General features: G+C 65.0%; 55 protein-coding genes, 1 other RNA gene and 1 pseudogene (2 of these 57 running past the window's edge). 22 read left to right on the top strand and 35 right to left on the bottom strand.

Annotated elements, in window-relative coordinates; translation table 11 throughout:
* Together EO156_RS12760 and EO156_RS12765 are read left to right on the top strand one after the other, a co-directional pair.
* Positions 1-247, top strand: the 3' portion of a protein-coding gene (locus EO156_RS12760; RefSeq protein WP_016849952.1) for a hypothetical protein. Its footprint begins 512 nt before the window's first position; the window shows 247 of its 759 coding nt (coding positions 513-759); its start codon lies beyond the left edge, outside the window; it ends in the stop codon at positions 245-247.
* 106 nt (positions 248-353) lie between these two features.
* Complete coding sequence (locus EO156_RS12765) at positions 354-2,219, top strand: XVIPCD domain-containing protein (RefSeq protein WP_016849951.1); 1,866 nt, start codon at positions 354-356, stop codon at positions 2,217-2,219.
* A 127-nt stretch (positions 2,220-2,346) separates the two neighbouring features.
* Here EO156_RS12765 and EO156_RS12770 read toward each other — a convergent pair whose 3' ends face one another.
* Positions 2,347-3,486, bottom strand: a complete 1,140-nt coding sequence (locus EO156_RS12770; protein ID WP_016849950.1) for a hypothetical protein — start codon at positions 3,484-3,486, stop codon at positions 2,347-2,349.
* Positions 3,487-3,768: 282 nt separating this feature from the next.
* Here EO156_RS12770 and EO156_RS12775 point away from each other — a divergent pair.
* A non-coding RNA gene (locus EO156_RS12775) (sX9 sRNA) lies at positions 3,769-3,845 on the top strand.
* Between the two features lie 19 nt (positions 3,846-3,864).
* On the opposite strand, the gene EO156_RS12780 is transcribed toward EO156_RS12775, so the two are convergent.
* On the bottom strand, positions 3,865-4,338 hold the full coding sequence (locus EO156_RS12780; RefSeq protein ID WP_003484033.1) for a hypothetical protein: 474 nt from the start codon (positions 4,336-4,338) through the stop codon (positions 3,865-3,867).
* 349 nt (positions 4,339-4,687) lie between these two features.
* Positions 4,688-6,517: a glutamine--fructose-6-phosphate transaminase (isomerizing) gene (gene glmS, locus EO156_RS12785; protein WP_029829453.1), complete on the bottom strand. Its 1,830-nt coding sequence runs from the start codon at positions 6,515-6,517 to the stop codon at positions 4,688-4,690.
* Between the two features lie 205 nt (positions 6,518-6,722).
* Here glmS and EO156_RS12790 point away from each other — a divergent pair, with 205 nt between their 5' ends.
* The 7 genes from EO156_RS12790 to EO156_RS12820 all read left to right on the top strand — a co-directional run bounded on the left by EO156_RS12790 (position 6,723) and on the right by EO156_RS12820 (position 14,750).
* On the top strand, positions 6,723-7,994 hold the full coding sequence (locus tag EO156_RS12790) for an efflux RND transporter periplasmic adaptor subunit (RefSeq protein ID WP_029829454.1): 1,272 nt from the start codon (positions 6,723-6,725) through the stop codon (positions 7,992-7,994).
* Positions 7,995-8,042: 48 nt separating this feature from the next.
* The gene (locus EO156_RS12795; protein ID WP_005920866.1) at positions 8,043-8,762 is read left to right on the top strand and encodes an ABC transporter ATP-binding protein; all 720 of its coding nucleotides are present in this window, start codon (positions 8,043-8,045) and stop codon (positions 8,760-8,762) included.
* Between the two features lie 11 nt (positions 8,763-8,773).
* Entirely contained in the window at positions 8,774-10,075 is a 1,302-nt protein-coding gene (locus EO156_RS12800) for an ABC transporter permease (RefSeq protein ID WP_016848801.1), read from the top strand.
* Between the two features lie 55 nt (positions 10,076-10,130).
* Positions 10,131-11,357, top strand: a complete 1,227-nt coding sequence (locus EO156_RS12805) for an FtsX-like permease family protein (RefSeq protein ID WP_016848800.1) — start codon at positions 10,131-10,133, stop codon at positions 11,355-11,357.
* A gap of 216 nt (positions 11,358-11,573) precedes the next feature.
* Complete coding sequence (locus tag EO156_RS12810; RefSeq protein WP_015463627.1) at positions 11,574-11,888, top strand: hypothetical protein; 315 nt, start codon at positions 11,574-11,576, stop codon at positions 11,886-11,888.
* Positions 11,889-12,051: 163 nt separating this feature from the next.
* Positions 12,052-13,395 carry a sigma-54 dependent transcriptional regulator gene (locus EO156_RS12815; RefSeq protein ID WP_016848799.1) on the top strand — a complete coding sequence of 448 codons (1,344 nt, stop codon included), beginning with the start codon at positions 12,052-12,054 and terminating at the stop codon, positions 13,393-13,395.
* An 8-nt stretch (positions 13,396-13,403) separates the two neighbouring features.
* Complete coding sequence (locus tag EO156_RS12820) at positions 13,404-14,750, top strand: ATP-binding protein (protein ID WP_026006782.1); 1,347 nt, start codon at positions 13,404-13,406, stop codon at positions 14,748-14,750.
* 102 nt (positions 14,751-14,852) lie between these two features.
* Here the strand turns inward: EO156_RS12820 and glmU are convergent, their stop codons facing one another.
* The gene (gene glmU, locus EO156_RS12825; RefSeq protein ID WP_016848797.1) at positions 14,853-16,223 is read right to left on the bottom strand and encodes a bifunctional UDP-N-acetylglucosamine diphosphorylase/glucosamine-1-phosphate N-acetyltransferase GlmU; all 1,371 of its coding nucleotides are present in this window, start codon (positions 16,221-16,223) and stop codon (positions 14,853-14,855) included.
* A 145-nt stretch (positions 16,224-16,368) separates the two neighbouring features.
* On the opposite strand from glmU, the gene EO156_RS12830 reads away from it, so the two are divergent.
* Entirely contained in the window at positions 16,369-16,752 is a 384-nt protein-coding gene (locus EO156_RS12830; protein ID WP_003484015.1) for a GtrA family protein, read from the top strand.
* A 519-nt stretch (positions 16,753-17,271) separates the two neighbouring features.
* On the opposite strand, the gene EO156_RS12835 is transcribed toward EO156_RS12830, so the two are convergent.
* From EO156_RS12835 to EO156_RS12880, 10 genes are all read right to left on the bottom strand, one after another.
* Positions 17,272-17,841, bottom strand: coding sequence for a chorismate mutase (locus tag EO156_RS12835; RefSeq protein WP_003484013.1), 570 nt, complete (start codon positions 17,839-17,841; stop codon positions 17,272-17,274).
* Between the two features lie 231 nt (positions 17,842-18,072).
* Positions 18,073-18,495: a F0F1 ATP synthase subunit epsilon gene (locus EO156_RS12840; protein WP_003484011.1), complete on the bottom strand. Its 423-nt coding sequence runs from the start codon at positions 18,493-18,495 to the stop codon at positions 18,073-18,075.
* A 166-nt stretch (positions 18,496-18,661) separates the two neighbouring features.
* Positions 18,662-20,068: a F0F1 ATP synthase subunit beta gene (gene atpD, locus EO156_RS12845; protein ID WP_003484008.1), complete on the bottom strand. Its 1,407-nt coding sequence runs from the start codon at positions 20,066-20,068 to the stop codon at positions 18,662-18,664.
* A 122-nt stretch (positions 20,069-20,190) separates the two neighbouring features.
* Positions 20,191-21,054, bottom strand: a complete 864-nt coding sequence (gene atpG, locus EO156_RS12850) for a F0F1 ATP synthase subunit gamma (protein WP_003484006.1) — start codon at positions 21,052-21,054, stop codon at positions 20,191-20,193.
* A gap of 113 nt (positions 21,055-21,167) precedes the next feature.
* Positions 21,168-22,715 carry a F0F1 ATP synthase subunit alpha gene (gene atpA / locus EO156_RS12855; protein WP_016848795.1) on the bottom strand — a complete coding sequence of 516 codons (1,548 nt, stop codon included), beginning with the start codon at positions 22,713-22,715 and terminating at the stop codon, positions 21,168-21,170.
* Positions 22,716-22,762: 47 nt separating this feature from the next.
* On the bottom strand, positions 22,763-23,290 hold the full coding sequence (locus EO156_RS12860; protein WP_003484001.1) for a F0F1 ATP synthase subunit delta: 528 nt from the start codon (positions 23,288-23,290) through the stop codon (positions 22,763-22,765).
* 3 nt (positions 23,291-23,293) lie between these two features.
* Entirely contained in the window at positions 23,294-23,764 is a 471-nt protein-coding gene (locus tag EO156_RS12865) for a F0F1 ATP synthase subunit B (protein ID WP_003483999.1), read from the bottom strand.
* Between the two features lie 113 nt (positions 23,765-23,877).
* Entirely contained in the window at positions 23,878-24,183 is a 306-nt protein-coding gene (atpE, locus tag EO156_RS12870) for a F0F1 ATP synthase subunit C (protein WP_010372004.1), read from the bottom strand.
* Positions 24,184-24,255: 72 nt separating this feature from the next.
* Entirely contained in the window at positions 24,256-25,056 is an 801-nt protein-coding gene (atpB, locus tag EO156_RS12875; protein WP_016848794.1) for a F0F1 ATP synthase subunit A, read from the bottom strand.
* 25 nt (positions 25,057-25,081) lie between these two features.
* Entirely contained in the window at positions 25,082-25,447 is a 366-nt protein-coding gene (locus tag EO156_RS12880; protein WP_005920882.1) for a hypothetical protein, read from the bottom strand.
* Positions 25,448-25,969: 522 nt separating this feature from the next.
* Between EO156_RS12880 and EO156_RS12885 the strand changes: the two genes are divergently transcribed.
* Entirely contained in the window at positions 25,970-26,782 is an 813-nt protein-coding gene (locus EO156_RS12885; RefSeq protein WP_005914707.1) for a hypothetical protein, read from the top strand.
* A 136-nt stretch (positions 26,783-26,918) separates the two neighbouring features.
* On the opposite strand, the gene EO156_RS12890 is transcribed toward EO156_RS12885, so the two are convergent.
* The 6 genes and pseudogenes from EO156_RS12890 to EO156_RS12915 form a co-directional block, all read right to left on the bottom strand.
* Positions 26,919-27,206, bottom strand: a complete 288-nt coding sequence (locus EO156_RS12890; RefSeq protein ID WP_026006781.1) for a hypothetical protein — start codon at positions 27,204-27,206, stop codon at positions 26,919-26,921.
* A gap of 62 nt (positions 27,207-27,268) precedes the next feature.
* Positions 27,269-29,092, bottom strand: coding sequence for a dihydrolipoyl dehydrogenase (gene lpdA, locus EO156_RS12895; protein ID WP_003483969.1), 1,824 nt, complete (start codon positions 29,090-29,092; stop codon positions 27,269-27,271).
* A 16-nt stretch (positions 29,093-29,108) separates the two neighbouring features.
* Positions 29,109-29,756, bottom strand: a complete 648-nt coding sequence (locus EO156_RS12900) for a hypothetical protein (protein WP_005914702.1) — start codon at positions 29,754-29,756, stop codon at positions 29,109-29,111.
* Positions 29,753-31,531 (bottom strand): dihydrolipoyllysine-residue acetyltransferase, encoded by a 1,779-nt coding sequence (locus EO156_RS12905; RefSeq protein WP_029829460.1) that lies wholly within the window; start codon positions 31,529-31,531, stop codon positions 29,753-29,755. Before EO156_RS12905 ends, EO156_RS12900 begins: the two co-directional genes overlap by 4 nt.
* 129 nt (positions 31,532-31,660) lie before the next feature.
* Positions 31,661-32,415, bottom strand: a pseudogene (locus tag EO156_RS12910) (DUF2884 family protein).
* 224 nt (positions 32,416-32,639) lie between these two features.
* Positions 32,640-33,200 carry a DNA-deoxyinosine glycosylase gene (locus tag EO156_RS12915; protein ID WP_029829461.1) on the bottom strand — a complete coding sequence of 187 codons (561 nt, stop codon included), beginning with the start codon at positions 33,198-33,200 and terminating at the stop codon, positions 32,640-32,642.
* Positions 33,201-33,340: 140 nt separating this feature from the next.
* On the opposite strand from EO156_RS12915, the gene EO156_RS12920 reads away from it, so the two are divergent.
* Complete coding sequence (locus EO156_RS12920; protein ID WP_016849301.1) at positions 33,341-34,027, top strand: OmpW family outer membrane protein; 687 nt, start codon at positions 33,341-33,343, stop codon at positions 34,025-34,027.
* A 275-nt stretch (positions 34,028-34,302) separates the two neighbouring features.
* On the opposite strand, the gene EO156_RS12925 is transcribed toward EO156_RS12920, so the two are convergent.
* Together EO156_RS12925 and EO156_RS12930 are read right to left on the bottom strand one after the other, a co-directional pair.
* Complete coding sequence (locus tag EO156_RS12925) at positions 34,303-34,860, bottom strand: hypothetical protein (protein WP_016849302.1); 558 nt, start codon at positions 34,858-34,860, stop codon at positions 34,303-34,305.
* Between the two features lie 229 nt (positions 34,861-35,089).
* Positions 35,090-35,329 (bottom strand): hypothetical protein, encoded by a 240-nt coding sequence (locus EO156_RS12930; RefSeq protein WP_196246459.1) that lies wholly within the window; start codon positions 35,327-35,329, stop codon positions 35,090-35,092.
* A 124-nt stretch (positions 35,330-35,453) separates the two neighbouring features.
* Here EO156_RS12930 and xopAK point away from each other — a divergent pair, with 124 nt between their 5' ends.
* The gene (gene xopAK / locus EO156_RS24385) at positions 35,454-36,116 is read left to right on the top strand and encodes a XopAK family type III secretion system effector (RefSeq protein WP_235172462.1); all 663 of its coding nucleotides are present in this window, start codon (positions 35,454-35,456) and stop codon (positions 36,114-36,116) included.
* Between the two features lie 31 nt (positions 36,117-36,147).
* On the opposite strand, the gene EO156_RS12940 is transcribed toward xopAK, so the two are convergent.
* The 4 genes from EO156_RS12940 to EO156_RS12955 form a co-directional block, all read right to left on the bottom strand.
* Positions 36,148-36,957: a MetQ/NlpA family ABC transporter substrate-binding protein gene (locus EO156_RS12940; RefSeq protein WP_003489186.1), complete on the bottom strand. Its 810-nt coding sequence runs from the start codon at positions 36,955-36,957 to the stop codon at positions 36,148-36,150.
* A gap of 145 nt (positions 36,958-37,102) precedes the next feature.
* Positions 37,103-37,798, bottom strand: coding sequence for a methionine ABC transporter permease (locus EO156_RS12945; protein ID WP_003489185.1), 696 nt, complete (start codon positions 37,796-37,798; stop codon positions 37,103-37,105).
* Positions 37,795-38,802 carry a methionine ABC transporter ATP-binding protein gene (locus tag EO156_RS12950; protein ID WP_016849304.1) on the bottom strand — a complete coding sequence of 336 codons (1,008 nt, stop codon included), beginning with the start codon at positions 38,800-38,802 and terminating at the stop codon, positions 37,795-37,797. The genes EO156_RS12945 and EO156_RS12950 overlap by 4 nt, the downstream gene beginning before the upstream one ends.
* Positions 38,803-39,035: 233 nt before the next feature.
* Positions 39,036-39,932 carry a DMT family transporter gene (locus EO156_RS12955; protein ID WP_015472753.1) on the bottom strand — a complete coding sequence of 299 codons (897 nt, stop codon included), beginning with the start codon at positions 39,930-39,932 and terminating at the stop codon, positions 39,036-39,038.
* 107 nt (positions 39,933-40,039) lie between these two features.
* Here EO156_RS12955 and EO156_RS12960 point away from each other — a divergent pair, with 107 nt between their 5' ends.
* From EO156_RS12960 to EO156_RS12990, 6 genes are all read left to right on the top strand, one after another.
* The gene (locus EO156_RS12960; protein ID WP_003489178.1) at positions 40,040-40,525 is read left to right on the top strand and encodes a YajQ family cyclic di-GMP-binding protein; all 486 of its coding nucleotides are present in this window, start codon (positions 40,040-40,042) and stop codon (positions 40,523-40,525) included.
* Positions 40,526-40,670: 145 nt separating this feature from the next.
* Positions 40,671-41,132: a hypothetical protein gene (locus tag EO156_RS12965; protein WP_003489176.1), complete on the top strand. Its 462-nt coding sequence runs from the start codon at positions 40,671-40,673 to the stop codon at positions 41,130-41,132.
* Positions 41,125-42,861: an ATP-binding protein gene (locus EO156_RS12970; RefSeq protein ID WP_016849305.1), complete on the top strand. Its 1,737-nt coding sequence runs from the start codon at positions 41,125-41,127 to the stop codon at positions 42,859-42,861. Before EO156_RS12965 ends, EO156_RS12970 begins: the two co-directional genes overlap by 8 nt.
* On the top strand, positions 42,848-43,675 hold the full coding sequence (locus EO156_RS12975; RefSeq protein ID WP_016849306.1) for a YqiA/YcfP family alpha/beta fold hydrolase: 828 nt from the start codon (positions 42,848-42,850) through the stop codon (positions 43,673-43,675). The genes EO156_RS12970 and EO156_RS12975 overlap by 14 nt, the downstream gene beginning before the upstream one ends.
* A 156-nt stretch (positions 43,676-43,831) precedes the next feature.
* Positions 43,832-44,392 carry a DUF1415 domain-containing protein gene (locus tag EO156_RS12980; RefSeq protein WP_003489167.1) on the top strand — a complete coding sequence of 187 codons (561 nt, stop codon included), beginning with the start codon at positions 43,832-43,834 and terminating at the stop codon, positions 44,390-44,392.
* Between the two features lie 407 nt (positions 44,393-44,799).
* Positions 44,800-45,606: an SDR family oxidoreductase gene (locus EO156_RS12990; protein ID WP_003489165.1), complete on the top strand. Its 807-nt coding sequence runs from the start codon at positions 44,800-44,802 to the stop codon at positions 45,604-45,606.
* Positions 45,607-45,839: 233 nt separating this feature from the next.
* On the opposite strand, the gene EO156_RS12995 is transcribed toward EO156_RS12990, so the two are convergent.
* The 3 genes from EO156_RS12995 to EO156_RS13005 are packed head-to-tail and all read right to left on the bottom strand — an operon-like array spanning position 45,840 to position 48,294.
* On the bottom strand, positions 45,840-46,520 hold the full coding sequence (locus EO156_RS12995; protein WP_003489162.1) for an HAD family phosphatase: 681 nt from the start codon (positions 46,518-46,520) through the stop codon (positions 45,840-45,842).
* On the bottom strand, positions 46,517-47,230 hold the full coding sequence (locus tag EO156_RS13000) for a pseudouridine synthase (protein WP_016849307.1): 714 nt from the start codon (positions 47,228-47,230) through the stop codon (positions 46,517-46,519). The genes EO156_RS12995 and EO156_RS13000 overlap by 4 nt, the downstream gene beginning before the upstream one ends.
* Entirely contained in the window at positions 47,227-48,294 is a 1,068-nt protein-coding gene (locus EO156_RS13005) for a class I SAM-dependent methyltransferase (protein ID WP_016849308.1), read from the bottom strand. Before EO156_RS13005 ends, EO156_RS13000 begins: the two co-directional genes overlap by 4 nt.
* Before the next feature lie 147 nt (positions 48,295-48,441).
* On the opposite strand from EO156_RS13005, the gene EO156_RS13010 reads away from it, so the two are divergent.
* Positions 48,442-48,702 carry a hypothetical protein gene (locus EO156_RS13010; protein WP_003489154.1) on the top strand — a complete coding sequence of 87 codons (261 nt, stop codon included), beginning with the start codon at positions 48,442-48,444 and terminating at the stop codon, positions 48,700-48,702.
* A 194-nt stretch (positions 48,703-48,896) separates the two neighbouring features.
* Here EO156_RS13010 and EO156_RS13015 read toward each other — a convergent pair whose 3' ends face one another.
* From EO156_RS13015 to EO156_RS13035, 5 genes are all read right to left on the bottom strand, one after another.
* Entirely contained in the window at positions 48,897-50,234 is a 1,338-nt protein-coding gene (locus tag EO156_RS13015; protein WP_016849309.1) for a sorbosone dehydrogenase family protein, read from the bottom strand.
* Positions 50,235-50,322: 88 nt separating this feature from the next.
* Positions 50,323-50,631, bottom strand: coding sequence for a DUF3247 family protein (locus EO156_RS13020; protein ID WP_003489149.1), 309 nt, complete (start codon positions 50,629-50,631; stop codon positions 50,323-50,325).
* Between the two features lie 335 nt (positions 50,632-50,966).
* Positions 50,967-53,003, bottom strand: coding sequence for an ATP-binding protein (locus EO156_RS13025; RefSeq protein WP_015472760.1), 2,037 nt, complete (start codon positions 53,001-53,003; stop codon positions 50,967-50,969).
* Positions 53,004-53,108: 105 nt separating this feature from the next.
* Positions 53,109-53,399, bottom strand: coding sequence for a hypothetical protein (locus EO156_RS13030; RefSeq protein ID WP_003489146.1), 291 nt, complete (start codon positions 53,397-53,399; stop codon positions 53,109-53,111).
* On the bottom strand, positions 53,386-53,832 hold the full coding sequence (locus EO156_RS13035) for a hypothetical protein (RefSeq protein ID WP_016849310.1): 447 nt from the start codon (positions 53,830-53,832) through the stop codon (positions 53,386-53,388). Before EO156_RS13035 ends, EO156_RS13030 begins: the two co-directional genes overlap by 14 nt.
* A gap of 248 nt (positions 53,833-54,080) precedes the next feature.
* On the opposite strand from EO156_RS13035, the gene EO156_RS13040 reads away from it, so the two are divergent.
* On the top strand, positions 54,081-54,656 hold the full coding sequence (locus EO156_RS13040; protein ID WP_005926788.1) for a DUF3016 domain-containing protein: 576 nt from the start codon (positions 54,081-54,083) through the stop codon (positions 54,654-54,656).
* Between the two features lie 312 nt (positions 54,657-54,968).
* Here EO156_RS13040 and alr read toward each other — a convergent pair whose 3' ends face one another.
* Positions 54,969-55,877, bottom strand: partial view of an alanine racemase gene (gene alr, locus EO156_RS13045; RefSeq protein ID WP_016849311.1) — the 3' portion only. The gene runs 192 nt beyond the window's last position; 909 of the gene's 1,101 nt are visible here — the last part of the coding sequence; its start codon lies off the right edge, out of view; it ends in the stop codon at positions 54,969-54,971.

Consider the following 55,877-nt stretch of genomic DNA (forward strand, 5'->3'; position numbering starts at 1 on the left):
CAACGACAAGCATTGGACCTATATCGGCAACATTCCGGCGGGTGAGGACAACAGCGCCAATTGTGGCGAAGATGCGCCCGGGAAGATTGCCTGCGTCAAGAACAGCAGCACGCTTGCGTTCGTGAAGCAGCCCGGCCTGCCCGCGCTGCGGGTAACCGTCTCTGCCGATCCGCCGACGAGCGGGGGTGACGCGACGGTTGAATATCGCTACGATGCGGCCAGCAAATCGTATTTGCCGACCCCTTGATACAGGACCAAAGGAATTGGTTCGGGCGGCGTACCGCTGCAGCCGCGTGGCTGCGGCACTCAATCAAGGACCTTGAGCGATGCCGACGAACTATTCACGAGCCCAAGTGCTCGACATCATCGAACGCGAAGCGGCCGAGCGGAATATTCCGCGTGACGACTTCCTGCGTTTTGCCCACGTAGAGACTGGCGGCGCCTTCGACGAATTGGCCAGCCGCGGCCCCGGTGGCGCGAAAGGACTGTTCCAGTTCACTCCGCCAACCGCCCAGCAGTACGGCATTGCCGGACGCGAACTGGACGCGGTGGTCAACACCGACGCAGCAGCGCGGCTGTATCTGGATAACCGGACGAGCCTGGTCAATCGGCACGAACGCGATGGGCGGCCCTACCTGTCGGGCAAGCCGGAGCCCGATGGCCTGGATATGTACCTGGCCCATCAGCAAGGCGCCGGTGGCTACCGCTCTCTGCAGACCGTGATCGCCACGGGATCTTTTGGCCTGGAAAGCACACGCGCCAATATTCTCAACAATGTCGGCGCGAAAGAGCTGAAGTCGTTGACCGGCGTGGATTCGGCAACGTTCCGGCGCATGTCCGACAAGGATATGGCACAGACGTTTGTGCAGTACTGGGATACGAAGATGGACCGTATCCGTATTCCCGAAAAAGGCATCGAGCCCATTTCGGCCACGCAGCAGGCACCGTCGCACGCTGCGCCAGCGCATTCCGCGCCTGCCCAGCCGGAGAAACCCGCAGCGCAAGGCATCGCGCTTCACGCGGCCTACGACCTCACCAATAAATACGACCACGTCAAATACGGCCTGGGCGCGAAAGATCCCGACAAAGGCAGGGTCGATTGTTCGGGCTGGGTGGTCGAGATGCAGAACGCGACCATGGACGAGATCAACAAGGGCGCCGGCAAGGCCATCTTCACCAAGGACGAAAAGTTCAGCCCTGGTTTCGACAGCGCGTCCGAACTGCTGCGCAAGGCCGAGCTGCGCTCCGGCGTGCTGATCCAAGGCAAGGACGTGACTGCCCAGAGCCTCAAAGAAGGCATGATCATCGGCGAGGACAATGGCCCGCAGAGTTGGGACAAGGGGCGTTACAAGGGCATCGACCACATCACGATGGTGGTGCGCGACCCCAAGGATGGCCAGCTCAAGATCAGCCAATCCCGTGGCGGCGAGGGTGTTGAGCTCAGCTCGCTGGATTCCTACCTTGAGCGCAAGCACGCCAAGGGCGTCAAGCTGTATGCGAGCGACCCGCTGTCCGAGGCGCGCGACCTGCTGCAGGAGCGCAGCCAGAACAAGCAGCAATCCCACCCAGCGTCCGAGCACAAACCCAGCCAGGCACACGCCGCCGCGGATGCGCCGAGTGTCCTGCGCGAAAATGCGCGTGGTGCAGAAGTGCGCACCTTGCAGCAGACGCTGCAGCAACTGGGTTACAAGGACGCAGGCGGCAACGAACTCAAGGCTGACGGTGCCTATGGCCAACGGACCAGCGACGCGGTCAAGGCATTCCAGCGTGCGCATGGGCTGCAGGACGATGGCGTGGTTGGCCGCGATACGCAGGCTGCGCTGAAGCAGGCGGAAAAGACGCCACTGCTCTCGGAGAAAACCAACTCCGACCACCCGCTGTTCAATCAGGCCCTCAACAAGCTGGAACAGCTCGGCCCCAATGCCTTCGCCAATCGGCAGCAGCTGGTAAATGCGGCCGGCCACATGACCTTCGAAGCCAAGGTCAGCGGCATGCAACGCATCGACATGGTGGCGCAAAGCAAGGATGGCAACGGACTGTTTGCCGTGCAGGGTCAGCCAACCGATCCGGCGCATCAGCGGATCTACACCGAAAAGGCAACCGCTGCGGAACGTCCGCTGGAGCAAAGCAGCAATGCGGTGCGGCAGGATGCGCAAACGCAAACGCAGGTCCAAGATCAGCACGAGCAACAACGTAGCCAGACGCGCAGCGTCGGTTGATTGGTGCAATAAAAACACAGAAGGGGCGCCGATCGATGGATCGGCGCCCCTTCGGGTTACGCCTGCATTGCTTGTTTTTTCGAATCACATCGAGCGCCGGATATCCGGCGTCAACAGGGGTGATCCGTCAGTTGGACGTCGCAACAGCCGCTCTGTCAGGGAACCACTGCGGCAACTGCTCGGCGAATTTCGCTGCACATTCGTCGCTATAGGCCTGTGCTGCTTGCTTGACCAATGCGTAATCGTTGGCTTCCCATTCTTCCAGCGAGGCAGTGCGCGGTGTCGGCGCACAGTCCAGACTGACCGGGCTCGCCTTGCGCTTCAAAAAGCCGCTGCGCTCCCCACCGATCGTCACTGCGTAGCGCAGCTCGTAAGGCGACTTGGTATCGGCCAGGCTCTGATAGACCAGCAGCCAGTCCGACATCAGCACCTGCAACGGGAACGGTTCTACCGGCACGGCCCCCGGATGCCCAGTGAAGTAGGTCTTCAAATGCGCGTTGACCGCATCGCGCTGCAATTGATAGCCAGGATTCCCCAGGCCTTCCATCTTTTCGCCTTTCAGCTGATCCTTTCCGAAGGCAGAGACCGCAACACCGCGCGCAAACAGGCTGGTAGCGATTTGCAAGCCGACGACCATCCCGGTATGTCCGCGGCGGACGACACGTAGCATCTCGTCGCCGTTGGGCAAGCCGTTCGAGCCCACGCGCATGCTGGAATGCAATGGGAGTTGCAAGGCCCAATCTGCCGAGGGCGTCATGACAGCCCCTGCATCGGACTGCGGATTTGGTTGCGCGTCTGTTGCGGCGACCGACACAGTGCCTGCAACTGCAGCAGCCGCATACGCAGTTGCCTTGGAGAAATCCCCGCTTGCAAACGCAGGCACCACCGCAGTGGCTTCGGTCATGCGCGCAGAGGTACAGAACGTGCCAGCCGCCCGCATCTGTGCTTCATGGAAGCCAATGCCGTTGATCTGGTGCACGACGGCATCCTTGCCGTACTGTTCCACCAGCTTGCCGATCAACGCATCGGAGGGCGATTGCTGTGCACAGACCTTGGCGGCTGCGATGCGCGACCAGGCGAACTGCAGCGCAGGATCCCAGCCCATCGCATCTTCGCCCACGAATCCGTGGTCGTAGTGATACGCATAAATGGCAGGGTCGATCTCCTGCAGCGTCATTCCGCCCTGGCCGGCATAGCCCAGCGGCACGTCTTGGGCAACAGCAAGCCCCGGCAGTGCCAACAGCACCGCCGCGATACACGTCTTCATGAATCCCTGTCCCTATGGATAAGTACGCCGCGCTGCATGTCCCCCATGCAGCGCGACCGATGCGTCACCGCTCGCACACGACGGCTTCCAACCTGCAGGACTCTGATCGACGGGTAATGGCACAACGCACCCGGCCGATCGTCCTGCAGGGATAGTGTGCCCGCACACGGCAGCCATCGCAGTCGGGGCGGTCCCCACGCATGTGTGGGGACCGCCCCTTCGAGTAGCCAACAAAACGACTACGCAGCCGTCAGGCGGGCGCGGCGGGTGCTCGGAATCAGCATTTACCACTCCTACACTGCGATTCTGAGCGCGCCGTCCGCGCCCACCTGACGGCTGCTCGCTACGTTTTGTTAGCCGCTCTAAGATGCTCACTGCTTAGGCATGCAAGATTCCGCCTGGGCCTGGTTGCCAATCGCGTGGCGTGCGCAATGCGGCCAATACACGCACCAGCTCGCGATAGCTCTGGGCCAGTTGCGCGAACAGACCCGCATCGCTGCAGCGGGTATCGGCCACTTCGGAATACGCGCCCCTGCCCAGATCGATGAAGTAATCCACACTGAGGCGCCGGCGTTGCGCCACACCGGGAAACAGGCCTGCAATCAGCAGGCAGCCGTCGCCCACATCACGCAGTGCGTCGGCCCGCACGCTACCGATCTGGTCCTGCGCATGCAGCCATGCCAGCGCCTGCGTGCGCGAAAGCAGATGCGCATCGCGCTGGAAGCGCAGCAACACGAACACCAGATAGTGCTCGCGCGATTCGTCCAGCGGACGCGCGATCCGCTGCCCCGCCTCGCGCACCAACGCCTGCCACAATTCGGCCGGCGCCCCCTGTTTGAAAGACTCGTGCATACGTCCTCCTGCGTGGTGTGGACCCTCGCCAGGAGCTTATGCATAACTTGGGCCACTGCGTTGGCAGAGGCTGTGGTGGAGCGCTAAGGACGGCCGCTGGCAGTGCTGCCGCGCCTTTGCCGGACGGATAGGGCCACTGCTGGAAAGGGCATGGACACGTGCAAAGGCAAGATGTCGGCGACCGCTTTGCGAGGAACTGAACCTCGCGCGTTGCGCACTAGCGCGGCCAGCACGACGTCGCAAGCAATCGCCAGCCTGGAACATGACAGCGACAGAGCCGACCATGCACTGCGTGCATGCACCGACTGCACGCAGCAGGCAGTGCGCGCAGCCGCCACCGCGGCAGCGCTTATTCCACCGTCACCGACTTGGCCAGATTGCGCGGCTTGTCCACATCGGTGCCGCGCGCCAGGGCGGTGTGGTAGGCCAGCAATTGCACCGGGATGGTGTGGATCACTGGCGACAGCACGCCGGCATGGCGTGGGGTGCGGATGACATGCACGCCTTCGGAGTCGCTGAAGTGGCTGTCCTGGTCGGCGAACACGAACAGCTCGCCGCCGCGTGCGCGCACTTCCTGCATGTTGGACTTGACCTTCTCCAGCAGGCGGTCGTTCGGTGCGATCACCACCACCGGCATCGCCGCGTCCACCAGCGCCAGCGGGCCGTGCTTCAACTCGCCGGCCGGGTACGCTTCGGCGTGGATATAGGAGATTTCCTTGAGCTTGAGCGCGCCCTCCAATGCAATCGGGTAATGCAGGCCGCGACCGAGGAACAGCGCATTCTCCTTCGGCGAAAATCGTTCGGCCCAGGCCATGATCTGCGGTTCCAGATTCAACGCATGCTGCACGCTGCCGGGCAAAAAGCGCAGCTGCTCCAGATACTCGGCTTCTTCGGCGTCACTGATGCGGCCCTGCAACTTTCCCAGCACCATGGTGAGCTGGAACAACACCGCCAGCTGGGTGGTGAAGGCCTTGGTCGAGGCCACGCCGATCTCGGCGCCGGCACGTGTATAACAGACCAGTTCGCTGGCGCGCGGGATCGCACTTTCCGGCACGTTGCAGATCGACAGCGTGTGCAGATGCCCAAGCGATTTGGCGTATTTCAGCGCTTCCATCGTGTCCAGCGTTTCGCCGGACTGGGAGATGGTCACGATCAGATGCTTCGGGTTGGCATAGGCGGCGCGGTAGCGGTATTCGCTGGCGATCTCCACGCTGCATGGCAGCCCGGCAATGGCTTCGATCCAGTAACGCGCGGTCATGCCGGCGTAGTAGCTGGTACCGCAGGCCAGGATCTGCACGCCTTCGATGTCGCGCAGCACCGCTTCTGCGTTGGCGCCGAACAGCGATGCCGGGAAACCCTTGGCATCGATCGCCGCCTCGATGGTGTCGGCCAAGGCGCGCGGCTGCTCGTGGATTTCCTTCTGCATGAAATGCCGGAACGGGCCCAGTTCCAGCGAGGCCAGCGACACGTCCGACAGGTGCAGCGGACGCTCCACCGGCGCATCGTTGCCGTCGAAGATGCGCACGCCATCGCGGCGCAGTTCGGCGGTATCGCCTTCTTCGAGGAAGATCACCTGGCGTGTGGCCTGCACGATCGCCGAGACATCGGAGGCGACGAAGTTCTCGCCCTCGCCTACCCCGATCAGCAACGGGCAGCCCATGCGCGCGCAGACGAAGCGTTCCGGTTCGGCCTGGCTCACCACCGCCAGCGCATAGGCACCGGTCAGTTCCTTGACGGTGCGCTGCAGCGCGGTGAGCAGGTCCCCGGCGCTGCCCAGATGGTGATGGATCAGATGCGCGATGACCTCGGTGTCGGTCTGCGACTCGAAGGTGTAGCCGAGCGCGCGCAGTTTTTCGCGCTGCGCTTCGTGGTTTTCGATGATGCCGTTATGCACCAGCGCCACGCCGGCGCTGATGTGCGGGTGCGCGTTGGCCTCGGTCACCCCGCCATGGGTGGCCCAGCGCGTATGGCCGATGCCCAGGGTGGCGCCGAGCTGTTCGGCCTGCGCGGCCTGCGCCATCTCGGCCACCCGCCCGGTGCGACGCACCCGGCGCACCTGCGCGCCGTCGAGCACTGCAATGCCGGAGGAATCGTAGCCGCGGTATTCCAGGCGCTTGAGTCCCTCGATCAGGACCGGGACCACATCGCGCCCGGCGATCGCTCCGACAATGCCGCACATAAGACAGCTCTCGCAAAAGAAGTCGGACATTTTAGCGTGTCCGCTCTTGTCCGCTGCATGACCGTGCCCGGACAGCGTGTCCGCCACCAGTGTCCGCGGACACTGCGGACACTGGTCATCACGCCATAAAATTCATCTATTTCAATGCCTTAAGCGTTGGCACAGGTCCTGCTTTATTGCAGCGACGCCACCGAGCCAGCCGATCATGATTCGCGATACCTCCGCCCAGGACCAGGTTCTCCGTACACCCGCCCAGCGCGCGCCGTGGCGCCGTTGGCTGTGGCCCGGCATCGCCACGGCGGCGGTGCTGGCCGGCATCGGCTGGGCCGTGACTGCGTGGAGCGCCGGCAGCCGCTCGTTCGACGCCAGCCGCGTGCGCATCGCCACCGTCACCCAGGGCGACCTGGTGCGCGACATCGCCGCCGACGGCCGCGTGATCGCTGCCAACAGCCCGGTGCTGTACGCCATCTCGGCCGGCACGGTGACGCTGAGCGTGGTGGCCGGCGACGTGGTCAAGCATGGCCAGGAACTGGCGCGCATCGACAGCCCCGAGTTGCGCAGCAAGCTCGCGCAGGAGCAGGCCACCCTGGCGGGCCTGGAAGCCGAATCCAGCCGCGCGGCCCTGGATGCCACCCTGGCGCGTGCCAACGCCAGCAAGCTCACCGACCAGGCCCAGATCGACAAGCAGGCCGCCGCGCGCGACCTGGAGCGCTACCAGCGCGGCTTTGACGGCGGCGCCGTGCCGCAGGTGGAACTGGCCAAGGCGCAGGACACCTTGAAGAAGACCGATATCGACCTGCAGCATGCCCAGCGCGATGCCGCGTTGAAGAGTCAGGGCGCGGACCTGGATTCGCGCAACAAGCGCCTGCTGGCGGACCGCCAACGCGCAGTGGTGGCCGAAGTGCAGCGCCAGGTGGACGCGCTCACGCTGCGCTCGCCCTTCGATGGACAGGTCGGCCAGGTGCAGGCCGTGCAGCACACCCAGGTCGCTGCGAACGCGCCGATTCTGGGCGTGGTGGATCTGTCCAAGTTCGAAGTGGAGATCAAGGTGCCGGAGAGTTTCGCGCGCGATCTGGCGATCGGCATGCCGGCCCAGCTCACCAGCGGCAGCGGCGAACCGTTCGCGGGCGCCGTCTCGGCGGTGTCGCCGGAAGTGGTCAACGGCGAAGTCACCGCGCGCATCCGCTTCACCGACAAGCAGCCGCCGGGCCTGCGCCAGAGCCAGCGCATGAGCGCACGCGTGCTGATGGATACGCGCCGCAACGTGCTCAAGGTCGAACGCGGCCCGTTCCTCGAACAATCCGGCGGCAGCTATGCCTATGTGATGGATGGCAACACGGCGGTGCGCCGCCCCGTGCGCATGGGCGTCAGCAGCCTGGGCGAAGTGCAGGTGCTCTCCGGGCTACAGGTCGGCGACCGCGTGGTGGTCTCCGGCGCAGACAACTTTGGCGACGCGCCGCGCGTCACCGTCCACTGATTCGATCGTTCCCACTCGTCGCACACTCTCTCCGCAAAGGAATCGGCAATGCTCAAGATGCAAGCAGTCTCCAAGGTCTTCCGCACCGAACAGGTGGAAACGCATGCGCTGCGGTCGCTGGACCTGCATGTGCGCGAAGGCGAATTCGTCGCGGTCACCGGCCCCTCCGGCTCGGGCAAGACCACCTTCCTCAACCTGGCCGGGCTGCTGGAAACCTTCACCAGCGGGCAGTATGTGCTCGACGGCGAAGACGTCAGCCATCTGTCCGACGATGCGCGTTCGCGCCTGCGCAACCGGAAGATCGGTTTCATCTTCCAGGGCTTCAACCTGATTCCCGACCTCAACCTGTTCGACAACGTCGATGTGCCGCTGCGGTATCGCGGCATGCCAGCAGCCGAGCGCAAGCAGCGCATCGAAGAGGCACTGACCAAGGTCGGCCTGGGTTCGCGCCTGCGTCACTACCCCACCGAACTTTCCGGTGGCCAGCAGCAGCGTGCTGCGATTGCGCGCGCGCTGGCCGGTAGTCCACGTCTGCTGCTGGCCGACGAACCCACCGGCAACCTCGACTCGCAGATGGCGCGCGGGGTGATGGAACTGCTGGAAGAGATCAACAGCCAGGGCACCACCATCGTCATGGTCACCCACGACCCGGAACTGGCCGCACGCGCGCAGCGCAACGTGCATATCGTCGACGGCCAGGCCACCGACCTGGAACGCAATCCCAGCCTGATGCGCGCGCCTGCCGCCGTTGCAACCCTGGCCGACTAAGGAGCCCACCCATGTTCGGCTACTACTTTCATCTTGCCGTGCGCAGCTTCCGCCGCAACAAGGTGCTCACCGCATTGATGGTGCTGGCCATTGCGCTGGGCATCGGCGCCAGCATGACCACCTTGACGGTGTTCTATGTGTTGTCGGGCGACCCGATCCCGCAGAAGAGCGACCGGTTGTTCTATGTGCAGGTGGATGCGGAACCGAAGTCCGGCTATCAGCCGGGAGACGAGCCCGATTACCAGTCCACCCGCTTCGACGCCGAGGCGCTGCTGCGTGAGAAGCGTGCCATGCGTCAGGCGATGATGTCAGGCGGACGTGTCGCGATCGAGCCACAGCGCAGCGGGTTAAGTCCTTTCAAGCTGAACGCTCGTTTCACTTCGGCCGATTTCTTTGCGATGTTCGACGTGCCCTTGCTCTACGGCCAAGCGTGGTCCGGCACAAGCGACGAGCGGCACGAACGTGTTGCGGTGATCAGCAAGTCGCTGAACGAAAAGCTGTTCGACGGTGGCAACAGCGTCGGGCGCGAAGTGCGCGTGGACAAGAACACCTTCCGTATCGTCGGCGTCCTGGATAGCTGGAAGATCGACCCACGCTTCTACGACATCACAGACACCTACGGCGCGAACGAACAGCTGTATGTGCCGTTCAGTACGGCGATGGATCTGAAATTGAGCCACTACGGCGGGACCAACTGCTCCGGCAAGGTCGAGGCGGGCGACACCACCGCGCTGAATGCACCCTGCAACTGGGTGCAGTACTGGGTGGAATTGGAAAATGCCAAGCAAGCGGGCGATTACAAGGCCTATCTCGAAAATTATTCCGATCAACAACGTGCCGCCGGGCGCTTTACCCGGCCCAACAATGTGCGCCTGCGCAACGTGATGCAGTGGCTGGACTACAACAAGGTGGTTCCCAGCGACGTCCGCCTGCAGCTGTGGTTGGCCATGGGCTTTCTGCTGGTGTGCCTGCTCAACACGGTCGGCCTGTTGCTGGCCAAATTCCTGCGCCGCAGCGGAGAGATTGGTGTGCGGCGCGCGCTTGGCGCGTCGCGCGGCGCAATCTTTGCGCAGTGCCTGGTGGAGGCAGGAACCATCGGCCTGGCCGGCGGCATCGGCGGACTTGGGCTGGCGTGGTTGGGGCTGTGGGCCGTGCGTCAGCAACCGGTGGATTACGCCGCGCTGGCGCACCTGGATATCACGATGCTGCTGCTGACGTTCGCCATTGCGATCGCCGCGAGCCTGCTTGCCGGCATCCTGCCGTCCTGGCGCGCCATCCAGGTCGCACCGGCACTGCAGTTGAAGTCGTCCTGAACCTCCTGCCCGCCGCACCGCGGCGAGCCATGCTTCCTATCTTCAAGGTCAGCCCATGGACATCCGACCCATCATCTCCACCTTGCGCCGTCATAAGACGGCCGCCGCACTGATCGTGCTCGAGATCGCACTGGCTTGCGCCATCATCTGCAATTCGCTGTTTTTGATCGGCAATCGCCTGGACACGCTCCAGACTCCCAGCGGCATCGCCGAGCAGGAGCTGCTCAATGTCCAGCTGGACGGCATCGGCCCGCAGGCCAATGCCGATGCACGTACCCGGGAGGATCTGGCAGCGCTACGCGCGGTGCCCGGCGTGCGCAATGCGGTCATCACCAATCAGATCCCCTTCGTCAATTACTCGTCCAACACGGGGCTGACCCTGACCCCGGAGCAGGAACGCCCCACGCTCAATGCCGCGCAGTATCTGGTCAGCGAAGGCAGCCTGGATGCACTTGGCATGCAATTGGATGCCGGCCGCGACTTCAGCCCGGACGAATACATCAGCCAGGAAAAGGCTGATAACGACGATGAGGTCCGCAAGAAAGGTGCGGCGGTCATCCTGACGCAGGGGGCGGCGGACAAGATGTTCCCCGACCACAGCGCGCTCGGCAAGACCATCTACTCTGGCGGTGTCCCGCTGCGTATCGTCGGAATCGTGCGCACCCTGGCGCGGCCGAACAATGTCAATGGACTGTCGGCAAAGGACTATTCGATGCTGCTGCCTATCCGTCCTCCTTACACGGATGGGCAATACGTCGTACGTGTCACCGACCCTTTGCGTCGGGCGGAAGTGCTGAAGGCGGCAGTGGCGGCCTTGATGAAAGTGGACAACAGCCGGCTGGTGCTGAAACAAGAGACCTACACCGAAATCCGCGACAAGTATTTCCGCAATGATCGCGCCATGATCTGGCTGCTTGGAGCGGTGTGCGTCGCTCTGCTGATTGTGACCGCCTTGGGCATCGTCGGCCTGGCGAGTTTCTGGGTGCAGCAACGCACCAAGCAGATCGGTATCCGCCGTGCGCTGGGTGCAACGCGCAGCCAGATCCTGCGCTACTTCCAGATCGAGAATTTCCTGCTTGCCTCGGTCGGCATCGTGCTCGGCATGCTGATGGCCTACTCGATCAACGTCTGGCTGATGGCGCGCTATGAATTGCCGCGACTGCCGGCAATCTACCTGCCGATTGGCGCGCTGCTGCTATGGATGCTTGGCCAGCTGGCGGTGTTCTGGCCAGCCCGGCGCGCAGCCGCAGTGCCACCGGCTGTGGCCACCCGCAGTGCATGATGGCCGGCGTTGATTCCCCGTCACTTGGCGATGGGGAAGCGACCAGGCTCGCCATCCACCGTGCGTTTTTACCCTCGTTACGAACCGGATTCCCTCATGCCTTGCTCCCTTGCATCATCGGCATTGATCGCCTTGACGGCCTGCTGCCTCCTTCACCCCTGCCTAGCCGATGCGGCAACGCGGGCGCACGCGGCGTCGGCCTCGTCCAGCACTTCGATGCAAGAGGTGCTCGCCATCGACGACACCCGGCTGAACTGGCGCCATAACGATCAAATCCTGGAGCTCGTCGCCAGTAGCGACGGATTGCTGGTGACCCAGGCCAGCGCGTCGCTCAGCCTGCAGTTGCAACGCGGCGACCGCGTGCGCACGGCGGGCCGAACCGAGATCACCACAGTCGCAACACTGCTGGCCGCACTGCGGGCTGCTGCAGGCAACCCCGTCGCCGTGGATGTCATGCGCGATGGTGTGCAGGTGCATCTGATCTGGACAGCGGCCACGTACACACCGCTGTTGCCGCCCGCGGCTCCATAACCAGCATCGTGCCGGCACACGGTCGGTGCACCATGCGCCCGGCCGCTTGAGTCCGCCGACGTTGCCGCTCGACGATCTGCCGCACCCCTGCCGAGCGGCGCGTTGTCGCTGCGTGTTGCCAGTATTCTGTGCCGATCACTCCCGCGCCTCCTTGAGTAATGCGATGCCGCACATCCTGATCATCGACGACAACACGGCCGTGGCCACTGCATTGGAGGTGCTGTTTTCGTTGCACGACATCGAGGCGCGGCACGCGCATTCGCCGCAGGCCGGGCTGGCGCTGCTGGACGAGCAGGCGTTCGATCTGGTGATCCAGGACATGAACTTCACCGCCGATACCACCTCCGGCGAAGAAGGCGAAGCGCTGTTTACCCAACTGCGTCAGCGTCATCCGGACCTGCCCGTGATCCTGCTCACCGCCTGGACGCATCTGGGCAGCGCGGTGGGCCTGGTCAAGGCCGGCGCGGCCGATTACATCGCCAAACCCTGGGACGACACCAAGCTGCTGACCACGGTCAACAACCTGCTGGAACTGTCCGAAGCACGCCGCGAGCTGGAACGTCGGCGCGAACGCGAACGGCGCGGCCGCGAGCAGCTGACCCAGCGCTACGATCTGCGCGGCGCGGTGTTCGCCGATCCTGCCAGCGAGCGCGCCATCGCCCTCGCCTGTCAGGTCGCACGCTCGGACTTGCCGGTGCTGATCACCGGCCCCAACGGCAGCGGCAAGGACAAGATTGCCGAGATCATCCAGGCCAATTCGGCCACCAGACACGGCCCGTTCATTGCACTCAACTGCGGCGCCTTGCCAGGCGAATTGATCGAAGCCGAATTATTCGGTGCCGAAGCCGGTGCCTACACCGGCGCCAACAAGGCGCGCGAAGGCAAGTTCGAAGCGGCCGATGGCGGCACGCTGTTTCTCGACGAGATCGGCAACCTGCCGCTGGCGGGGCAAATGAAGTTGCTGCGCGTGCTGGAAACCGGCCGTTACGAGCGGCTGGGCTCCAACCGCGAACGCCACGCCAAGGTGCGCGTGATCAGCGCCACCAATGCCGATCTGCCGGCGATGATCCGCGACGGCAGTTTTCGCGAGGATCTGTATTACCGGCTCAACACGGTGGAAATCGCACTGCCTGCACTGGCCGAACGCCCCGGCGATATCGGCCCGCTGGCCGAGCACTTCCTTGCCGGCGAAAAGCCGCTGTCCGCGCAGGCGCGCGATGCATTGCAACGGCATGGCTGGCCCGGCAACGTGCGCGAGCTGCGCAATGTGCTGCAACGCGCCGCCTTGCTCGCGCAGGGCGCGCGTATCGAAGCGGGCGATCTGAATCTGCCACGTGCACCCGCCCCACGGCAGGCGGCGCCGGCTGCAGGCGAGCCGGATCGCGCGCGTATCGAGCAGGCGCTGGCACGCGCGCAAGGTGTGATCGCACAAGCCGCCGCCGAGCTGGGGTTGAGCCGCCAGGCCCTCTATCGGCGCATGGACCGCTACGGCATCACCTCGGAATGAACTTTCGTATGCGGAGCCGCTCTTTCACGTTTGCGCTGTTTTTACGCTTGCTGCCGGTGCTCGCGCTGGCAGCTGCATTGCCGTGGTTCATGGCGTACTGGCTGGACCGCGGCTGGCAGGTGGCGGCGATTTCGGTCCTCGTGCTGCTGGCGGCGATGTGGTTCAGCCTCACCCGCGCCACCGCGCCGATGCGCTCGCTGTTTCGTGCGCTGGCGGGCACCACCAGCAGCTACCGCGATGGCGAGTACACCTTCGGCGTGTATTGGCGCGGCAACGACGAACTGGCGCAACTGGTGCAGGCGCATGCCGAGCTTGGCGATGTGCTGCGCGCGCAGCGTAGCCATCTGGTACAGCGCGAGCTGATGCTCGACACCATGCTGCAGAACACGCCGGTGGCCATGCTGCTGGTGGTCGCCGGCGGCGATGGCCTGCGGCGGATCGGGTTTTCCAACAACGCCGCACGCAAACTGCTGTATGAGGGGCGCAAGCTGGAAGGCCAGCATCTGGACGATGTGCTCGGCCGCATGCCGGCCGAATTGCGCGACGCATTGGCACGCGGCGGGGACTGCCTGTTCGCGGTACGCGAAGATGGCGACGACGAAGAAGACGAGCAGATCTATCACCTGTCGCGGCGTAGCTTTCACATCAACGGGCGCGGACACGAGCTGTTGTTGATCCGCACCTTGACCACCGAGTTGCGCCGCCAGGAAGTGCAGACCTGGAAGAAAGTCATCCGCGTGATCAGCCACGAATTGAACAATTCGCTCGCACCGATCGCCTCGCTGGCGCATTCGGGTGCCGAGCTCCTGCGCCGCGAACGCACCGATCGCCTGGGGACGGTGTTCGAGACCATCGAAGAGCGGGCGCGTCACCTGGAAGGCTTTATCCGCGGCTATGCGCGCTTTGCCAAATTGCCGCAACCGCAGCTGCAGACCATCGAATGGGCGCCGTTTCTGCAACGCTTGCAGCAACAGATTCCGTTCCAGGTGCAGGGCACGCTCACCGATGTCTCCAGCCGGATCGATGCAGCGCAGATCGAACAGGCGCTGCTCAATCTGCTGAAAAATGCCCACGAGGCCTGCAGCGAAGCGCAGCCACCCAACAGCGACGTGGCGCTGCGGGTCACGCGCGTACCCCAATGGCTACGCATCGAGGTGCTCGACCGTGGTAATGGCATGAACGAAGCGGTACTGCACAACGCGCTGATGCCCTTCTATTCGACCAAGCGCAATGGCACAGGTCTTGGCCTTGCGCTCACCCGCGAGATCGCCGAAGCGCACGGCGGCCGCATCTCGCTGCATAACCGCGAACAGGGCGGACTGTGCGTGACCTTGCTGTTGCCATTGGCGGCTTGAACACACCGCATTACGCAGGCAACACGCTCCGCGTATTCATGCCGCTGGCTGCGATGCGCACGCACGGCGCAGACTGCACCGCGCAGAGAACAGTCGCAGCCGCTACGGCGATTTCTTGGTCGGCCGCTTCCAGCCTTCGATCACGGTCTGCCGCGCACGCGTCACACTGAGCTGACCCGCAGGCGCATCGCTCGTGATCACCGAGCCGGCACCGATGGTGGAATTGGCGCCAATCTCGATCGGCGCCACCAATGCGCTATTGGAGCCGACAAAGGCGCCATCGCCGATGGTGGTCTGCGACTTGTTCACCCCGTCGTAGTTGCAGGTGATGGTGCCGGCACCGATGTTGACCTTGCTGCCGATCACCGCATCGCCCAGATAGGTCAGATGGTTGGCCTTGCTGCCGACGCCCATGGTGACCTTTTTGGTTTCCACGAAATTGCCGATATGCACGCCATCGGCCAGCACGGTGCCGGGGCGCAGGCGCGCGAACGGGCCGATCTGCACCGCGCCTTCGGTGATCACGCCTTCCAGATCGCTGTGCGCACGCACCTGGGTGCCGGCACCGAGCGTGACGTCGCGCAAGCGCACGAACGGGCCGATCACCACGTCATCGCCCAGGGTCACATTGCCTTCCAGGATCACATCGATATCCAGCTGCACATCGCGGCCCACCTGCACGCTGCCACGCTGCTCCACACGCGCTGGGTCGGCCATGCGCACGCCCTGCAGGCAAAGCGTGCGCGCGGCGCGCAGCTGCCAGGCACGCTCAAGCTGGGCGAGTTGCCACGGGTCGTTGGCACCCTCCACGTCCTGCGGGTCGGCCACGTGCACCATGTCGGCCGGCGTGAAATCGGCAGCGGCGCTGGCGAACACGTCGGTGAGATAGAACTCGGCTTGCGCATTGTCGTTGGACAAGCCAGCCAGCCAACGGCGCAGTGCGGTGGATTCAGCGGTGAGGATGCCGGTATTGATGGTGCGAATGCGGCGCTGCTCGTCATTGGCATCCTTCTGCTCGACGATGGCGGCCACCTTGCCCTCCGCATCGCGCAGGATGCGTCCATAGCCGGTGGGATTGGCCAGTTCGGCGACCAGCACCGCCATGCGGCCCGGCGCATGCAGCAGCTGCAGCAGGCTCTCGCTGCGGATCAACGGCACATCGCCATACAACACCAGCACGGTTGCCGCATCGGGAATCGCGGGCATTGCCTGCTGCACGGCATGTCCGGTGCCCAACTGCTCGCGCTGTTCGGCCCACTGCAGATCGCCTTGATCGGCGAAGGCTGCCTGCACCTGATCGCCGCCATGCCCGTACACGATATGGATCGCCGCCGGCTGCAGCTGCCGCGCAGTGGCGATCACATGCGCCAGCATCGGCTGGCCCGCCAGCGGCTGCAGCACCTTGGGCAGCGAGGAGCGCATGCGCTTGCCTTCGCCCGCGGCCAGGATCACAACGTGCAGGGGCAGGGTCATCAAGACATTCCAGGCATGGAGATGTCCAAATTCTAGTCGCTGCGCCCCGTCGCGTCGTTGCCCGAATGCAGCGTTCGCCCGCCCTAACAGCGTTTGCGCCGCGCTGCCGCTAGGATGGGCGCCCCCTTTCCTTTGCCCCGCACGCATGAGTCTGTTCCGCCAAGGCAGCCAGTTCATGATCATTGGCGCCCTGCAGCTGGCCGTCGATTGCGGCATCTTCATCGCCGCCACCGCCGCGGGCATGCCTGCGGTGCCCGCCAATCTGCTTGGACGCATCGGCGGCGCCATGCTCGGCTTCTGGCTCAACGGCCGCTACACCTTCGCCCAGCAAGGCGACGCGCGGCTGGGTTGGCGACGCTTCCGCCGCTTCGCGGCGATGTGGCTGACGCTCACCCTGATCAGCACCTGGCTGCTCTCGACCACGGTGGACCTACTCGGGCTGCGTCAGGCATGGCTGGCGAAACCGCTGGTCGAAGGCGGCCTGGCGATCGTGTCGTTCTTCCTGGGCCGGCATGTGGTGTATCGCTGATCGATGCATGCGCAGGCGCTGCGTAATTGCCCGGCCGTGTGGCGATATGACGCAGAAGGGACACTGCTTGCGCACAGGCGTCCAGCAGCAGAATAGCTGCATCGTCTCACGTGATGCTCGACCGCACGTAGGTCTTTGTAAGCTCTTCCGCGGCATCCATGCCGCGTCGGATCCTCACGGTGAGCGAGCATGGACCAGTCGCGTTGGCCGGTGTGCGTGGCGTTCGACCAGGCTGCCAGCAACCTTTCTAGTGCAGCGTCCTCGCCGATTGCGTGACAGTGGACGGCAGGGATGCCGCCATCGCCCCCTCAGACGGGTTGACGCCGCGTTCCGCGAGCGACCAGCGCACCACGCCTTGGACACGCCCAGCGTTCGATCTGGACCGCTGACTGCATCCACCCAGATGCGGCCGACAAACCCGCTGCACTCACCGTCAGGCGAACGCGCGCAGGGTTTGTCGGCCGCTCTGAAGCGCATGACAGCGAGTGGTTCATCGCAGACCGATTCCACCGCCTCAAATCAGTGGCAAAAATCGCCCAGGCCACGTACCAGTGCCGCGCGATGCAGCGCATCCAGCTGCCACTGCTCTGCGTAATGCGCAGCGGCGCGCGCGGTGCTGGCCGGGCAGTCGGGCGCGCTGCGCGCTGAGGCCACATCGGCCAGCGCATCGAGCAATTCGCCCTGCAGTTGATCCAGGCGAGCGCGCAGCGCGGTGAGGTCCGGACGCGCAGTATTAGGCGCGCGTCCGCGCTCGCGCCAACGGTTCAGCAGCGCATACTGCACCGACTTGTTGGCCTCGATTTGCGCGCCAAAGAAACGCGCCGCGTCGTCGGCATCCAGCCCATGCGCCGGCGCCTGATCGCGCACGCTTTGCAGCACAGCCGCCTCGCGCGCCTGATCCAGCACCGGCTTGCCGCTGTCCCACTTGCTTAGCGCTACCGCGTCGCCAATGGCATTGCGCTGCACGATGCGGTCCATCAACAGATCCAGCGGCGGCTGGCTGCGCGCCGGCAATGCGCATCCCAGCAGTCCGGCGGCCAACAGGCCGCTCACCATATACGCGCGAATGCCATCGATCGAACGGGTCATGCCACCTTCCTCAACGTGCCGGGATAACGTTGCCATGCACCGCTGCCGTGCCGCGGTGCGCCAAGGCACGCAGTGTGCCTGCCGCACGCTGTGGCGGATTCGCGCACCCGCACGCAGCGCTCCAAAAACGAAAACGCCGACACGATGGCCGGCGTTTCGAACTTCTGATCTGCAGATGAACTTGCAGCTGTCGGACGTGCACACCCACCCTGGAGGCGGGCAGGCCACCGCTCAGTGCTTGAGGTTGCGACGCAAGCGCTCCAGCGCCTGCAACTGCACTGTCGCTTCGGCCAGCTGACGCTGTGCCTCGGCCACGTCCACCGTGTTGCCACGATTGGCCAGCAGCCGCTCGGCCTCTTCCTTGACCTTGCGCACGGCCGCCTCGTCGATGTCCTGCGCACGCACCGCGGTGTCGACCAGAATGGTCACCACTTGCGGCTGCACTTCCAGGATGCCGCCGGAAATGGCGAAGTCCAGCTGTTCGCCATTGGCGGTGGTCACCACCACCTTGCCCGGCTTCAGGCGCGTGATCAGCGGCGCGTGCTTGGGCGCAATGCCCAGCTCGCCCAACTCGCCGGTGGCCACGACCAGCGTCGCCTCACCGTGGAAGATTTCCTTCTCGGCGCTGACGATGTCGCAACGGATAGTGCTCATGGTGCCTCACTCTGTGAGGCGGGGAATCGGGAATCGGGATTCGGGAATGGGAAGAGCGCCTGGCTACGCACGCTTCCTGGTTCCCGCACTCCGACTCGCCTACAACCCGCCTTTACGATTCCCGATTCCCGATTCCCGATTCCAGCCGCGTAGCGGCTGGGATCCATCAGGCCTTGGCGCTCATCTTGTTGGCCTTCTCGACGGCTTCTTCGATGCTGCCGACCATGTAGAACGCCTGCTCCGGCAGGTGGTCGTATTCGCCGTCGCAGATTGCCTTGAAACCGCGGATGGTGTCCTTCAACGACACGTACTTGCCCGGCGATCCGGTGAACACTTCGGCCACGTGGAAGGGCTGGCTGAAGAAGCGCTCGATCTTGCGTGCGCGCGACACCGACTGCTTGTCTTCTTCGCTCAGCTCGTCCATGCCCAGGATGGCGATGATGTCCTTCAGTTCCTTGTACTTCTGCAAGGTCTGCTGCACGCGCTGGGCGGTGTCGTAATGCTCGTGGCCGATCACCAGCGGGTCCATCTGGCGGCTGGTGGAGTCCAGCGGATCCACCGCCGGGTAGATACCCAGCGAGGCGATGTTACGGCTCAGCGTAACGGTCGAGTCCAAGTGGGCGAAGGTGGTCGCCGGCGACGGGTCGGTCAGGTCGTCCGCGGGCACGTACACGGCCTGGATCGAGGTGATCGAACCACTCTTGGTCGAGGTGATGCGCTCCTGCAGCACGCCCATCTCTTCGGCCAGGGTCGGCTGGTAGCCCACGGCCGACGGCATACGGCCGAGCAGCGCGGACACTTCGGTACCGGCCAGCGTGTAGCGGTAGATGTTGTCGACGAACAGCAGCACGTCCTTGCCCTTACCGCTGGCGTCCTTCTCGTCGCGGAAGTACTCGGCCATGGTCAGGCCGGTCAACGCCACGCGCAGACGGTTGCCCGGCGGCTCGTTCATCTGGCCGTACACCATCGCCACCTTGTCCAGGACGTTGGAGTCCTTCATCTCGTGGTAGAAGTCGTTGCCCTCGCGGGTACGCTCGCCCACGCCGGCGAACACGGACAAGCCGCTGTGCGCCTTGGCGATGTTGTTGATCAGTTCCATCATGTTGACGGTCTTGCCGACGCCGGCACCGCCGAACAGGCCGACCTTGCCGCCCTTGGCGAACGGGCACATCAGGTCGATGACCTTGATGCCGGTTTCCAGCAATTCGGTGCTGGACGACTGGTCTTCATACGACGGTGCGCCGCGATGGATTTCCCAATGGTCCGAGGCCTGCACGTCGCCAGCTTCGTCGATCGGGCGACCCAGCACGTCCATGATGCGGCCCAGCGTACCGGCGCCGACCGGCACCGAGATGGCGCGTTCGGTGTTGGTGGCGACCAGGTTGCGCTTCAGGCCGTCGGTGGAGCCGAGCGCAATCGTGCGCACGACGCCGTCGCCGAGCTGCTGCTGCACTTCCAGGGTGATTTCGGTGCCGTCGACCTTCAGCGCGTGATACACCTTCGGCACTTCATTGCGCGGGAATTCGACGTCGACGACCGCGCCGATGATCTGAACGATCTTGCCCTGACTCATTTGGATAACTCCACTAATGTCTGTTCGATTCTTGTGTCGGGAATAGGGAAACGGGAATCGGGAATGGGAAGATCAAGTGCTGCTGCCTCGACCATTCCCGCTTCTCCATTCCCTATTCCCGGCTATACGGCCGCTGCGCCGCTGACGATTTCCGAAATTTCCTGGGTGATCGCCGCCTGACGTGCCTTGTTGTAGACCAGTTGCAAGGTGCCGATCATCTTGTTGGCGTTGTCGCTGGCGGCCTTCATCGCCACCATGCGCGCGGCATGTTCGGAAGCCACGTTTTCCAGTACGGCCTGGTACACCAGCGACTCGATGTAACGCGTCATCACGTGCTCCAGCACGCTGGCGGCATCGGGTTCATACAGGTAATCCCAATCGTGATGCGCAACTTTGTGCTCGGCGGCCGGCAGCGGCAGCAGCTGATCGAAGCTGGCCTTCTGCGTCATGGTGTTCACGAAGCGGTTGTAGACCAGATACACGCGGTCCACCTTGCCTTCGATGAAGGCATCGATCATCACCTTGATCACGCCGATCAGCTGCTCCACCTGCGGGCTGTCGCCCAGGTGGGTCACGCTGCCGACCATGTTGACCTTGATGCGGCGGAAGAAGGCCGAGGCCTTCTGGCCGATGGTCACCACGTCGATTTCGGCACCGGTGTCCTGCCAGGGGCGCACTTCGCCCAGCATCTTGCGGAACAGGTTGTTGTTCAGACCGCCGGCCAGACCGCGGTCGGACGAGATCACGATATAACCGACCCGCTTGACCTGCTCGCGCTCGATCAGGAACGGATGCTGGAAATCAGTGCTGGCCTGCGCCAGATGCCCGATCACCTGCTTCATCGCCTGCGCATACGGACGCGAGGTCTTCATGCGCTCTTGCGCCTTGCGGATCTTGGAGGCCGAGACCATTTCGAGCGCGCGCGTCACCTTGCGGGTGTTCTGCACGCTCTTGATCTTGGTTTTGATTTCGCGTCCGCCTGCCATACTCGCTCGCTTCGCTCGCTTAGTGGGAATGGGGAATCGTGAATCGGGAATTGGCACAGCCAACCCCGCCTTGACGATTCCCTATTCTCTATTCCCGATTCCCGCAGCTGGATTTACCAGCTGCCCGTGGTCTTGAACTCTTCGATGCCCTTCTTGAAGCTGGCTTCGATGTCGTTGTCCCAACCGCCGGTGCTGTTGATCTTGGAGACCAGCTCGCCCTGGGTGTTGGCGAAGTGCGCGTGCAGGCCTTCTTCGAACGCCAGCAGCTTGTTGACCGGCACGTCATCGAGGTAACCCTCGTTGACGGCATAGATCGACAGCGCCTGGTTGGCGATGGACATCGGCGCGTACTGCTTCTGCTTCATCAGCTCGGTGACGCGCTGACCGCGCTCGAGCTGCTTGCGGGTGGCTTCGTCCAGGTCCGAGGCGAACTGCGCGAACGCCGCCAGCTCGCGGTACTGCGCCAGCGAGATACGGATGCCGCCGGACAGCTTCTTGATGATCTTGGTCTGCGCTGCACCACCGACGCGCGACACCGAGATACCGGCGTTCACGGCCGGACGGATACCGGCATTGAACAGGTCGGTTTCCAGGAAGATCTGGCCGTCGGTGATCGAGATCACGTTGGTCGGCACGAACGCGGACACGTCGCCGGCCTGCGTTTCGATGATCGGCAGCGCGGTCAGCGAACCGGTCTTGCCGGTCACCGCACCGTTGGTGAACTTCTCCACGTACTCCTCGGACACGCGCGCAGCGCGCTCCAGCAAACGGGAGTGCAGATAGAACACGTCGCCCGGGTAGGCTTCGCGGCCCGGCGGGCGCTTGAGCAGCAGCGAGATCTGGCGATAGGCCACGGCCTGCTTGGACAGATCGTCGTACACGATCAGCGCATCTTCGCCGCGGTCCATGAAGTACTCGCCCATGGTGCAGCCGGCATACGGGCTGATGTACTGCATCGCGGCCGATTCGGACGCGGTCGCAGCCACCACTACGGTGTGCGCCAGCGCGCCGTTTTCTTCCAGCTTGCGCACGATGTTGGCAACGGTCGAGGCCTTCTGGCCGATCGCCACGTACACGCACTTGATGCCGGTGCCCTTCTGGTTGATCACCGCGTCGATCGCCAGCGCGGTCTTGCCGGTCTGACGGTCGCCGATGACCAGCTCGCGCTGGCCACGGCCGATCGGAATCATCGCGTCGACCGACTTGTAACCGGTCTGCACCGGCTGGTCGACCGACTTGCGCCAGATCACGCCGGGCGCAACGCGCTCCACCGGCGCGGTCTGGGTGGCGCCCAGCGGGCCCTTGCCGTCGATCGGCTCGCCCAGTGCGTTGACCACGCGCCCCAACAGCTCCGGGCCCACCGGCACTTCCAGGATGCGGCCGGTGGTCTTGGCCACGTCGCCTTCGCGCAGGCTTTCGTAGTCGCCCAGCACCACGGCGCCGACCGAATCGCGCTCCAGGTTCAGTGCCAGCGCGAAGGTGTTGTTCGGCAGTTCGATCATTTCGCCCTGCATCACGTCGGCCAGGCCGAAGATGCGCACGATGCCGTCGGACACGCTGGTCACGGAGCCTTCGTTGCGCGACTCTGCGAACAGCTTGACCGCTTCGATGCGGGTCTTGATCAGGTCGCTGATTTCGGAGGGGTTGAGCGTGGTTGCCATCGTTCAGTCCTAGGTGCCGGCCGCGAGGGCCATGCGTTTATGTGAATTCAGTGGGCGAGCGAGCTTTGCAGACGCGCAAGCTTGCCCTTCAGCGAGCCGTCGATGACCACGTCGCCGGTGTCGATCACCGCGCCGCCGATCAGCGACGCATCGACTGCGGTGGTGATGTCCACGTCGCGGCCAAAGCGCTTCTTCAGCGCAGCAGCGATCGTGTCGAGTTCGGTCTGGCTCATTGCAGCGGCCGAGGTCACCGTCGCCTTGACGACATGTTCGGCCTCGGCACGCAGGTGTTCGTACAAGCCTGCAACTTCCGGCAGCAGCGACAGCCGCTGCGCATCGGCCAGCACGCCGAGGAAACGCAGATAGTCCTCGCCCGCCTGCGGTGGGGCCAGCAGCGTCACTGCCTGTTCCTGACCCAGGGCCGGGTTGAGCAGCAATGCGGCCACGCGCGGGTCGCCGGCCACCTGCGCCGAAAACGCCAGCGCATCGGACCAGGGCGCGAAGTTGCCGCCCTCACGCGCGATCGCAAACGCGGCACGGCCGTAGGGACGGGCAAGGGTGAGGGCCTGACTCATCGCTTAAATCTCCGCCGCCAGCTCGTCGAGCAGCGCCTTGTGGGCGTTGGCGTCGATCTCGCGCTTGAGCAGCTTTTCTGCACCGCTGACGGCCAGCACCGAGACCTGCTTGCGCAGCTCCTCGCGGGCACGCGTGGCGGATGCGTCGATTTCGGTCTGCGCCAGATCCTTCTGACGGTTGGCTTCGGCAATTGCCTCCAGCTTGGCCGCTTCGATGATCTGGTTGGCGCGCGCATGGGCCTGATCGATGATCTCGTTGGCCTTGGTGCGTGCGTCCTTCAGTGCTTCATTGACCTTTTCCTGCGCCTGCGCCAGATCCTTCTGACTACGGTCGGCCGCAGCCAGACCTTCAGCAATCTTTTGCTGACGCTCTTCGATCGCCTGCAGCAGCGGCGGCCAGATTTTGGTCGCGACGATCCAGATCAGACCGGCGAAGGCCAGCGCCTGGGCAAAGATGGTAAGGGTGATATCCATGGGTCGCTCAATCGCTGTTTAGGGGTGAAAGCGCCACCGCGCGGCGGCGCTTTCCGACCTTCATCCGTGAATGCGGCCCGGGCAGGGACGCACCACATGCTGCTACCGCTAGATCAACCAGCCAGCGCCTTAGAGACGGCTTCGGTGAACACAGCGGACAGCGGGTTGGCGAAAGCCAGCAGCAAGCCAACAGCGACCGAGATGATGAACGCCGCGTCGATCAGGCCGGCGGTGATGAACATACGAACCTGCAGCACCGGGATCAGCTCCGGCTGACGCGCAGCCGATTCCAGGAATTTCCCGGCCATGATGGCCAGACCAAGACCGGCGCCCAGCGCGGCCAGGCCGATCATGATGCCGACGGCGAGGACGGTGGAGCTCTGGATCTGGGCGAAATTGGTCAGGACGGCAAGGTACATGGTGATCTCCGAACGAAAGTTTCTAAGGGTGATGGATGAAGCGGAATGAAGCAGATGAAGGGTGACGCAAACTCAGTGACTGTCTTCGGCCAGGCTCAGATACACGATCGACAGCATCATGAAAATGAAGGCCTGCAGCGGAATCACCAGCAGGTGGAACAGCATCCAGCCCAGGCCGAATGCGCCGCCAGCGACCATGCCGGCGATGCCCGCACCGCCCAGCACCCAGATCAGCAGGAAGACGATCTCGCCGCCGAACATGTTGCCGAACAGTCGCATCGCCAACGAGATCGGCTTGCTCAGCCACTCGACTGTGTTCAAGAGCAGGTTGAACGGCAACATCCACTTGCCGAACGGCGCCGTCAGGAATTCCTTGGTCATGCCGCCTACGCCCTTGGAGCGCAGCGAGAACACGATCATCAGGAAGAACACGCTGATCGACATGCCCAAGGTGGCGTTGACGTCGGCGGTCGGCACCGGCTTCCAGGCGTGCACGCCGGCCCAGCCCAGCGGGATGGCGATGAAATCGGCCGGAATCATCTTGATGAGGTTCATCAACAGGATCCAGAAGAAGATGGTGATCGCGATCGGCGTCACCAGCTTGCTGCTGCCGTGGTAGGTGTCCTTGGCCTGGCGATCGACGAATTCCAGGCAGATTTCCACGAACGCCTGCCACTTGCCCGGCACGCCGGCCGTGGCATTGCGGGTCGCCGTCCAGAACGCCAGGACCATGACCAGACCCATCAACACCGCCATGATCAGGGTGTCGAGGTGGATGGTCCAAAACGTGCCGCCACCATCGCGAACCGGAACGATCAGGTTCTGCAAGTGATGCTGGATATAGGAGGTAGGTGTTGCTGCCTCGCCCGCCATGTGTCCGGAGCCCTTTAAGTTCGAATCAACGCCTGGCCAGAGCCAGAACCTGAAAAATCAGCCCGATGGCGATACCCGCCAACAAAGCCAGAGGAGGCAGCCGCCACAGGCCGAAGCCGAGCGCCAGCGCCACGAAAACCAACACCCACTTCAGCACCATCGCCAGAATCAGCCGCACCATGGCAATGCCCGCTGCCTGGATACCGCCACCTAGCGCGGTACGTGCCGCAACCCAACCGCCCAGCACTGTCGCAAATCCGGTCAATGCCAGACCTGCAGCGTAACGGGGACCGACCAACAGCAACCCCAGACTAGTTATAGCTACGGCAGCAAGCGGATATACCGCAGCGCGCAGCATCAACCGCCGACCCGCGTCAACGGAGTTCAGCACTACGGTTACCTTACGTGTGAATGAGTGGGAAGCGCAGTTGCGCCTCGTCGAGCCGCGAAAGTATAGCAATGGGACAAATTGCGAGACAACCGGCAGAGGTCATCGCTTGCTGCGATGCACCACATGGCGGCTGCCGCGGCGGGTGGGAACTTTGCCACAAACTGGCGGTCAGAACTTGCGAGGCCTGCACATCCTCGTCGAAAGGTACCGCCGCAGGCCGCGTCTAGGAGCCCTGGGAGACCGGGGCTCCTGCTTTGGTACGCATTTTGTCGCACCCTGCGACCTTCCCATCGACGGTCCAATCGAGTCCTTGGCTCGCACGGCCTGCAGATGGCCGTGGCAGCGACGCTGTACGCATCCGTGACTCGACCAACGCATTAGCGAAAGCGGACCGTTTTGTCCGATTGCTATGGCTGCCTTCACGCTGATTGGACAGCTTCTTCACTTTTGAAAGACGCGCACTTATCGACCATGCGCTGCACAGGCCGAGCCGCCTGACCATTCTAAGAATTCGGAGCTCCCATGAAACACCTCCTCGCACTGGCGATCCCGTGCGTGCTGGCCGTCGCCTACGTCGCGCCCGCACACGCCGAAGACACCGATGACCGCTTCCAGCTCCGCCTCGGCGCGATGAATGTCGACAACGACAACACCCTGCGCGGCAACACGCTGCTGGCTGGCAACAACGTCTCGGTCAACGAAGACTTCAAGCTGGGCGGCAAGGAATGGGAGCCGCGCGTGGATGGCGTGTTCCGCATCAGCACCCGTCAGCGTCTGATCTTCGACTACTTCAAGTACGACAAGGATCGCCGCGAGACGCTGAGCCAGGATCTGAGCGCCGGTGGCGTCACCGTGCCGTCCGGTAGCTTCATCAAGGGCGAGCTGAAGTACCAGGTCGCCACCCTGGTGTACGACTACTCGGTGATCGATTCTCCGGAATTCAGCCTGGGCCTGCAGATTGGCGCCGAGTACGCCAAGGTCGAAGCCAATGCCTACGCCGATCTGGGCACGCTGTTCAGTGGCGACGTCTTGGACGAAAGCGAAGACGGCGTTGCGCCGGTCGTCGGCATCCGCTTCACCGCACGTCCCAGCGAGCATTGGCTGTTCAATGTGCAGGGCCAGTACCTCAACACCAGCTGGGGCGACTTCGGCGACTACGACGGCGACCTGAGCCGCGCCAACGCGATTGCCGAATACCGCTTCACCAAGAACTTCGGCATCTTCGCCGGGTACGACTGGTTCAAGCTGGACGTGGACCGCGAGGGCAGCGACGGCCTGGTCGGCCTGAAGCAGGAGTTCAAGGGCCCGGTGGCGGGCGTGACGTTCGCGTTCTGATTCTTCGGGACCCGGAACCCGGGACCCGAAGACAGCTTCATGCAGAACCCCGCAGCGATGCGGGGTTCTGTCGTTTAACGGGTGCGCAACAAGTAACCGACGCGGCGGCAGCCACACGGCAACAGTGGACACACGCTCAGGGCGGCTTGGTCGCACCCGCTACCAACAGATGCCGGTGCGTGGTGCAGTAGCATTCGTCGTGCCAACCGTAGTGCGGATCGGTGCAGATCGCGTGCTGCACCGTCGCCGGCAGCGACGCCACGTCGCTGCGCAGGTCGCGCTTCAGCGACACGAACACCGAGCCCGGATGCGGCCAGTCGGTCCGCCGCGGCGGCTCGGCGACACGGTTGCCGCTGGCCAGTTCGCGCTGCAGCAGCGCCTGCAGTTCGGGACACAGATTGCCCTGCCCCACGGCGACCTCCACGCATCGAGTCACCACCGCGGCGACCCGCGCCACGCGTGGCGGCACGGTCGTGCGGAGCGACGTCACTTCTTCTTGGGGATGTACAGATCGGTGATGGTGCCGTCGTAGACCTCGGCGGCCATGCCGACCGACTCGCTCAGGGTCGGATGCGCGTGGATGGTGTGGCCGATGTCTTCGGCCTCGGCCCCCATCTCGATCGCCAGGCCGATTTCGGCCAGCAGGTCGCCGGCATGCACGCCGACGATGGCGCCGCCGATCACGCGATGGGTCTGTTCATCGAAGATCAGCTTGGTGAAGCCCTCGGTGCGGCCGATGCCGATCGCGCGGCCGCTGGCGGCCCACGGGAACTTGGCCACGCCCACCTTCAGGCCCTTGGCCTTGGCTTCGGTTTCGGTGACGCCGACCCAGGCGATTTCCGGGTTGGTGTAAGCCACCGACGGGATCACCCGCGCCACCCATTCCTTTTTCTCGCCGGCAGCCACTTCGGCGGCCAGCTTGCCTTCGTGGGTGGCCTTGTGCGCCAGCATCGGGTTACCGACGATGTCGCCAATGGCGAAGATGTGCGGCACGTTGGTGCGCATCTGCCGATCGACCGGAATGAAGCCGCGCTCGGTGATGGTGACGCCGGCCTTTTCCGCACCGATCTTCTTGCCGTTCGGGCTACGGCCCACGGCGACCAGCACGCGGTCGTACGCGGTGGCCTGCAGACCGGGCTTTTCGCCTTCCACAGCCGCCTCGAAGGACACCGTGATGCCGCTCTTGTCGGCCTTGACGTCGGTGGCCTTGGTCTTGAGATGGACCTCGACGCCCTGCTTTTTCAGGCGGTCGGCCAGCGGCTTGACCAGGTCCTTGTCGGCGCCCGGCATCAGCTGGTCCATGAACTCGACCACGGTCACCTTGCTGCCGAGCGCGCTGTACACCGTGGCCATTTCCAGGCCGATGATGCCGCCGCCGACCACCAGGAGGGTCTTGGGAATGTCGTGCAGCTCCAGCGCGTCGGTGGAGTCCATCACGCGCTTGTCGTCCCACGGGAAGTTGGGCAGCTTCACCGCTTGCGAGCCGGCGGCGATGATGCAGTGCTCGAAGCGCAGCAGCTGGGTCTTGCCGTCGTCGCCGACGATTTCCAGCTCGTTGGGCGAGACGAAGCTGGCCACGCCGGTCACGGTGCGCACCTTGCGCTGCTTGGCCATGCTGGCCAGGCCGCCGGTGAGCTTGCCGACCACTTTTTCCTTGTACTCGCGCAGCTTGTCCAGGGTGATCTTGGGCTGACCGAAGTCCACGCCGAAGTCGCCGGCATGGGCCACTTCATCGATCACCGCGGCGGCATGCAGCAGCGCCTTGGACGGGATGCAGCCGACGTTGAGGCAGACACCGCCCAGGCTGGCGTAGCGCTCGATCAGCACCGTGTCCAGGCCCAGGTCGGCCGCGCGGAACGCAGCGGTGTAGCCGCCGGGGCCGGCGCCGAGCACCACCATCTTGCATTCGATGTCGGCCGGCTTGCCGCTGGCCAGCGCCGGTTTGGGCGCGGCCGGCTCTGCCGGGGCGCGGTGCGACGGCGTCACCGGCGGCTTGCTGCCCGGTGCGGCGGCAGGCGCTGCAGCGGCCGGGGCGGCCTTGGGTTCGGCCTTGGCCGGCGCGGCGGCCTCGCCTTCGGTTTCGAGCAGCAGCACGAGCGCGCCTTCGGACAGGGTGTCGCCGACCTTGACCTTGAGTTCCTTGACCACCCCGGCGGCCGAGGACGGCACTTCCAGCGTGGCCTTGTCCGATTCCAGCGTTACCAGTCCCTGGTCCTTGGCCACGCTGTCGCCAACGGCGACCAGCACTTCGATGACGGGGACATCGCTGTAATCGCCGATGTCGGGAACCTTGATTTCAATGACCGCCATTTGCTTCTCCTGTAGCTCAACCGGCCGTGCCGGCAAGCGTCTGCTGGAGTTCATCCAGCGACGATTCGATTTGGGTCCAGCGCTTGTCGCGCTTCTTTTCCTTGCCTTCGCTGGCTTCGATCAGCAGCGCGGCCTGTTTCAGCAGCAACTCGCCGGCGCCGCAGCTGGGGCGAGCGCCGCTGTAGCGCACGCCATCGACCTGGAAGGAGAGCACTTCGCCCTCGCTCACCGGGGCGGTGCGTCCGTTCGGTGCGAGCTGGGTCAGCGTGTTGGTCCAGTTGCTGACCAAGCGCTTGGCCAGGGCCGCCGGAATCGGGATCTCGACCGTTTCCGGGGTCTGCTGGGTGCGGAACTGCACGCTGCCGCGGTCAGTCTGGCTGACCCAGCTGTAGACGCGCTCGTCGGCGCGGCTATGCCGCAGGGTCCAGTCGGCGCCCTCCTTGCCCGGCACCAACGACACCGCGCTCTCCACGCCACGTGTGGGCAGGGTCAGCAACGACAAGGCGGGCTTGGTGCCGCCATCCAGCAGCGTGGTGACGGCCGTGCCGTAGTTGCCCACGGCCGGCGGCCAGCCGCGGCCGAGCGTGCTCTCGCATTCGCGTGCGGCCGCGGTTGTCCACGGCAGCACGCCGAGCGCGGCGATGGTCAGCAGCGCGGCCCTCACAGCAGGACGCGACGCATGTCGGCCAGCACCTGGCTGAGATAGGTGGTGAAACGGGCTGCCAGGGCGCCGTCGATGACCCGGTGGTCGTAGCTCAGCGACAACGGCAGCATCAGCTTCGGCGCGAAATCCTTGCCGTTCCAGACCGGCTGCATCGCCGACTTGGACACGCCCAGGATCGCCACTTCCGGCGCATTGATGATCGGCGTGAACGCAGTGCCGCCGATGCCGCCGAGCGAGCTGATCGAGAAGCAGCCGCCGCTCATGTCGGCCGGGCCTAGCTTGCCGTCGCGCGCCTTCTTGGCCAGCTCGCCGCTTTCCTGCGCGATCTGCAACACGCCCTTCTTGTCGACATCGCGGATCACCGGCACGACCAGGCCATTCGGCGTATCGGCCGCAAACCCGATATGGAAGTACTTCTTCAGGGTAAGGTTTTCGCCGGCCGCATCCAGCGAGGCGTTGAACTCGGGGAACTTCTTCAGCGCCGCGGCACTGGCCTTGACCAGGAAGGCGAGCATGGTGAGCTTGATGCCGGCCTTCTCGTTCTCTTTGTTGAGCGCCACGCGCAGGGCTTCCAGGTCGGTGATGTCGGCCGACTCGAACTGGGTGACGTGCGGAATCATTGCCCAGTTGCGCGCCAGGTTGGCACCGGAAATCTTCTTGATGCGCGACAGCGGCTGGGTCTCGGTCTCGCCGAACTTGCTGAAGTCCACCTTCGGCCACGCCAGCAGGTTCAGGCCATTGCCGCCACCGGCCGGCGCGGCACCGGCTGCGGCAGGTGCGCCGCCGCTGAGTGCGGCCTTGACGAAGCGCTGCACGTCTTCACGGGTGATGCGGCCGCCCTTTTCGCTGCCCTTGAGCTGATTCAGGTCCACGCCCAGTTCGCGTGCGAACACGCGCACCACCGGGCTGGCGTACGGCACCTTGGACGGCAGCACGCTGTCGGCATCGAAGGTCACCGGCGGGCTGCTCGGGTTGCCTGCGGACGGCTGGCCGCCCTGCGCTGCCGGCGTGCCGGTGCCGGAACGCGCGCCCTGCACCTGCGCGATTTCGCGCTGGGCCAGCTTGTCCGGCTCGGCCGGGACGGCAACCGGCTCGACCTTGCCCGCGGTTTCGGCGGTGTCGGTGGTGGGCTTGGCCGGCGACTGCGCCGCACCGGCGCCGCCGTCGGCGGCTGCAATGATCGCCACCACATTGCCCTGCGAGAGCGTGTCGCCGACCTTGACCTTGAGTTCCTTGACCACGCCGGCGGCCGAGGACGGGACTTCCATCGTGGCCTTGTCCGATTCCAGCGTGACCAGGCTCTGGTCCTTGGCGACGGTATCGCCCACGGCCACCAGCACTTCGATCACCGGGATGTCGGTGTAATCGCCGATATCGGGCACACGCGCTTCGATCAGGCCGCCGCCGTCCGAAGAGGCCGCAGGCGCAGCAGATTCGGCCCTGGCAGTCGGTGCCGGGGCGGCGGCGGGCGCAGCCTTGGCCGGTGCGGCGGGCGCAGCGGCAGCGGCGGGCTTGGCGGCATCGGCGCTGGCGTCGGCCACTTCGATCAATGCCACCAGCGCGCCCTGCGAGAGCGAATCGCCGACCTTGACCTTGATCTCCTTGACCACGCCAGCCACCGACGAAGGCACTTCCATGGTGGCCTTGTCCGATTCCAGCGTGACCAGGCTCTGGTCCTTGCTGACCGTATCGCCGACGGACACCAGCACCTCGATTACCGGGACGTCGCTGTAGTCACCGATATCGGGGACAAGTGCTTCCTTGATTTCGGCCATACGGGGAACTCCGGCAACAGAATGGGGAAACCCCTATTGTGGCCGGCTGCGGGCCGCAGCGCCAACCATTGCCGTGCAAAAAGTCGCGCGCCAGGCAGGATGCAGCGTCCGCATGCATGCGCACGCCGCTCATTTCGTCGCGCGCCGATCGACCCGCAACAGTTGCAGTGGCTCGCCCGACGGCAAACGATACGCCAGCGCATTGTCCAACCCATCGAGCGCTTCCAGGCGCTGGCACAACTGCTGCGCGCGCGGCCGCAATGCACGCGCCTGCGGCTCGACCAGGCGCTCGACGCGGGCCTCCATGCCATCGAGCGAACGCAGCTGCACGTCATTTCCGGTGATTGCGGACTGCACCGCACCGGCCACCACATCGCCGATCAGCTGCGGCAGCAGCTCGGCGACCAGCGCGCCGATGTCGTCGTCGATATCGATCGGGGTCAGCTGGCTTTTGCTGAAACTCTGCTTCAAGCGCACATCGATCTTCTCGCGCACGTTTGCCAGCTGCAGGCGCGTGGCGTCCGGGCTGCGACTGAAGCCGGCGGCCACCTCGCCCAATGCGGTGATTGCGATATCGGCCGCTTCGCGCCCGACTGCCTGCGCCAGTGGCACCGCATCGCGGGTCTGGCGCTCGAACTGGATCAGGCGGGCGCGATCGTCTGCGCTCAATGCCACCCAGCGGTCGTCGATGAATAGCGCATCACCAGCCGCTGCGGCGTGCCTGATCCGCGGATCAGGATCAGGCTGCGTGCGTTGAGCGTGAGGTCGTAATCGCTGTCGACCTCGCAGTGCAGGTCCTGGTCCTTGGCAGCGGCCACCCCTGCGCCGCTCAACAGCCCGAACAGCACAGCTGCTGCCATCGTGATCGCGTGTTTGATTGCCATCTGGCCACTCCGTTGTGGGCTGGCGGCAGCATGCCCGCACCTCTGGCACGCAGGCCTGTGCCGGAGGCTGGCATGACTTCTGGCCACTGGCCGCCACGCGCGCAGCGCAGGTGTCGACAGCAGGCGGGCGGCGTGCATCAACCATCAGTGCGCGGCACCGCGACGACGGCGTGGTTCGCTGCGACGCGCGCATTCCACACCGACCTCGCGTCGTGCCACCTCGGCTAGCGCACCGCGTCGCACAGGGGTTGCCAGGCTGCCGCCAGCCGCGGCAGCGACCAGGCGGCATTGGCCGGGCTGGTGGATGGCAACGCGACGACTGGCAGCGCGCAACGCTGCGCCGATAGCAGCGGCTGGACGTGCCGGCGCCAGGCCTGTGCTGCCGCAGTGCCATTGCAGGCCACCATGCGCAGCTGCGGCAGCGTAGCCAGCAACGCGGGCAGCGGATTGACCACGATGCTCGCCGCCGCAATGGACGTATCCAGACTGCCACGCCGCTCGCATTGGCCGATGACATCCCACAGGCCCACGCGATGGTCGAGCAATGCATGCAAGCGCAGTGCATAGCTTGCGGCTGTATCAATGCCCAACAGGGCATGCATCAGCGGCCAGAAACGATTGCGTGGATGCGCGTAGTAACGCGCGGCTTCCAGTGATGCGACACCGGGCATCGAACCAAGCAGCAACACCCTGCAATCGCTGCGAATGTGCGCTGGCAAGCCTCGGCTGAGGTGTTTTTCCGTCACGGCAATCGCATCTGCGTGAATGTCTTTTTCAGACTGCATGACGTAACGGCGGCCTTCTTGGGGTACTTCCTGAACAAACGAAATTTTAGCGGGCCACAGGTGGGCGTGGATTCAGATTTTTAGGAATAGTTTTGGCGCGGCCCACTCCACGGGCCTAACAACAAGACGAGGAGACCCTCATGCGTTCCATTTCCATCCTGAGCCTGGCTGCTGTATCTGCACTTGCGATTGCACCGTCCGCGTTCGCGCAGGACACCACCTATACCGGCGACACCTCCTCGACTTCTTCCAGCACGCTGTCCACCAGCGGCGATACCGCCTCCGGCAAGCACTGGGCCGTGGTCGGTGGCGTGGCACTGCTGAACCCCAAGAACAACCCGGCTCCGGGCCTTGACGTCGATGGCGGCCCGGCACCGACGCTGAGCGCCAGCTACTACATCAACGACAACTGGGCCGTCGAACTGTGGGGCGCAGCGGACAAGTTCAACCACCGTGTCAACGCCGATGGCGTGGGCAAGGTCGGTACCGTCGAGCAGCAGCCGATCGCCATCAGCGGTCAGTACCACTTCGGCGAAACCGACAACGTGTTCCGTCCGTTCGTGGGCGTGGGCTACTACGAGTCGAACTTCAGCAACGAGAAGATCGACGCAGCGTCGACCACCGGCGATCACGTGGGCCTGAGCACCGCCAAGGGCGTCATCGGCACCGTTGGTGTGGACATGAACATCAACTCCACCTGGTTCGCGCGTGCCGACGCCCGCTACATGCGTTCGCGTCCGGAACTGCGCGTGGGTGGCCAGGGCACCGGCAGCGAGCTGGAACTGGATCCGTGGACCGTTGGCTTCGGCATCGGTGCGCGCTTCTAAGCACGCCGCTGCCCGCCAGGGCTTTGGTTGAACAAAAACGGGCCGAAAGGCCCGTTTTTTGTGCGTGGTGCAAGCTGCGTAAATTGCGGGCCATTACGACCGAGCTCTGAGGTGCTGTGCCGGCCCTCCACGTGCGCATGCGCATAGTGACGTGCCTAGGTGTACCGGCTCTGCTTCAGCGCGTCTCATGCATCTGTGACTCCATGCACCTGCATGCGTCGACGCGGCTGTTCGCATGCGTCGAACACCATCACCTGATGCACCCTCAAACGCACTCACCGCCAATAAACGCTGCCGCGCAGACGTGCGCTGCGCCAGCGCCACCACAGCAAGGTGACATAGGCGAGCGCGTAACCGAGCAAGACGCCGGCAGCGCCGAGCAGGCTGGCATGACTGAGCCACCCCTCGGTTGGCCAGGCGACGCCCTGCCAGGCGCTACGCCAGCCCTGCACCATCCCGGCGATCACCCGCACCACGACCAACGCGGTCAAGGCCAACACCAGCCACAGGTTGGGCCGGTAAAACAGCCCTTGCGTGGTGCGTTCGAAGCGGGTCAGGCGCAGCGCCAACGCCCCGAGCGCCAACCCGCAGACCCAGCCGAACGCGGCGTGGCTGATCGCGCCGGGCCAGAACGCCGCCGCGATCACGCTGAAGATCGCAAACAGCACGCTGGAGATACCCGCCGACACCAGGTTGATCATCAGTAGCCAGCCACGCGCCTGACGACGTGCAGTCCCCATGCGAAACCGCTGCAGCAGCGACAACGGGAACACCACCACGAACACCGCCAGGGCAATGATGACGGCCAGCGGGATGGCGAGCAGCAAAGGCATTGAGTGAGTGCCGGAGAAAGATGGCCGATGACGCTACTACGCGGACGTGCAGCGGCGCGTGTTCGGCCAATCGATTCCCATCTGCGGCGCAGCGAACGCGCTCGGCTGGGGCGGGGGAAGCGGTGGCTTGAAAACCGCTGGCAAGGATCGGGCGCATCCTGCCGAAAATCTTCGACGACCACACAGACCTCATTGGCAGGTTGACGCAGAGCTGCGATCTGCGCGCCGTTTAGCAAGGACGGAACCCCGCCTGGCGAGCTGAAACTGGATCGGTGGGACTGTTGACCTCGGTACCGGCGCGCGCCTCCAAACGATCAAAATCCGATGTTCGAAAATAAGGTCCTGCGGATCCGTTTTCTTCGATGTAGAACACTTCGTTTTCCAGACCCATCGGTTCGGCAGCGGGCGCGTCTTCATGCAGGGACGATGCGAGAATCGATACGTGTATCGCCGACGGTCCTGATTCCATGAAGCCGGCTTCCATCAGACCCGACACATCCACCAGCACCACCTACACTGCGGAGCCGCCGCCGTCGGCCGATCCAGCCGACGGGAGTGCGGCATGGCCAGCGCCCCATCCCGATTGCCAGGGGTTGTCACGCCAAAGACCCAGAAAGCGTGTTGCCGACACCGCGGGCGATTGCGATGGCGCACGGGCCGCCAGCCATGCGCGCCCATGCCGCAGCGACGCGTTCGCGATCCCGGACGGCTTTACCAGGGAGCAGATCCAGCCATTTCGCGATCTGGAACGACAATACGCCACGCTGTTCCAAACATCCCATGTCTGCGCAGTCCAATCTGCACGCGACATCCAAGCCAGCCGGACAATGGATGTGGAGATGGACGAATGTGCCGTCATCAATCTCGCGCACGATGGATTTGATTCGATCGGCACGCACGGCTTGTCTTCATGCGTCTGCATTTGTGCGAAAGGAAAGAATCCTCGCGGCCACGACATCCTGGGCCTGCTGCATTATTCCGGAATACAGGATGCACAGGATGCGCTTTCCGAAATCCGGGACGATATGCGGGAAGAAGGCGTGCAAGAACCCGAAATATTCCTGGTAGGCGGCATGATCTCCAACCAAGACGAGCTGGGCAGCTTCGAAATCGAGAGAGATCTGCTGGCGCTGCAGCGCCCCTTCAATATCGTAGGCGCCAAACTTCATCCCAGCATGAGCGATCGCAATGGTGAGGAAAATGCCATCAACCTGGTCATGACGGCCAATGGCATCTACTACTACAAGTCGTGGTAAAGACGCCTCGATGCGAAGGCGCCGCCTGCGCTCAAAACGCCGGCAGCACCGCGCCCTTGTACTTCTGCTCGATAAAGGCTTTCACTTCTGGGCTGGTCAGCGCTTTGGCCAGTTTCTGCACGCGCGCATCGTCCTTGTTGTCGGCGCGCGCCACCAGGAAGTTGACGTACGGCGAATCCTTGCTTTCGATCGCCAGCGCATCGCGGGTGGGGTTGAGCCCGGCGTCGAGCGCGTAGTTGGTGTTGATCAGCGCCAGATCGACCTGGTCCAGTACGCGCGGCAGCATGGCCGAATCGAGTTCGCGGAATTTGAGGTGCTTGGGGTTCTCGACGATGTCGCGCTGGCTGGACAGCGCGTTGCTCGGGTCCTTGAGTTTGATCACCCCGGCCTTGTCGAGCAGGATCAACGCGCGGCTGTTGTTGCTCGGGTCGTTGGGGATCACCACGTCGGCACCGGTGGGCAGTTCGGCCAGCGCCTTGAAGCGGCGCGAATAGGCACCGAACGGCTCGATATGCACGCCGACGACGGTGACCAGCTGGCTCTTGCGGTCGCGGTTGTACGCATCCAGATAGGGCTCGGTCTGGAAGTAGTTGACGTCGATCTGCTTCTGCACGACCTGGTCGTTGGGCTGCACGTAGTCGTTGAACACCCGCACATCGAGCTTGACGCCCTGCTTGGCCAGCAGCGGTTCGACCACTTCCAGGATTTCGGCATGCGGTACCGCCGTGGCGGCCACGGTCAGGGTGTCGCCGCCGCTGCCACTGCCGCCACTGCCGCCGCCACAGGAGGCCAACGCCAGTGTGGCGGCTGCCAGGAAGGAACGAAACGCGAATGTGCTCATGGAGGAATCCGTGGGAGGAGGAATGCGGACCTGCCGCAGGCGATCAACCTACCAGACGCGGCGTGTGGCAGCGATGCACCGCGCGGTGCGGACGGGGCGATGCAGCGGTTGGGTCACACGTGCGCCCCAACGGCCGCGCACCGGCTCAGCGCCGGCTGTAATGCGCCACCAGGCGGTCGCCCAGCATCTGCAGCACCTGCACCAGCACCAGCAAGGCGATGACCGTGATCAGTGCCACGTCCGAGTGCGAGCGCAGGTAGCCCTCGCGGTAGGCCACATCGCCCAGGCCGCCGGAACCGATCGCACCGCCCATCGCGGTGAAGCCGATCAGCGCGATCGTGGTCACGGTGGCGCCGGCGATCAGGCCGGGGCGCGCTTCGGGCAACAGCACCCGCAGCACCAGCTGTCGGGTGGTGGCGCCCATTGCCTGGCTGGCCTCGATGATGCCGCGGTCGACCTCGCGCAGCGCGGTTTCCACCAGGCGTGCGTAGAACGGCGCGGCGCCAACCACCAGCGGCAGGATGGCGCCGCGCACGCCGAGCGAGGTGCCCATCAGCATCAGCGTGAGCGGGATCATCGCGATCATCAAAATGATGAAGGGCACCGAGCGCAACAGGTTGATCAGCGCCGCGAGCGCGCCGTACAGCACCGGGCGGCGGCGCAACTGCGGCGCCCCGCACAGGAACAGCGCAACGCCCAGCGGCAGGCCGATCAGCAATGTCAATGGCAACGCGCCGGCCAGCATCAGCAAGGTGTCGAGGGTGGCCTGGCCGATATCGCCCCACTTGGCGGCATCGAGATTGCGGAAGAAACCGCCGGCGGCGGCAACGATCGGGGTCATACGCGCAGTTCCTCCACCTGCACGCCGGCGGCGACGAAACCGGCGCGTGCTGCGTTGTGGTCGCCGCCGGTCAGGGCGACGATGAGCTGGCCGTAGGGCGTGTCCTTGATGCGATCCACCCGCCCGGACAGGATGTTGTAGTCGACCCCGGTTTCGCGGGCGATGCTGCCCAAGACAGGTTCGTAGGTGCCGTTACCCAGAAAGGTCAGCCGCACGATGCGCCCGCCGACTGCGGCGAAATCGCGATGCAGCTCGGCTTCGTCCACATGCTCGGCTTCGGACACGAAGCGCCGGGTGGTGGCGTGTTTGGGATGCAGGAACACCTCGGTGACCGGACCGGTTTCCACCAGTTTGCCGGCGTCCAGCACCGCGACGCGGTCGCAGACACGGCGGATCACATCCATCTCATGGGTGATCAGCACGATGGTCAGGCCCAGCTCGCGGTTGATCTGCGCCAGCAGCTGCAGCACCGAGGCGGTGGTCTGCGGGTCCAGCGCGCTGGTGGCCTCGTCGCACAGCAGGATCTGCGGCCGGGTGGCCAGCGCGCGCGCGATGCCGACGCGCTGCTTCTGCCCGCCCGAGAGTTGCGCCGGATACTTGTTGGCGTGCTCCTGCAGCCCGACCCGGGCCAGCAGTTCGGCCACGCGCGCATCGATCTCGGCGCGCGGTGTGCCGGCCAGTTCCAGCGGGAAGGCGACATTGCCGGCCACGGTGCGCGAGGACAGCAGGTTGAAGTGCTGGAAAATCATGCCGATGCGGCGACGCAAGGCGCGCAGGCCCTGGCGGTCCAGCGCGGTCACGTCCTCCTCGCCGATCAGCAGACGGCCGCCGCTAGGCGCTTCCAGCCGGTTGATCAGCCGGATCAGCGTGGATTTGCCGGCGCCGGAATGGCCGATGATGCCGAATACTTCGCCGGGGCCGATCCGCAGATCGAGCGGATGCAGCGCCACGATCTGGCGACCGTCGACGGAATAGGACTTGTGCAGGCGCTGAAACTGGATCACCGCGCGTGGCCGATTGGGGGGGGCGTGAAGCCTACCAGTCAATGTTTGGGGCCGTCATTCCATTCGGTTCTAACGACTGGGATTCGGGAGTCGGGATTGGGGGTTGGCAAGGCGGATGCCCTCGCCTTTGCGAATCCCGAGCCTCCAATCCCTACCGCTGGCAAGGCCTAGATCTGGGACTCGTCAGAGCAGGCGCGCCCTGCTTTGACGAATCCCGAATCCCGAATCCCCAATCACGGCCTATCCAGCGGCGGCGGACGGTCAGCCTGCCGTATCCGCTCCCGGCGCAACAAATACAGGCCGCTGGCGACGATGATGCCCGCGCCGGTCCAGGTCCAGCTGTCGGGTAGGGTCTGCCACAGCAGCCAGTCCCAGCCGATCACCCAGACCAGACCGGTGTATTCCAGCGGGGCGATCATCGAGGCCTCGCCGCGCATGAAGGCCTGGGTCAGCGCAACCTGGCCCAGCGCACCGGCCAGGCCCATGCCGGCGATCAGCCCGGCGTGCCCGGCCTGTAGCGGCACCCAGCCGGGGATGGCCAGCAACCCGGCGCCGATGGCCATGAACAGCAAGAACCACACCACCATTGCCTGCGGGGTGTCGGTGCGGGTCAGCAGGCTCACGGTGACCGCCGCGACGGCATAGGCAGTGGCGGCCAGCAACACCATCAGCCCGGGCAGCGAGATCAGCCCGTCCACGCCCGGGCGCAGCACCACGATCACCCCGACCAGGCCAATGCCAATGGCGGTCCAGCGGCGCGGGCCGACATGCTCGCCCAGCAGCGGCACCGACAGCGCGGCCACCAGCAGCGGCGCCACGAAATACAGCGTGTAGGCGGTGGACAAGGGCATACGTTTGATGCCAAAGACGAAGCAGCCGATCATCAGCATGCCCAGCACCCCGCGCAGCAGATGCAGTCCCCAGCGCACCGGCACGATTGCCCGCGGCCCGGCGGTGGCGAACACCCACACCAGCACGAACGGCAACGAGGCGCCGCCGCGCAACAAGGTGACCTGCAGCGGCGGGTAATGCGCCGAGAGCAGCTTCATTCCCGCATCCATCAGCGAGAAACAGGCCACGGCGGCCACCATCCAGGCGATGGCGGGAAGCGGGGAGCGGGTGGTGGGCATGCGCGCATTATCGCCGCGGCACTGGCACGCCCGCCAATGCCGGCATGACGGCCGGCGCGGCACGATGGCCTAGAATGGCGGCTGTTTTTCAATTGCAGGAGCTTTGCATGCCTTCCTTCGACGTTGTGTCCGAAGTAGACAAGCACGAACTGACCAATGCGGTGGATCAGGCCAACCGCGAGCTGGACACACGTTTCGACTTCAAAGGCGTCGAGGCCAGGTTCGAGCTGGAAGACGGCAAGGTGATCAACCAGTCCGCGCCCAGCGATTTCCAGATCAAGCAGATGACCGACATCCTGCGCGCTCGGCTGCTGGCGCGCGGCATCGACATCCGCTGCCTGGAATTTGGCGATGTGGAAACCAATCTGGCCGGCGCGCGGCAGAAAGTGACCGTCAAGCAAGGCATCGAGCAGAAGCAGGCCAAGCAGCTGGTGGCCAAGTTGAAGGAAGCCAAGCTCAAGGTCGAGGCGCAGATCAATGGCGACAAGCTGCGCGTTACCGGAAAGAAGCGCGACGATCTGCAGGACGCGATCGCGCTGCTGAAAAAGGCCGACTTCGAACTGCCGTTGCAGTTCGACAACTTCCGCGATTGAGTGCGTCTGGGTGATCGTAACGATCGGGACGGCACTGCCGGTGCGTGCAGTGCAGCCGGGTGAGCCGGATTGGCGTCTGCGGCCTGCGCGCCGCACACCGGGCGGTTGCGCCCGTCACCTGGCCGCACTGGCCTAGCCTGCGAGCATGCGCGACCTGTTCGCCAGCCTGTTGCAACGCCTGCGCATGCACGGGCCGGCGAACGCAGCGGGCGAACACGCCAGGCACGCCGCCGCCCATGCGCAACCACGCATCGAGGCCGGCTCGACGCTGCACACCATGGCCGGCCTGGATCCGGTAGCGGCAGCGGCGTTTGCCGATGCCTTCCTGGTGGAGATCGAACATGCCATCGCCACCTGTACGCTCGACGATGCCGGCATGCCACAGGCGCAGGCGCTGCAGCAGATCCACTCGTTGAAAAACACCATTTCGCTGACCGGCTCGCAGCAGTTGCTCAAGGCCTGCGACCAGTTGCGCGACGCCGCAAGCCACGGCGCACTGGGCGAAACGCTGGCGCAGCGCTTCACTGCGGTGGCAAACGCGGCTGGCCTGCTGGTCAAGCAGTACCGGCGTACCCTCCCCTCAGACGACGCGGACCCTCATGCGTAGCACTCCCAATCGCGCAGCGCCCGGCCTGATCCTGGCCGCCAGGCAATTGCATAACGACAGACTGGTGCGGCTGTTCGAGTCGTTCCTGGAATATCGCGCCTGCGTCGGCCGTGTGATCGTGCAGACCATCGTCACTGCGTGGTGCCTGGGCTGGCTGTACGGGCCGCAACCGGTGCTGGTGGCCGACGCGCACCATGTCTTTCCCACTGCGCTGAGCCTGTGGGCGCTGTCGGTGGTGTGGATGCTGCTGGTGCGCCGCCGTGTCATTGCGCCCAGCGAATGGCTCGATGCGATGGGGTTTGCGATGAACTTGTTGTTCATCGGCATCCAGACCTACCTGGCCTTCATCCTGCTGATGTCGTTGAACGCATTTTTGCCGTTCATCACCATCGCTGCGGTGGCGCGTTACGGGCAACGCGCGATATTTCCGGTGTTGCTCAGCACCTTCGTGCTGATGCTGTTGACCGCACCGTCAGGCTACTGGCTGTCGCGTCCGGCATATTTCGTCTATGCCGTGGCGCTGATCATCGTGCTGCCGTTGCTGGTGGCGCGGATCGTGCTTGCGATGCAGGAAGTGGCACTGCAGGCGCTGGCCTCGCGCGATGCGCAAAGCCGTTTCATCAGCACCATGAGCCACGAATTGCGCACCCCGCTGAATGCGGTGATCAACTGCGCCCAGTTGATCGAGACCGAACAAATGCCGGCGCAGCAACGCGAGTTGCTGCAATCGGTGACCGCCAATGCGACCGCACTGCGCCATCGTGTCAACGAGGTGCTGGACGTGGCCAGCATCGATGGCGGGCGCCTGCAGCTGCATCGCAAGCCCTTGAACCTGCTGGACGTGGTCACCACGGTGAAAGCGGTCTGCGCCACCGCGGCGTCCAGCAAGGGCGTCACGCTCGATGTGCGTGTCGATAGCCCGCGAGCACCGCATGTGATGGGCGACGAAGGCCGCATCGAACAGGTGATCAGCAACCTGGTGATCAACGCGATCAAGTTCACCCCGGCCGGCGGCACGGTGGATCTGCTGATCGACGCGACCCAGGTGCAGGAGCGCTGGAGCATCGCAGTGACCGTCACCGACACCGGTATCGGCGTACCGGACGATCAGAAGGCCTACATCTTCACCCCGTTCACTCAGCTCAGTACCGGCTTCAGTCGCGTCGAGGGCGGCGTGGGCCTGGGCCTGTACATCGCGCTGTCCGTCTCCGATGCGATGGGCGGCAGCCTCACCGTGAGCGACAACCCCGCCGGTGGCAGCATCTTTCGCTGGATCTTCGAACTGCCCGGCGCCGCGGCCGGTAGCAATACGCTCGCACTGCGCGATGCGCTGGCCCAGCACGCACAAAACGTACCCTCCCTGCATTGCCTGGTCTTTGAAGACATGGATACCAATCGTCTGGTGATCGGCAATCTGCTGACCCGCGCCGGGCATCGGGTGAGCTTCCAGGTCGATGGCACCGATGCGGTGCAGCGCATCCGCGAGGCAGCGCCGGACCTGGTGTTCCTGGACCTGCACATGCCCGGTACGTCCGGCTGGGATGCGCTGCGCGAAGCGCGCGATGCGATGTCGGCGCTGCCGCCGATCATCGTGCTGACCGCCGACACGCGGACCGATTCGATGCGCGACGCCAGTGCGGCGGGCGTGGCCGGCTATCTGCCCAAGCCGATCAATGCGCACGAGTTGCTGGCATTGCTCGCCCAGCACGCCAGCCATGCACGCCCCTGAGCTCAAGCCGGGCAACGCCGCACGCGTCTACTGGCACCATGCCGCACACGCCAGCATGCCGCTGGTGGTGCTGTACCTGCACGGCTTCAGCGCCAGCCCGGGCGAAGCAGGCACGCTACCCGAACAGATGGCCGATGCGCTGACCGCCAACGGCTACGTGCATCGCTGGCCCGGGCACGGGCTCGCCGCCGCCGATGCGATGCAGGGGCTCACCCCGGCGGTGTTGCAGGCCTCGGCGCTGGAAGCACTGGCCCAGGCGCAACGCATGGGCGAGCGGGTTGCGATCGTCGGCTCGTCGATGGGCGCCACGCTGGGTTTGTGGCTGGCCACGCAGTGCCCGGACGCGGTGGCCGGTGTGGTCGCTTGGTCGCCCGGCATCCGGCCCGCCGACCCGGCATTGCTCGAACAGCTCTGCGCCGCACAGGCCCCGCTGATCGACCCGCGTACGCGCACGCCTGCCGCGCGTGCGTTCTGGTCGGAGACGATCCATCCGGACGGATTTCGCGCCTTGCGTGACCTGTTTGAGCGCGTGGCCGCCGATCCGCCGTGGCCACGCGTGCGCTGCCCGGTATTTCTAGGCTATTACCGCGCTGCCGATGGCCGCGAAGACGGCGTTGCCTCGGTGCCGGCGATGCTGCAGATGTTCGCAGCGCTGGGCACTGCGCCGGCGCACAGGCAGGCGCTGGCCTTCGACACCGGCGCGCATGCGATCGGATCGCCGCACAAGACGCCGCTGGCCGGCGCCGTAGCGCAGGCGTCCATCGCGTTCTTGCAGGCGCAGCTGTGTGCTGCGCCGCACGGCCGGGGTGCGTGAGCGCAAGCTGGTCTGCGTGCGTGGCGGAAAGAAACCTGCCGCCTTGCTGGCAGCGTCGCGACGGTGCCCACTAGCGCCCGGTGCTGCCAGCAACCACGCGCGCGGCCCGCCGCATAGTGATCGCATACACTGGCGCGCCATCCCGCTGCCGCCACGATGACCACCACGCCCGCGACCTCCGATCCGATCGCCGACACCCGCAGATGGATCGAACGCGCGGTGATCGGATTGAACCTGTGTCCGTTCGCCAAGGCGGTGTACGTCAAAGAGCAGGTGCGGCTGGTGCTCAGCGATGCCAGCACGCCCGAAGCCCTGCTGGAACAACTGGCCGAGGAACTGGTGCTGCTGCGCGATACACCGGCCGAACAGATCGACACCACGCTGATCGTGCACCCGGACGTGCTCACCGACTTCCTGGACTACAACGACTTTCTCGACAATGCCGATGCGGCGGTGGAAGCGCTGGACCTGCAAGGCGTGTTGCAGGTGGCCAGCTTCCATCCGGATTACCAGTTCGCAGGCGCGGCGCTGGACGATGTGGCCAACTTCACCAACCGCTCGCCCTTCCCCACCTTGCATCTGTTGCGCGAAGACAGCGTCGAGCGTGCAGTGGCGGCGTTCCCGGATCCGGATGTGATTGTCGAACGCAATATCCAGACGCTCGAACGCCTGGGCAGCGACGGCTGGGAGCGCGTGTTGAACGGCGCCGAGCACTGAGTGCTGCAGCTGCCGCGCGGGACTGCAGGCGAGCGCGATTCTCGCCCATCTGCGCCCGCAGGGAGTCGACACAAAACATGGCGGAAGTTCTTCAGCCGCATGCGGATCACGTGCTCGCCGTCGACATAGTCGAGCGACCCGTGCCGCCAGGCGCGCTGCGCACGCGTGGCACCGGGCAATCGGGTGATCGCGTGGAAGCGCAGCAGCACAGTGTGGCGCAGGGAGAGGGTGACACGCACACCGCCCGGCACCTGCTCAGATCAGCCCGCATCTGTCAGATTCAATGTGGATGACATCGAGCGCACGCGTCGGCACGTGCGCCGAATCCTCATACGCGCCCCACGTTGCTGCGACGACGACAGCCCCCGCGCTACAGTGCCGCCACCCTCACCCACGTGCCGCATGCCATGGCCTTGATCCCCGCAATTTCCGCATGGAACCCGTCGCCGCTGCAGGACCGCGTGGTGGTGATCACCGGTGGGGCGCAAGGCATCGGCCGCGGCATTGCACAGGCGGTGCTGGGCGCGGGCGGCAGCGTGGTGATTGGCGATCTGGATGCCGATGCGGGCAAGGCCTGCCTGCAGGAATGGGCACTGCCGCGCCGCAGCGCTTTCGTACGCTGCGATGCCGCGCGCCAGGCGCAGGCCACGCGCCTGGTCGCCACGGCGCTCAAGCGCTTCGGGCGCATCGACGGCCTGGTCAACAATGCCGGTGTGCCCGATCCGCATATCGCAGCGCTGCCGCAACTGGACTGGGACACATGGAACAGCCGGCTTTCCAGCCTGCACGGCGCCTTCCTGTGCAGCAAGCAGGCGCTGCCCGCGCTCAGGCAGGCGCCAGCCGGTGGCGCGATCGTCAACATCGCCTCCACCCGCGCCTGGCAATCGGAGCCGCACAGCGAAGCGTACGCCGCAGCCAAGGGCGGCCTGGTGGCCTTTACCCACGCGCTGGCGCTGAGCGAGGGGCCGCGTGTGCGCGTCAACAGCATCAGCCCGGGGTGGATCAGCACCGATGCGTGGCGCGCGCCGCAACGCCGGCGGGCGCCGAAATTGTCGCGTCGCGACCATGCGCAGCATCCGGCCGGGCGCGTGGGCACGCCCGAAGACATTGCGCAGCTGGCGGTGTATCTGCTCGCGCCGCAGCTGTCCGGCTTCGTCACCGGGCAGGATTTCATCGTCGACGGCGGCATGTCGCGCAAGATGCACTACGCGTAGAGCGTGTTATGTGCTTTGAGGTGAGTGCGAAGCGTCCTGTGGCGCGTCCCGGAGGGTTGACCGTCAGCGGCACGGAGCGCGCGCCGCTGGCGGCCAACGCATCTCATCTCAACGTGCATCACACGTTCTAAGGGCAGCGCAGCGAGCCGGTCTGCAGCACCTGCGTGCTCACAGCTCGGCTGGCGCGTGAGCTGGCACCGGAGCTGGCACCGGGACGTATCCCCCCGAACCCATCATCCCGACAAGCGTGCTTCCAGCAAGCGTTGCGCATCGACTAGCGAGGGCAGGATGCGGTGGCCGAGCGCACGCACGGTGGCATCGGGTTCGAGCAGGTCCGGAATCTGGATCGGTGTCATGCCGGCCGCCAATGCCGCATGTACGCCGGTGGGCGAGTCTTCCAGCACCAGGCAGTGCGCCGGGTCTACCGCCAAGGTGCGCGCAGCCAACAGGTAGATATCCGGTGCAGGTTTGGGATGGACCACATCGCTGGCCGTGCACACGGCATCGAAGCGCCACAACAGATCGGCCGCTTCCAGCTTGCGCAGCGCCAGCGGGCGCTGGGTGGAGGTGGCCACCGCACGTGGCATGTGCTGCGCTGCCAGATAGTCCAATAGCGCCATGATGCCGGGCCGATGCGGGATGCCGCGCTCGACCGCGGCGGCATACAGCCGTTGCGCATGCGCCAGCATGGTGTCGGCCGGTTGCTCGCCGATCCGTTCGCCGAGCAACCGGCGGCAGGCCGCATCGCCGGTGCCCACCATGCGCAACCAGAAGGCCGGTTCGATCTGCAGACCCTGGTCGGCGGCGGCCTGCGCCAGGCAGGCCGTGATGGCGCGCTCGCTATCGAGCATCAAGCCATCCATGTCGAAGATCACCGCCTGCGGGCGAAACGGCAGCGCTGCACTGTGGCTCATGCCGCGGCGCCGCGGCCGAACAACACCTCAAGATCGCTCGCTTCCAGCGCACGCCATTGCCCCGAGGGCAATCCATCCAGCGACAGGCCGCCGATGCGGCTGCGGTGCAGCGCGACCACGTGGTTACCGGCGGCAGCGAACATGCGCCGCACCTGGTGATAGCGACCTTCGTGCAGGGTCAGCCGCGCCTGGCGTGAGCCAAGCACCTCCAATTCGGCCGGCAGCAGCGGCTTGGTTTCGCCCTCCAGCAGCAAGCTGCCGCTGGCGAACAGCGCGGCCTCGTCGCCACGCAGGTCCTCGGCCAGGGTGATGTCGTACACCTTGTCCAGGGCGGATTTGGGCGAAATGATCCGATGCAGCAGCGCGCCGTCGTCGGTCATCAACAGCAGGCCGCTGGTCTCGCGGTCCAGCCGACCCACTGGCGCCAACACCGGCGCACGCAGGCGGAAACGTGGCGGCAGCAATTCGTAGATCAGCCGGCCGGTGTCCTTGGTCGAGCAGGTGTAGCCGCTGGGTTTGTGCAGCAACAGGCTCAAGCCCGCCGGCGGATCGAGCGGTTCGCCATCGATGCGGATGGCGTCGTGCTCCACCTGGTCGTCGGCATACAGCACCTCGCCTTGCGCATCGGTGATCGCGCCCTGCCGGAACAGCTGGGTGACCTGCTTGCGGCTGCCATAGCCGAGATTGGCGATGTGTTTGACCAGCTTCATGGGCGCGCTCCGCGGCCGCGGATCGCCGCGATCAGCTTGAACCCATCGCGTTCGGCAGCCACGCGTACCTGCCCGAAACTGTCGTTGAGCACCTGTTCGTAAGGCAGATGCCGGTTGGCGACCAGCATCAATTGCCCGCCCGGGCGCAGCGCCTGTGCGGCCACCGCAATGAAGCGCTGCCCGATATCCGGGCGGTCGGCACGCGACGGCGTATGGAACGGCGGGTTGCTGACGATGAAATCGTATTGCGCCACCAGCCCGGCCGTGACATCGCGCCAGTGGTAGTGCAGCTGCGCCGGATGCGCGTTGTCCTGCAGGTTGCGCCGCGCCAGCGTCAATGCGCGCGCCTCGGCTTCGTACAGATCCAGCGCGGTGACCTTGGGACAACGCGCCAGCACTTCGGCCGATAGATAACCGAAGCCCGCTCCCAGATCGGCGCCATGGCCGGCCAGCGTGGTGGGCAGATGCTCGACCAGCAGTGCAGACGCCGGGTCGATGCGATCCCAGGCGAAGACGCCGGGACGGCTGACAAAGCGGCCGTCCAGAATCTTGCGTGGCGCATCCAGCGCTGCCCAGCGCGCCTGCAGCGCGGCATCGGTGTCGGCCGGCAGCGGCGCGCTCCAGTAGGTGCGGCAGTGGTACTTGGTCAGGCTACCGGCCAGTCCGGTGAGCTGGCGCAGATCGGCCTCGCCCGAGCGTGCGCCTTCGTTGTTGGACTGGCAGGCAACCACACGGCCACCGGGAGCAGTCAGCGCCACCGCACGTGCAAACAGCGCACGCGCCTCTTCGCGCTGCCGCGGAGGCAGCACCAGCACCAGGGCATAACGCGTGCTGTCGGCCTCGATCTCGCTTTCTTCGCGCACGGTCCACCCATTGCGCTCCAGCGCTTCGGCGAACGGGCGAAAGCTCTGCTCGCAGGTCAGCGTCTGGGTGGTTGCCTGCTCGCGCAGCGGAAAACCGTCGCGCGCGCGCAGAAACAAGACCGGTCCTTCCGGCCACGGCAGCGCGCCTTGGGCAAAGGGCAGGAACAGGGCTTGAAGCGGGGCGTCGTGCGGGCCAGCCATCGGATCATCGGGTCAGGAACAGGCAGTCATTGTAAGGGACCGGTGCCAGATGCCCGCCACGCGCCTTCCAATGTGTATACGGACTATTGATGCGCGCGCAACATTCGCCCGCCTAGGCTGGGATCACGCCCACACCGGAGAGACGCGATGCGAGCCTTGTTCGTAGGAGGAGTTGTCGACAACAGCGAAATGGATCTGGACGACACCCCGCCACCCATGCACTACCCCGAAAACACCGGCGCCGGCAGACCCCGCTACCGCCTGCACCAGATCGGCGAACGCGGCGATGGCACGGTGGCCTACGCGGTGTATGGCGCCCCGGAAATGGCAGACGACGACATCACCCGCATTACCGAAGAGCGTGGCTATGCGCGGCGCTTTAGCGCCTCGCCGGAAGCGCCACGCTGAGGGGATGAGGCAGCTGACGCAGGCTCTGGAACGTCTGCCGCACGCGCGATGGAGCATGCGTCAGGCGTCCTTGACTGCACAACCTGCATAGGCCGCTGCCGGCACGCCGCGCCACGGTAGACCGGGCTCTTGCCCGGTTCTTGCGTCTACCGGACGCGATTTGCTCGACCCACGCAAACGATCGGCGCGCGGACTCAACGCGCCTTCGGCGTCACCCGCCAGATCACGTTGCCCACGTCGTCGGCCACCAGCAGTGCGCCACGATTGTCCGACGCCACACCCACCGGGCGGCCCTGCGCATTGCCTTCGGCATCCAGGAATCCATCCAGCACCGTGATCGGCGGACCATTGGGCTTGCCGGCGGCGAACGGGACAAACAGCACCTTGTAGCCGCTGGGCGGGTCGCGATTCCACGAGCCGTGCTGGCCGATGAAGGCGCCCTGGCGGAAACGCTCGGGCAGCAAGGTGCCGCTGGCGAAACTCAGGCCAAGCGATGCGGTATGCGGGCCGAGCGCGTAGTCGGGCTTGATCGCTTTGGCCACCAGTTCGGCATTCTGCAGTTTGACCCGCTCGTCCACGTGCTGGCCGTAGTAGCTGTACGGCCAGCCGTAAAAACCGCCGTCGCGCACCGAGGTCAGGTAGTCCGGCACCAGGTCGCTGCCGATTTCGTCGCGCTCGTTAACCACCACCCACAGCGATTTGCTCTGCGGCTCCCACGCGGTGCCCACCGGGTTGCGCAAGCCGCCAGCGAAGACGCGGCTGCTGCCGGTGGCTGGGTCGATCTCCAGGATCGCCGCACGATTGAGCTCGGCTTCCATGCCATTTTCGGCCACGTTGCTGTTGGAGCCGACGCCGACATAGAGCTTGCTGCCGTCCGGGCTGGCCAGCAGCGACTTGGTCCAATGGTGGTTGATTCCGCCGGGCAGATTGGCAACGAAGGTCGGCTTGGCGGTGAGATGCGTGTCGCCGGCCTTGTACGGAAAACTCACCAGCGCATCGGCATTGGCGACATAAAAGCGGTCGCCGATCAGCGCCATGCCGAACGGCGAAAACAGGCCGCTGACGAACTGCGTACGCACCTCTGCCACGCCGTCGCCATCGGCATCGCGCAGCAAGGTGATGCGATTGGCGCTCGCCACCGCCGCGCCGGCCTTTTTCATCATCGCGCCCTGCACCTTCTTGCGCAGCCCGCCGCCGGCTTCGGCATCTTCGGGCTTGGGCGGCTCGGCCGTTTCGGCCACCAACACATCGCCGTTGGGCAGCACGTAGATCCAGCGCGGGTGATCCAGATCGCGCGCAAACGCTGCAACCTGCAGATCGTCGGCCGCGATGGGCTTGGCATTGGCTGCCCAGCGTTTGACCGGCGCCACCTTGACGGTGGGAATCAGACGCTTCACCGGCTCGGGCAATTGCGGGTCCGGCCCGGTCCCCTGTTCGATCGCCAACGTCGCCGTATCGCCGCACGCGGCGAGGACGGCAAGCGCCATCAACGACAGCGGCCAGCGAGCGAACTTCAATCGGGATGCATTCATTGCGGGCAAATCCTGGACGGTTGCGTCGGCCAGTGATCATGCCGCCAACGCGACGGTGAGAAGTAAACACACCGTCAACACACCGCCGTCACGGCATGACTTGCGGATCGGCGCCCAGCAACAACGGGTGCACCGCCACGATCCGGTCCATCCAGATCCATTGCGGCTCCTGCGACGCATCCAACAGGTCCAACCGCAGCTGACCGTTCAATCCTTCGTTGTCGTGTTCGTCGAGATAGGTCTGCAGGCTGGGGCGCACGGCGACTGTGCCGCTGATCATGCTGCCGTCGTCGAGCTCGATCCGCACGCGCTCCTGACCATCGAGCAGGGACACCCAATGTTCGAGCGTGGCGATCTGGACCTGTTCGGAATACACGTGCGGGGCGTACTTGGGCATTGCGCGATCTCCATGAGCTGAACGCATCACGCTAGGCCAGCATGCGTGAAAGAGGCAGAAAACGCACCGGGTGCTAGTGGTCGGCGTTGGCACGGCATTCGCACCCAGCAGCATGCGCACGCATCCGTCTTCTATCGCGACCATGCCACGACTGTGGGGAAAGGCTCATCCACGACAGCACCTGTTCGTCGCAATGATCGGTTGTTCTGGGGCAGATCAGCACCTCACGGGAAGGCGCCCAGTAGTACCCAACCCACATGCGCTACTGCGTATCCAACGCGTCGCCTCACCCACGTTGCCATCACCCGATGCGCGGCCGTACCGCCGCGCGCCGGTTACTCCACCGCCTGGCGCGCGGCCCGCACGGCCGTGACCAGCTGCGCCACGCTGTAGGGCTTGGCCAGATGTTCCTGAAACCCGGACTCCAGCGCGCGCTTGCGATCGTCTTCGCGGGCCAGGGCGGTGACTGCCACGGCCGGCAACGCGGTGGCAGTCAACCCGAGGTTTTCGCGCACCGTGCGGATCAAGCCGTAACCGTCCATGCCCGGCATGCCGATATCGGTCAGCATCAGATCGAAGCGCGCGTGGCCACGATGATCGATCAATGCCAGCGCATCGGTGGCGCTGCCGGCGGTGACCACTTCGGCGCCCTGCTCTTCGAGCAGACGCCGCAGATAATCGAGCATGTCCGGTTGGTCTTCGACCGCCAGCAGGCGCAGACCGTTGAGCGCGCGCGCTTCGACGATCTGTTCGGACATCAGACGCCGCCGCAATTCGCGGCGTGGGCGCTTGGCCTGATCGGGAACGTGTTCCGGCAGCCGCACGGTGAAGGTCGCGCCCTTGCCACGGCCGCCACTGGTGGCGCCGACCTGGCCGCCGTGCATTTCCACCAGCTGTTGCACGATGGCCAGGCCCAGACCAAGGCCGCCATGCTGGCGCGTGGTGGTGCCGTCGGCCTGGCGGAAACGGCCGAACAGATGCGGCAGGAATTCCGCTGCAATGCCATCGCCGGAGTCGCAGACCGATACCACCAGATGCCCGTCGTCGCGCTCGATCTTGACGTCGATACGACCATGTGCCGGGGTGAACTTGATCGCGTTGGACAGCAGATTCCACAACACCTGCTGCAGGCGCGTGGCATCGCCAAGCACCAGGCAGGGCGTGGGCGGCACATGCAGCTCCAGGACCTGGTCCTTGCCTTCGGCAGCCAGTTCCTGGGTATTCAAGGCTTCGCGCACCTGCTCGACCAGATCCAGCGATTCGACTTCCAGCTGCACCTTGCCCAGCAACATGCTGCTGAGATCGAGCATGTCGGAAATCAGCCGCTTCTGCGCACGTGCGCTGCTGGCGATCACCGACAGCCCCTTGTAGTACGGCTGGCCTTCTTCGACCCGCTGCAGCAGCAACTCGCTCCAGCCCAGGATGGTGGTCAGCGGGGTGCGCAGTTCGTGCGACAGCGTGGCCAGGAACTCGTCCTTCAGCCGCGCCATGCTTTCGGCCTCGTTGCGCGCGCTGCGCTCGGACTCCAGCAATTGCTCGCGCGCCAGTTCGATCTCGCGCTGCTCGGTCACGTCCGGGCTGCTGCCGGCCAGGCCGATGAAACGGCCGTCGGCCGAATAGCGCGGTGTGGCGGTCATTTCGATCCAGCGCCACTGCCCATCATGGCGGCGCGCGCGCACCAGCGCGCGCAGGCCGCGCTGTTCCTGCAGCGATGCCGCCAGCTCGAACTGGAAGGTCGGCAAGTCGTCCGGATGCAGCAGTTCGCTCCACGCCGACACCGTACCGCTGGAGATATCCAGGCCAAAGAATTCGCCATACGCGCTGTTGACGAAGCGCACCACGCCCTGCGCGTCCAGCACCCACACCGGCATCGGCAAGCCGTCGGCCAGCGCACTGAAACGCGCCTCGCTTTCGGCCAGCTCGCGCTCGACGCGTTTGCGCTCGGTGATGTCCATGAACAGGATCGCCACCCGCGCCTGCTCGGGCTGCCCGACCCGGAACGCATCCACCGAATACCAGCGCTTGAGCGCCTTGGCCTGCATTTCGAAGTGGATGCGGTTGCCGGTACGCGCAACGTGACCATAGCGGTCGAACCATTCCTGCTCGTGTTCGGGGAGCAGGTTGCGGATGGAGACGTTCAGTGCGTTGGGCGACAGACCGGTATAGCGCTCGAAGGCGCCATTGGTGGTGCGGATCACATAGTCCACCGCCTGCTCGCCGTCGAACACCATGTCGATGACGCAAAACCCGGCGTCGATGTTGTGGAAAATCTCGTGATACATCGCCGGGTCCAGAAACGGCTCGGCGATGGCGGCCGGCAGTGCGGCAGCCAGCGTAGGGCTGGAAGGAGGAGTGCTCAAATCGGAAACCACGGATGCTGCCGGAGCGGATGACGGGCAGATGAAACCATGCCCGATGTCGTCAGCGGGTGCACGCCAGGCTGCCAAAGTTCACGTTTTCGTTGCCAAGTCCCGGGCTCACCACAAGGTGGTGGCAGCGAAGCCGATGCAGGTTGCCAGCACCACGATGCCGGCGATCACGCCGCGGAAGACCCATTCCCCCTCGCGGCGCAGCTGCTCGTCCATCCAGCGCTGCGCTTCCTCGCGCCAGGCGGTGGACCGTGTGTAATCGGAATCCAGCAGCAACAGGCGCACCCGCGCCACCCCCAACTGTGCGCATTCGACGCGGCAGCGCTGGCTGAAGCCGTCTTCCCCACTGGCAATCTGCGCGCCCACCGGCAGTTGCAATTCGAGTTCATGCCTGGACATAACGGGGACGCTCCTGATCAAGCTCGTGTTCCAGCGCCATGCGCGCCAGCTGGGTGTAGTTAGCGCGCGGACCCTGTCCACGGCCGGTGAGCATCCCCTGGTAGTCCAGGCCGTGCCAGACCCGGCCGGTCCACTCCACGCAATCTTCGGCAATGACCAACATCAGCGAATAGCGGTAGTCCAGGCCATTGGCCGCGGTATAGGTGTAGACCGGCGGGAACTGCACGGCCACATCCACCTGGCGCGCCAACGCCGCCAGATGCTCGCGGAGCGCATCACGCGGATCGGCACCCGGCTCCAGTTGCAACGCGCGCGTGGCCAGGTCCAGGTCGACCTCGCTCTGCAGTGCCACGAAGGCGGCCGCACCGGACGCGGGGTTGTGACCGTGCTGTTTGGCCCAGTCGATGAATTGCAAACGCACGTCCGACGGCATGTGTGCCGGCGCCGAAGACGCTGATTTTGTGCGGAAAGAGTGGGTGTCCATGCTGGTGATCTTCCGGGCTGTGCCGTGAAGCGCGGGCGCAGGCGCAGTGAACCTGCCGTCATGGCTTTGCGGTGCGGATTAACCGCGCGGCAACGTGGTCGCGAACCCAGGCGTGCAGCGCGTTGCGGGCTCTCGGAAGCACCCCCACACTGCGAGAACAGCCGATACACAACGTACCTTCCGCTTGGAGGCTTTCGATGAAACGTTCCACTCTTTCCGGCGCCAGCCTGCTGCTGGCTGGCCTGCTTGCGGCGACCGGCGTGCAGGCCGGGGTGCGCACCGTCACCGACCCCGATGCGCCGCGCGCGCTCAGTAGCGATGGCAAGGTGGATGTGCGCTGGACCGACCCTGCGCAGTTCTCCGAGGTGCGCTTCAGCGGCAACCGTTGGGAGGCGCAACGTGGCGATTGGGTGACCCAGCTGGCCACCCACTTTCAGCAGAGCGCAGCGCGCCAGTTGCCCGATGGCCAGCACCTGAGCGTGACCATCACCGACATCCGCCGCGCCGGCCAGTACGAGCCCTGGCACGGGCCGCGCATGCAGGACGTGCGCGTGGTCAAGGACATCTACCCGCCGCGCCTGAGCTTCACCTACACGCTCACCGGTGCCGATGGCCGCGTGATCGACCAGGGCGAACGCAAGCTGGTGGATTCGGCCTTTCTGATGAGCGGACCGCGCCTGACCGACAGCGACCCGCTGCGCTTCGAGAAGGCGATGATCGACGACTGGGTGCGCAAGCAGTTCCGCGCTGATCGCAGTACGGCTGGGTTGTGATTGATTGGTGCTGACGGCGCCGGAACAGCAACTCGGCCTCGAATGACAACGGCGCGTGGCAACGCGCCGTTTTTGTCTGTCGGCGCGCTAAAGCCCCTCTCCCGTCGGGGCGGAAAGGCACTAGCTTGCGCGCCACTGGCGCGTGCCTTGGAGCGCTCGCGCTGCTAGCGCGGGCCGGGGGTTGGTGTGAGGATACAAGCAAGCCCACGTGTTGTTCGAAGTGCATGTGGCTTCGCACGTCCCCTCATCCGCCTCTTCGGGACACCTTCTCCCCATGAAGGAGCACGATGTCCCGGTGGGAGAAGGGATACCTCAGCGCGTGACTCCCTCCTTCGCTGCTGCCTCGCCCATATACACCCGCGGCACCCGCTTGAGCCCGCACAGCAGTTGGTACGCGCTGACGTTGCATTGCGCGGCCAGTGCGCCGACCTGCGGTGCATCACCCCACAGCTGCACCGGCGTGCCGATGTCGGCTTGCGGGTGGTCGGTGAGGTCCACGGTGAGCATGTCCATCGAGACGCGACCGATCAACGGACAGACCTGGCCGTCCACCAGCACCGGGGTGCCGTTGGGTGCGAATTGCGGGTAGCCGTCGGCATAGCCCATCGCCACGACGCCGACACGCGTCGGCCGCTCGGCAACAAAGCGTGCGCCGTAGCCCACCGGTTCGCCGGCCGGCAGCTCGCGAACCGAAATAATGCGCGAGCGCAGCGTCATCACCGGGCGCAGCTGCGCGGTGTTTTCGGTGTCCTGCGGGAACGGGTTGGCGCCGTACAACATCAGCCCCGGGCGCGACCAGTCGTTGCGCAGCGCCGGCCAGCCGAGCAGGCCGGGCGAATTGCGCAGGCTGGTTTCCGCGCGCATGCCGCCTGCGGTCAGCGCAAAGGCCACCGCCTGCTCGTCGGTGCGGCTGCAGTCCAATTCGTCGGCACGCGCCAGATGGGTCATCAGCACCAGCGAGGCGATCTGCGGCAGCCCGCGCAGGCGCAACCAGGCGGCGCGGAAATCTTCCGGCGACAGGCCCAGCCGATGCATGCCGCTGTCCAGCTTCAACCACACCCGCAACGGCCGCGGGCTCTGGAACTCGGCCAGCGCGCGCACCTGCTGCGGCGTGGCCGCCACCGTCCACAGGTCGTGCTCGGCGATCAGGCGCAGCTCGTCGTGTTCGAAGAATCCTTCCAGCAACAGGATCGGCGCACGGATGCCGGCCTGGCGCAGTTC

Origin of the sequence: Xanthomonas sp. DAR33341 (genome assembly GCF_003992815.1) — a bacterium.
GTDB classification, from domain to species: domain Bacteria; phylum Pseudomonadota; class Gammaproteobacteria; order Xanthomonadales; family Xanthomonadaceae; genus Xanthomonas; species Xanthomonas cissicola.

Bases quoted from the DNA above. Each gene is read 5' to 3' on its own strand.
- EO156_RS12770 (WP_016849950.1), bottom strand. From the start codon at position 3,486: ATGAAGACGTGTATCGCGGCGGTGCTGTTGGCACTGCCGGGGCTTGCT.
- EO156_RS12780 (WP_003484033.1), bottom strand. From the start codon at position 4,338: ATGCACGAGTCTTTCAAACAGGGGGCGCCGGCCGAATTGTGGCAGGCG.
- glmS (WP_029829453.1), bottom strand. From the start codon at position 6,517: ATGTGCGGCATTGTCGGAGCGATCGCCGGGCGCGATGTGGTCCCGGTC.
- EO156_RS12790 (WP_029829454.1), top strand. From the start codon at position 6,723: ATGATTCGCGATACCTCCGCCCAGGACCAGGTTCTCCGTACACCCGCC.
- EO156_RS12795 (WP_005920866.1), top strand. From the start codon at position 8,043: ATGCTCAAGATGCAAGCAGTCTCCAAGGTCTTCCGCACCGAACAGGTG.
- EO156_RS12800 (WP_016848801.1), top strand. From the start codon at position 8,774: ATGTTCGGCTACTACTTTCATCTTGCCGTGCGCAGCTTCCGCCGCAAC.
- EO156_RS12805 (WP_016848800.1), top strand. From the start codon at position 10,131: ATGGACATCCGACCCATCATCTCCACCTTGCGCCGTCATAAGACGGCC.
- EO156_RS12810 (WP_015463627.1), top strand. From the start codon at position 11,574: ATGCAAGAGGTGCTCGCCATCGACGACACCCGGCTGAACTGGCGCCAT.
- EO156_RS12815 (WP_016848799.1), top strand. From the start codon at position 12,052: ATGCCGCACATCCTGATCATCGACGACAACACGGCCGTGGCCACTGCA.
- EO156_RS12820 (WP_026006782.1), top strand. From the start codon at position 13,404: ATGCGGAGCCGCTCTTTCACGTTTGCGCTGTTTTTACGCTTGCTGCCG.
- glmU (WP_016848797.1), bottom strand. From the start codon at position 16,223: ATGACCCTGCCCCTGCACGTTGTGATCCTGGCCGCGGGCGAAGGCAAG.
- EO156_RS12830 (WP_003484015.1), top strand. From the start codon at position 16,369: ATGAGTCTGTTCCGCCAAGGCAGCCAGTTCATGATCATTGGCGCCCTG.
- EO156_RS12835 (WP_003484013.1), bottom strand. From the start codon at position 17,841: ATGACCCGTTCGATCGATGGCATTCGCGCGTATATGGTGAGCGGCCTG.
- EO156_RS12840 (WP_003484011.1), bottom strand. From the start codon at position 18,495: ATGAGCACTATCCGTTGCGACATCGTCAGCGCCGAGAAGGAAATCTTC.
- atpD (WP_003484008.1), bottom strand. From the start codon at position 20,068: ATGAGTCAGGGCAAGATCGTTCAGATCATCGGCGCGGTCGTCGACGTC.
- atpG (WP_003484006.1), bottom strand. From the start codon at position 21,054: ATGGCAGGCGGACGCGAAATCAAAACCAAGATCAAGAGCGTGCAGAAC.
- atpA (WP_016848795.1), bottom strand. From the start codon at position 22,715: ATGGCAACCACGCTCAACCCCTCCGAAATCAGCGACCTGATCAAGACC.
- EO156_RS12860 (WP_003484001.1), bottom strand. From the start codon at position 23,290: ATGAGTCAGGCCCTCACCCTTGCCCGTCCCTACGGCCGTGCCGCGTTT.
- EO156_RS12865 (WP_003483999.1), bottom strand. From the start codon at position 23,764: ATGGATATCACCCTTACCATCTTTGCCCAGGCGCTGGCCTTCGCCGGT.
- atpE (WP_010372004.1), bottom strand. From the start codon at position 24,183: ATGTACCTTGCCGTCCTGACCAATTTCGCCCAGATCCAGAGCTCCACC.
- atpB (WP_016848794.1), bottom strand. From the start codon at position 25,056: ATGGCGGGCGAGGCAGCAACACCTACCTCCTATATCCAGCATCACTTG.
- EO156_RS12885 (WP_005914707.1), top strand. From the start codon at position 25,970: ATGAAACACCTCCTCGCACTGGCGATCCCGTGCGTGCTGGCCGTCGCC.
- lpdA (WP_003483969.1), bottom strand. From the start codon at position 29,092: ATGGCGGTCATTGAAATCAAGGTTCCCGACATCGGCGATTACAGCGAT.
- EO156_RS12905 (WP_029829460.1), bottom strand. From the start codon at position 31,531: ATGGCCGAAATCAAGGAAGCACTTGTCCCCGATATCGGTGACTACAGC.
- EO156_RS12915 (WP_029829461.1), bottom strand. From the start codon at position 33,200: ATGCAGTCTGAAAAAGACATTCACGCAGATGCGATTGCCGTGACGGAA.
- EO156_RS12920 (WP_016849301.1), top strand. From the start codon at position 33,341: ATGCGTTCCATTTCCATCCTGAGCCTGGCTGCTGTATCTGCACTTGCG.
- EO156_RS12925 (WP_016849302.1), bottom strand. From the start codon at position 34,860: ATGCCTTTGCTGCTCGCCATCCCGCTGGCCGTCATCATTGCCCTGGCG.
- EO156_RS12930 (WP_196246459.1), bottom strand. From the start codon at position 35,329: ATGGAATCAGGACCGTCGGCGATACACGTATCGATTCTCGCATCGTCC.
- EO156_RS12940 (WP_003489186.1), bottom strand. From the start codon at position 36,957: ATGAGCACATTCGCGTTTCGTTCCTTCCTGGCAGCCGCCACACTGGCG.
- EO156_RS12945 (WP_003489185.1), bottom strand. From the start codon at position 37,798: ATGACCCCGATCGTTGCCGCCGCCGGCGGTTTCTTCCGCAATCTCGAT.
- EO156_RS12955 (WP_015472753.1), bottom strand. From the start codon at position 39,932: ATGCCCACCACCCGCTCCCCGCTTCCCGCCATCGCCTGGATGGTGGCC.
- EO156_RS12960 (WP_003489178.1), top strand. From the start codon at position 40,040: ATGCCTTCCTTCGACGTTGTGTCCGAAGTAGACAAGCACGAACTGACC.
- EO156_RS12965 (WP_003489176.1), top strand. From the start codon at position 40,671: ATGCGCGACCTGTTCGCCAGCCTGTTGCAACGCCTGCGCATGCACGGG.
- EO156_RS12970 (WP_016849305.1), top strand. From the start codon at position 41,125: ATGCGTAGCACTCCCAATCGCGCAGCGCCCGGCCTGATCCTGGCCGCC.
- EO156_RS12975 (WP_016849306.1), top strand. From the start codon at position 42,848: ATGCACGCCCCTGAGCTCAAGCCGGGCAACGCCGCACGCGTCTACTGG.
- EO156_RS12980 (WP_003489167.1), top strand. From the start codon at position 43,832: ATGACCACCACGCCCGCGACCTCCGATCCGATCGCCGACACCCGCAGA.
- EO156_RS12990 (WP_003489165.1), top strand. From the start codon at position 44,800: ATGGCCTTGATCCCCGCAATTTCCGCATGGAACCCGTCGCCGCTGCAG.
- EO156_RS12995 (WP_003489162.1), bottom strand. From the start codon at position 46,520: ATGAGCCACAGTGCAGCGCTGCCGTTTCGCCCGCAGGCGGTGATCTTC.
- EO156_RS13000 (WP_016849307.1), bottom strand. From the start codon at position 47,230: ATGAAGCTGGTCAAACACATCGCCAATCTCGGCTATGGCAGCCGCAAG.
- EO156_RS13005 (WP_016849308.1), bottom strand. From the start codon at position 48,294: ATGGCTGGCCCGCACGACGCCCCGCTTCAAGCCCTGTTCCTGCCCTTT.
- EO156_RS13010 (WP_003489154.1), top strand. From the start codon at position 48,442: ATGCGAGCCTTGTTCGTAGGAGGAGTTGTCGACAACAGCGAAATGGAT.
- EO156_RS13015 (WP_016849309.1), bottom strand. From the start codon at position 50,234: ATGAATGCATCCCGATTGAAGTTCGCTCGCTGGCCGCTGTCGTTGATG.
- EO156_RS13020 (WP_003489149.1), bottom strand. From the start codon at position 50,631: ATGCCCAAGTACGCCCCGCACGTGTATTCCGAACAGGTCCAGATCGCC.
- EO156_RS13030 (WP_003489146.1), bottom strand. From the start codon at position 53,399: ATGTCCAGGCATGAACTCGAATTGCAACTGCCGGTGGGCGCGCAGATT.
- EO156_RS13035 (WP_016849310.1), bottom strand. From the start codon at position 53,832: ATGCCGTCGGACGTGCGTTTGCAATTCATCGACTGGGCCAAACAGCAC.
- EO156_RS13040 (WP_005926788.1), top strand. From the start codon at position 54,081: ATGAAACGTTCCACTCTTTCCGGCGCCAGCCTGCTGCTGGCTGGCCTG.